This window comes from Bartonella vinsonii subsp. arupensis OK-94-513, assembly GCF_000278235.1.
GTDB classification, from domain to species: Bacteria; Pseudomonadota; Alphaproteobacteria; order Rhizobiales; family Rhizobiaceae; genus Bartonella; species Bartonella arupensis.
This window is the reverse complement of record NZ_JH725038.1, coordinates 360,732-418,402: the sequence shown is the minus strand read 5'-3', so window position 1 is coordinate 418,402 and position 57,671 is coordinate 360,732. Positions and strand designations below refer to the sequence as shown.

Genomic DNA, 57,671 nt, shown 5'->3' with positions numbered 1-57,671 from the left:
CGGCAAAAACGAAGCATTCCTAAATTGATAATCAATATTTTTCATTATAAAAACCTTATTGAATAAATCTCATAATCTCTGAAGAATTAAGAGCTCTTTGCGCAAAACATCAGTCTTGATAGTGAGGGATTTTAAACTTGGTATCTTCTTCGATTCTCTTTCCTAAAGGCTAAATATCTCTCCGTAAAAATATTTGTCTTAAATATAAAATATCTTAAAAAGAACTGGGTATGAAGAATATTATCTACAAAATTCCGTACCATACTAAATGAAATGGGATCGTTTAAGTTATCTGAAACTTTTATGGTATCAATAACCACATCGTTAATCGGTTATTTCTCAATCAAAAAATCTCTCTCTATTCATTGGTGCTTTCTTTGTATAGAATGATATCTTACAATTCACCAATTTGATAGCGAGCACCCCCATGAAAATCGATATAAAAATAAGATAGACACCTTGCCAATGAAATCCAAAAACATCAACAAGCCTTTAACTTCAATATCTAAACACTATAGTTTTAAAAGTTATCGTGAGAAAACTTTATTAATTTTAAACTTAATTTCAATACATCATGTATAAAATGAGGCTATTAAAGTAGCACAGCCCTTATGAAGACTGCTTACAGTCTTTTAACCAAACATCATAAATAGGATGTTCTACAGCATTTAAACCAGGGCTATCTGCAAACATCCATCCTGTAAAAATACGCCGTATCTTTTTATCTAATGTTACCTCATTAACTTCAATAAATCCGGTTGTACGGGTTGGCTCATCCTTAGAACTTGTATAGCACGCCCGCGGCATCACCTGCAAAGCACCATATTGATAAACTTTACCAAGCGAAACTTCAAAACGCGTGGTCCGACCAGTAATTTTATCAAGACCTGCAAAAACAGCAATACCATTGCTAATACGTTCTGCCTGCACTCCACCAGCAGAGGACATAACCACGACTACTGCCATGAATAAAAGACAAAAAAAGCGGCTTAATCCTAACACTTTAAAAAAACTCTCATCACATCAAATTAATCACATCTAAAAAACAATTCTAACCACAAGATAGTGCAAAATAAGAAAAATACACACACATTAAAATATTTTACTTTTTAGGTGACCATGCATCATAATCTTCATGTACACAAGGATGTCCACCGCTGTAAGTGATAGCTCCCTTTGGTCGATAAGCTTCACTTGTCCCTGTCATATTTGCAACATGAGGCTTTTCCCATTCATACGCTTTATAATCCTCCTGTGTCGGTGGACACTCACAGCGATGATGAATCCAGCCATGCCATCCCGGTGGAATAGTAGAAGCTTCAGAATAATCTTTATAAATGACCCAACGGCGTGGGTATCCATCTTTATGAATGCCCCCCTCGTAATAAATATTTCCAAACTGATCTTCCCCTATACGCTTACCTTTCCACCACGTAAAAAAGCGTGTGTTTATGGTATTTCCACTCCACCATGTAAAGATTTGCTTCAAAAAACTAGCCATCTTCTCTTTTATCTCTTCTAATATACTTACGAAATCAATCGTTGGAACAAATATTCATGACATCTTAAATGAACAAAAACAAAATCTTACTGGTAAAAATCAATTACCTCTTCATTTGAGAGGCTCATTCATATCCCTTAACTAGAAAACATCATATCTATGAGCTTTTCTCTATTCTATAAAACTTAATCTTCTAAACCAAGTTTTACCCTAACCAATTCATTAACAGTTTGAGGATTTGCCTTTCCTTCCGTCACTTTCATGACTTGTCCAACAAACCAACCAGCTAAAGCAGGCTTTTGTTTTGCTTGCATAACTTTCTCAGAATTCTTGGCAATAATTTCATCAACGGCCTGCTCAATAGCCTTTGTATCCGTTACCTGCTTCATATTGCGCTCTTCTACAATCTGACGCGGTTCTCCCCCCTCATTCCAAATAATCTCAAAAAGATCTTTGGCAATTTTTCCAGAAATTGTTCCTTCTTTGATAAGGTCGATAATATCCCCTAATTGCTTTGGTGACACTGGCGTCTCTTCAATCCCACGATTATCTTTATTTAAAGCACCCAAAAGATCATTAATCACCCAATTGGCAACAATTTTTCCATCACGCCCCCGTGCTACTTCTTCAAAATAATCAGCAATGGCCTTTTCTGTCACAAGAACGGAAGCATCATACACAGTCAACCCCATTTCTTTGACAAAACGTGCTTTTATCTCATCTGGTAATTCTGGTAATTCCGCTGCCAAAGCATCAACAAAGGCCTGATCAAATTCCAACGGTAAAAGATCTGGATCAGGAAAATAACGATAGTCATGCGCTTCCTCCTTTGAGCGCATAGACCGCGTTTCACCTTTAGCGGCATCAAAAAGTCGCGTTTCTTGGTCTATTGTACCGCCATCTTCTAAAATTGCAATCTGACGACGTGCTTCATACTCTATCGCTTGGCCAATGAAACGAATAGAATTAACATTTTTAATTTCACAGCGCGTTCCAAAACTCTCTCCAGGACGACGAACTGATACGTTAACATCCGCACGCATAGATCCTTCATCCATATTGCCGTCACAGGTCCCCAAATAACGGACAATCGTACGCAATTTAGTCATATAGGCTTTGGCTTCATCTGATGAGCGCATATCTGGTTTGGAAACAATTTCCATAAGAGCAATACCAGAACGATTAAGATCTACAAAAGACATTGTTGGATGTTGATCATGCATCGACTTTCCGGCATCCTGCTCAAGGTGTAATCTCTCAATCCCGATTTCAATGTCCTCAAACTGACCTTTCGAATCTGGACCAACAGATATAACAATTTTCCCCTCTCCTACAATTGGATAATGGAATTGAGAAATTTGATATCCCTGCGGTAAATCTGGATAGAAATAATTCTTACGATCAAAAACAGATTTTAAATTAATTTTTGCCTTTAATCCCAAACCCGTTCTAACGGCTTGACAGACACATTCTTGATTAATAACAGGTAACATACCAGGCATGGCAGCATCAATAAGCGAAACATTATGATTTGGCTCAGCACCAAATTTCGTTGACGCACCTGAAAAGAGTTTTGAATTTGATATGATCTGAGCATGAACCTCCATGCCAATGATGACTTCCCAATCACCTGTAACGCCAGAAATGAAACGTTTAGAATCAGGAGTACGCGTATCAACGATATTCATTGCTAATCCACTATCAATGTTTCCAAATATATCTGATGGCTAATCTAAAATCACTCTGAGTGCAAGCTTAGAATATTGTTCTCATAAAAAAAGCCCGATTTTATCGGGCTTTTTCTGTGAATGTAAATATTAACCTTTTTTGGGCGCTTTCTTTTTCGCTGGAACCTTCTCAGAACCTTTTTCTTTTATTTCAGATTTTTTCTTTACCGGCTTTTTTTCTGTTAAATCTGTTTCGTCATATTCCTTCATGAGCTCTTCAACGGTTACTTCTTTATCTGTAACTTTTATCCGTGACAGCAAATGATCAATGACTTTTTCTTCAAAAATGGGAGCGCGTAAATTCGCAACGGCCTCCGGAGTCTTACGGAAAAAATCCATAATTTCTTTCTCTTGCCCAGGATATTGGCGAACCTGATCAAAAACCGCAGCTTTTAGCTCATCCTCACTTACTTTAACACCAACCTTCAATCCAATTTCAGAAAGCACTAAACCAAGACGCACACGGCGCTGTGCAAGTACCCGATATTCCTCGCGCGCCTGTTCCTCTGTAACACCTTCATCTTCAAAACTGCGCCCAGCCTTTTTTAAATCGTCATTAACCTGAGCCCATATATTGTTAAATTCGATTTCTAAAAGTCCTTCAGGAATCTCAAAATTATAATCAGCATCTAAAGCATCAAGAATTTGACGCTTAATTTTTTGACGTGTCATTGAGCCATATTGACTTTCAATCTGTCCACGAACAACTTCACGCAAGCGATCTAGAGATTCTAAACCAACTTTTTGCGCTGCCTCATCATCAATCTTTAACTCATCCGGCTTAGAGACAGCTTTAACAGTGATCTCAAAATCCGCATCTTTACCAGCCAAATGCACTGCATTGTAATTATCAGGAAATTTAACAGAAATTGTTTTGGCATCTCCTGCTTTCACACCAATCAATTGATCCTCAAAACCAGGAATAAACTGTTTTGACCCAAGAACTAATTGTGCATCACTATCTGCCCCACCCTCAAATGGAACTCCTTCAAGCTTACCAAGATAATCGATTGTAATACGATCACCTTCTTCAGAAAGACCATCTTTTAATGAATAATTACGTGTAGAAGAAAGAACCCGCTTTATCTGATCATCAATCTCTTGTTCAGGAATAGCCGCAATTTCACGGGTGACTTCAATATGTTCAAAATCCTTAATTTCAAACTTTGGCAAAACTTCATATTTTAAACGAAAAACAAAATCAGCTTTACCATCCAGAATTTGTTCATCTTCATCTATATCAATTTGCGGCTGCATCGCCGAACGTTCATCTCGATCAGCTAAAATAGAATGTGGTGCATCATTGACAATCTCATTGAGAATTTCCGCCATAAAAGACTTACCGTACATTTTTCGTAGGTATCCAGCTGGTACCTTACCGGGACGAAAACCATTAAGCTTGATCTTACCCTTGGTATCATCTAACCGTTCATTTAACTTTTCTTCTAAATCTCTCGCTGGAACCACGATCTTAATTTCGCGCTTCAGTCCTTCATTAAGCGTCTCGGTAACCTGCATGAAACAACCTTTATTTTCTGAGGAGAGTGGATATCACTCTGATAATACTACCATTCTAACACTTGAGTGTTAAATCACCATAAAGCGGAATTCTAGACACATAGAAGTTCTTAGTGCTCAAGAAATTCCTTTGGTGCGGATGGAGGGACTCGAACCCCCACGGTCTCCCGCCAGAACCTAAATCTGGTGCGTCTACCAATTTCGCCACATCCGCTCAAACTTACAAGCCAATAACCTTATACAAGCGGCGTTTCTATAGCATTAATTAAAGAAAAAAAGCAAATAAATATATTAAAAAAACCAAATATGCCTCATTCTTATAAAATTATAAAAAAATCTATGCTTCCCATACAGAACTGCTTCCGCTAAAAGTAAGTTATGTCAAATACATTCAATACTCCAATTCATATCATCGGTGGTGGTCTAGCGGGCAGTGAAGCATGCTGGCAAATTGCTCAATCAGGAATCCCCGTTATTTTGCATGAAATGCGGCCTCATAAGAAATCTGATGCCCATAAAACTGATAAACTTGCAGAACTGGTCTGTTCAAATTCATTCCGTTCTGATGATTCATCAACAAATGCCGTAGGACTTTTACATACCGAAATGCGATTGGCAAAATCCCTCATTATGAAAGCCGCTGATGCCAATAAGGTTCCTGCGGGGAGTGCCCTTGCCGTTGACCGCGATGGATTTTCCAAAGCTGTTACACTAGAACTTGAGAATCATCCTCTTATAACGATAGAACGTGAAGAAATTCAAGAGTTCCCTGAAGATTGGCATCATATTATCATTGCAACAGGTCCCCTTACCTCACCAGCACTAGCTCAAGCAATACAAGCAATAACTGGAACCGAAGCACTTTCTTTTTTTGATGCTATTGCTCCTATTATCTATACTGACAGTATTGATATGGATATTTGTTGGTATCAATCTCGCTATGATAAAATCGGGCCAGAGGGAACAGGAAAAGATTATCTTAATTGTCCTCTCAATAAAGAACAATATGAAACCTTTGTTCAAGCGTTAAAAAATGCGGAAAAAACTGAATTCCGTGACTTTGAAAAAACTCCCTATTTTGATGGATGCCTACCAATTGAAATTATGGCTGAGCGTGGACTTGAAACCCTCAGACATGGCCCTATGAAACCGATGGGATTAACCAATGCTCATCATCCCACAGTTAAACCTTACGCCGTCGTCCAATTACGCCAAGACAATAAACTTGGAACCCTTTATAATATGGTTGGTTTTCAAACTAAACTGAAACATGGAGAACAAGCTCGTATTTTTAGAATGATCCCTGGTCTTGAAAAAGCTGAATTTGCACGCCTTGGTGGACTTCACCGCAATACTTACCTAAATTCCCCCATCATTCTTGATCAAACGCTTCGTTTGAAACAAAGACCTCAGCTGCGTTTTGCAGGACAAATTACCGGATGTGAAGGTTATGTAGAATCATCTGCAATAGGGCTTCTTGCTGGGCGTTTTGCCGCTGCTGAATATAATAATGACTGCTTTTGCCTACCGCCATCAACTACAGCATTTGGAGCTCTTTTAAACCATATTACGGGTGGACACATCGTGGCTGAAGAATCAGAAAAACAATCCTTTCAACCAATGAATATCAATTTTGGACTTTTCCCCCCTGTCGAACCTATGAAACACTTGGGAAAACGCTTGCCAAGCAAAGAAAAAAAATTAGCAAAAAAACAAGCTATAACTGCTAGAGCTCTCAATGATTGTATTCAATGGCTAGCAGAGAAAGAGCAAAACAGCTCTTTTCTATAAAAAACGCACTCTCTGTTCAATGTATCTCAATAACTTTCATGCAAAATCATCCTAGAGTCTTTTGTAATACTGACTATCGCACTTCATAAACACCACGCTCTATTCCATTACCGTAAAAAATTAAAATATATCCCACTCATTTAAAAAATGACATGAAATACACTACCTCAAATAAGGCAATTAAACATACACCAAGCTCTAATAAGAATGGTTTTTTAATCACTGTCATCATTTTTTACTTTGCAAAAACACGGTAGTGTCTCAGCATAACAAAACTAAATTCAATTTTTACACTTCATACAAACTATAAAAATACATATTTTATGAAAAAAACTGAAATAAACACATCTCATTTTTACTATAACGCATAAATTTATAAACGATAATTTATCGTTTTGCATGTTCAATGAGAGTCTCAGACATTATGAGTTTGGCTCATTCCTAACCTAAGCCATGAATTGATAAAAACCATTCTCTTGCGCGTCACACGCAGAATTAGCATATGGGGAAAAACCACAGAAGAAAAGGGTAAAGATACCTTTTGTAAACCACCTTAATACAAGAGCTGCGCGATATTGGGAGCCAGTAAATATAATGAGGTGCTAATTGCTCTTTTATAAGCGTCAAGATGGTGATGCCCAATGGCTTTTACTCTATACCATCATTAAATACACCTAGAGACACTGAGAGAAGTTTCTATAAAAATAAGCCTGTAAATTCGCAATACAAAACTAAACCATGTCTCTTCAAAAAACACCACGCAACATGCAATTTAGGCACATGCTACAACTTCCCATGTGAAAACATGCCTCTAAAAAAACCCGATTTTATCTATAAGCGGGTTTTTTTAGGGCTCTTCAAATTACTTTTTATTAACAGCTTCTTTAAGACTTTTTCCTGCAGAAAATTTAGGCACAGAACGCGCTGGAATATTAATTTCAGCACCAGTTGAAGGATTACGCCCCTTTGTAGCGGCACGGTGAGAAACTTCAAAAGAACCAAAACCTGGAAGACGAACATCTCCCCCCGAAGCCAAAGCCTCTGTTACAGAAGCGATAAAAGCGTCGACAGCAGAGCCAGCTTGCGCCTTCGAAACACCCGCCTTTTCAGCAACGGAGTTAATCAATTCACTTTTATTCATGAAACATTTCCTTTCCCTATGTTACCGAATAACACAACTTAATCGTGTTATTGAGCAGTTTATTGAAAAGTACAGCAAACTGAAGTCTTATTTTCATCCAAAACATTGTTTTTTTAGCAATAATCACAGTTATTCACGGAATTTTTTACTTTTTTTTCAAAATAAATAGAAAAACAACCACAAAAACCCTTCTGCTGCTTTAAAAATGCTGTTTTAAATGAGATAAATGAATCAGTGCGCAATCTGTATTCCTTCACTATCAGTTTCTGTCCTAAGAGGTACAGCTACTGTGGACGGTTCTGTCCATTCAATAGGTTCAGGAAAATGAACCAAAGCATGCTTAAGAACTTCACTCACATGGTTTACTGGAATAATTTCCATATTATTTTTGACATCATCGGGAATATCAACCAAATCTTTTGCATTCTCTTCTGGAATAAGTACTTTTTTTATTCCTCCTCGAAGAGCTGCCAGTAATTTTTCTTTTAATCCCCCAATCGGTAAAACCCGCCCACGTAAAGTAATTTCACCGGTCATTGCAATATCTTTATGTACTGCTATTCCTGTTAAGACTGAAACAATTGCCGTTACCATCGCAATCCCTGCCGATGGCCCATCTTTTGGTGTAGCACCCTCTGGAACATGAACATGGATATCACGTTTATCAAAAAGTGGAGGTTCAATACCAAAATCAACAGCACGAAAACGTACATAAGATGCTGCCGCGGAAATTGACTCTTTCATGATATCACGCAAATTTCCAGTTACAGTCATCTTACCTTTACCTGACATCATAACACCTTCAATGGTCAAGAGCTCTCCACCAACCTCTGTCCACGCAAGGCCTGTCACAACACCAATTTGATTTTCTCCTTCAATCTGGTTGTAGTGATAACGTTTAACCCCTAGGAAATCATCAATATTATCTTCTGTAATCTTTATAGATTTTTGCTGCGTTTTAAGAATTCTTGTCACTGATTTACGTGCGACTTTCATTAATTCACGCTCAAGGTTACGAACTCCCGCTTCACGTGTGTAAAATTGAATAATAGACTTTATAGCATCTTCAGAAACACTAAATTCTTTTTTAGTCAAACAATGATCTTTCAATGCTTTTGGTAAAAGATGCTGCTTAACGATCTCTATTTTCTCACACTCTGTATAGCCAGCAATACGAATAATTTCCATTCTATCCAATAACGGCCCTGGAATATTAAGCGTATTTGCAGTTGTAATAAACATGACATCAGAAAGATCATATTCTACTTCCAAATAGTGATCAATAAATGTACCATTTTGTTCAGGATCAAGCACTTCTAATAAAGCTGATGAAGGATCTCCACGAAAATCCTGACCCATTTTATCAATTTCATCAAGTAAAAAAAGCGGATTCGATTTTTTAGCTTTTTTCATAGACTGAATAATTTTTCCGGGCATAGAGCCAATATACGTCCGACGATGCCCGCGAATTTCTGCTTCATCCCGCACCCCTCCTAAGGAAATACGAACATATTCACGCCCCGTCGCTTTTGCAATAGAGCGTGCTAGTGACGTTTTCCCGACACCAGGAGGTCCCAATAAACAAATGATAGGACCTTTTATCTTCGAGGCACGACTTTGTACTGCTAAATACTCGATAATGCGTTCCTTGACCTTTTCAAGACCAAAATGCTCATTATTCATGACTTTTTCAGCAAAGTCTAAATTGTTTTTAATCTTTGATTTTTTGCCCCAAGGCATGGCTAATAGCCAATCAAGATAGTTACGTACAACTGTCGCCTCCGCAGACATAGGGGACATATTCCGTAATTTTCTCAATTCTGCTCCAGCTTTTTCGTGCGCTTCCTTCGAAAGTTTTGTCTTCTTGATGCGTTCTTCTAATTCAGAAAGCTCATCACGGCTATCATCACCCGCTCCCAACTCTTTCTGAATAGCCTTCATCTGCTCATTGAGATAATATTCTCGTTGGTTTTTTTCCATTTGCCGTTTAACATGCGAGCGAATACGCTTTTCAACCTGCAAAACAGAAATTTCCCCTTCCATGAAAGAAAGAACACGTTCAAGGCGATCTCGTATAGGTAATAGCTCCAATATTTCCTGCTTTTCTGAAAGTTTAATCATTAAATGAGAAGCTATAGTATCAGCAAGCTTAGAAGGATTATCAATCTGTCCAATAGCATTGATAACTTCAGGAGAAATCTTTTTATTAAGTTTTACATAATTCTCAAAATAAGAAATTACCGACCTTGAAAGAGCTTCAATCTCAACATCATTCTCTCTCGACTCTTCTGTAGCAAAAGCATAAGCCTGATGATAATCTTCATGTGCAGCAAATTGGCTAATTTTTGCACGTGCGGTGCCTTCAACCAAGACCTTTACAGTTCCATCAGGAAGCTTTAAAAGTTGAAGAATATTTGCAAACGTACCAATATCATAAATATCTTCTGATTTTGGATCATCATCAGAAGCATTTTTTTGTGTGACTAAAAGTATCTGTTTATCAACCGCCATTGTTTCTTCAAGAGCACGAATCGATTTTTCTCGGCCCACAAAAAGCGGAACAATCATATGTGGGAAAACAACAATATCACGAAGAGGTAAAACAGCATAAAACCCCTCTTTTACTTCATCTGTCTTTTCATCAATATATTGCATAACTCTCCTTTCTGGAGCCTATAATCTATCCACTACACAAACCCACCCTTAGAAACCTCAACTTTCTACAATACATGAAGTGGTAACTGCGAATATATAAATCAAGCATTATGACTATAATATTCAGAAACATCCATTCTCAAATGGTATTTATTACCACTTATCGCACGACGTCATGCCGATACATTTTCTTTATCTTCTACACGCTCGGAATAAATGTAAAGAGGACGTGCTTTTCCATCAACCACATCACTCGAAATGACCACTTTTTGAACTCCTTCAAGAGACGGCAGTTCAAACATTGTTTCAAGAAGTATTTTTTCCATAATAGAACGTAAACCACGTGCACCAGTTTTACGCTCAATCGCCTTCTTAGCAATAACCCGTAAAGCATCTTCATGAAATGCTAACTCAACATTCTCCATCTCAAAAAGACGCTGATATTGCTTCACCAACGCATTTTTAGGTTGTGATAAAATTTGAACAAGGGCATGAACATCTAAATCCTCTAGGGTGGCTACAATAGGAAGACGACCAATAAACTCTGGTATCAAACCAAATTTTATAAGATCTTCAGGCTCTAAATCACGAAAGATTTCACCAACACAACGTTCATCAGGTGCCTTAACGGTAGCAGAAAAACCAATAGAAGTTTTCTCACCACGCCCTGAAATAATCCGTTCTAAACCAGCAAAAGCACCCCCACAAATGAATAAAATATTTGTTGTATCAACCTGCAAAAACTCTTGTTGCGGATGCTTACGCCCACCTTGAGGAGGAACAGAAGCAATCGTTCCTTCCATAATTTTTAACAATGCTTGCTGAACACCCTCCCCCGAAACATCTCTTGTAATAGAAGGATTTTCAGCTTTACGAGAAATCTTATCAACCTCATCAATATAAACAATACCACGCTGCGCACGTTCAACATTATAATCAGCAGCTTGAAGAAGCTTTAAAATAATATTTTCAACATCTTCACCGACATAGCCTGCTTCAGTCAAAGTGGTTGCATCTGCCATCGTAAAAGGCACATCGATAATACGCGCCAGTGTTTGTGCTAGGTAAGTTTTACCACATCCCGTTGGACCAACAAGAAGAATATTTGATTTTGCCAACTCAATATCATTGCTCTTAGACTGATGCGCAAGCCGCTTATAATGATTATGGACAGCAACAGAAAGAACACGCTTTGCATGTTGCTGACCAATGACGTAATCATCAAGAACTGTTATAATTTCCTGTGGAGTAGGAACACCATCACGCGCCTTAACCCCAGAAGATTTATTTTCTTCACGAATAATATCCATACAAAGCTCTACGCATTCATCACAAATGAATACAGTAGGCCCTGCAATGAGCTTACGCACCTCATGCTGACTTTTGCCACAGAACGAGCAATAGAGAGTATTTTTTGATTCGCCCCCACTATTGCCAATTTTGCTCATTTTTCTTTCCTTTCACCACGGTATATGAATACTTCGTCTTTTCAAAGGAAGTTTTTCATAACGAAACTTAAAAGACATACAAAAACTGTGTTTCATAATATCTTTAGATGTTTTTCCCTTATTTTTGTAATATTCTTACAAAGCTCTCTTTATAAAAATAGCTCTTTTTTCTATAAAAACTCTTAATCTTTTTCTTCTTTCTCAGTTTCTGCACGATATTGTATAACATCATCAACTAAACCAAATTGCTTGGCCTCTTCCGCTGTCATAAAATGATCACGATCAAGAGTTCTCTCAATAATCTCATAATCCTGACCTGTGTGTTGAACATAAATTTCATTTAAACGCCGTTTCATCTTTATAATATCTTGTGCATGCCGTTCAATATCCGAAGCCTGACCTTGGAAACCACCAGATGGCTGATGCACCATAATACGTGCATTTGGTAATGTAAAACGGTGACCTTTCGCTCCAGCCGTTAAAAGTAATGACCCCATAGATGCAGCCTGCCCCATACAAAGTGTAGAAACAGGAGGGCGAATAAACTGCATAGTATCATAAATTGCCATACCAGACGTCACAACACCACCAGGTGAATTGATATAAAGACTAATTTCTTTCTTAGGGTTTTCAGCTTCCAAGAAAAGCAATTGTGCACAAACAAGCATCGCCATATTATCTTCAACAGGACCATTAATAAAAATAATCCGCTCTTTTAAAAGACGAGAAAAAATATCATAAGCCCGCTCACCACGATTAGTTTGTTCAATAACCATAGGTACAAGGCTTAATACTGTTTTCATTGGATCACTCATGTTTTTACTTTCCATTCATATAACAATCGCTCTTTACGCATTCAATGCTTTTCTCCATAGGCTAATATCTTACACAAGTCACCATCAATACTCTTCAAGAAAGATTAAATTTCCAGTGGTTAAAATAGTCATAATAACTCTATCTAAACAAATCGTGCCCATCAGGAATGCGAGACACTGCCCAATGATAAAAGCTTCCCTCCTGCGGTCTTTGAGTAGTCTTTGTCTTTCTGTGAATATGAAATCCTATTAAACGTGGATCTGTAAGCGGTTTAACGCCAAAAGCAGGATCAAAGATACGTTCAGTTTTTCGCCCCGTCCAATAATAAAAAGTTTCCTTTTCCTTTGCTTCATGAAAAAAACCATATTGTTTGGCTAATCGGGAAATACCATCATTACCAAATATTGTCACTCCAAGATTTCCCGGTAAAATCGGCATTTTTTTTCTCTTTAACCAGAATGGTTTCCAAACACGACGTTTAAATCCAAGCCAATTGGGAATAATTTCTGTGCCTGCCCAATAATCTTCAAACACTTTTATAATAGGGTTATCGGATGGAAAATAAAGTGCAGAAACACCTACTCTTACAGCATTTTCTTTTGCAAGCCAAACTTCATCCGCATTTGGGTGAAATTGTCTAACGAGATAAACATCTGTATCTAACCAAACGCCTTGCTGGTATTTCATCAGCATAACACGAAAAAAATCCGAAAATTGAATAATTGTGCAGCCCTGTTTACTATCAGAAAAATTGGGGTCAAGACGATAAATTGCCGAATGCGGGACAATTGATTCGGCTTCGTGCAATTCAACACCAACAGGTAAATTTTCTATTTTATCATAACTGAAAAGCTTAACGCGTTGCCCAGTTTTAACCATTGAAGACAAACACAATCTATCAACCAGTCTTAATTTTCCCCTATACCAAAAAGTGCAAATATCCATAATCAATATATCAAAAATATTCTAAACTTACACGAAAGAGCTGCTCAACATCACGAACATACTCAGAAAGAGCAAAAATGACTATCCGATCACCAGACAAAATACGTGTATCTGCCGAAAGCTGTATGATTGTTTTATTACGATAAATTGCACCAATTCTCAAACCATCTGATAAATTGAGCTCTGACAATGACTTCCCAACCAATGAAGATGTTTGCATAACTTCAGCCTCAATAATTTCTGCCTGCCCATTAAAAACCGAATGAACAGCACGAATACGTCCACGGCGCATTTGCTGCAAAATTCTCGATATAGTAACACTATGTGGATTAAGATAGGCATCCACGCCAACGGCACGACTAAACTCTTGGTAAGCAACATTATTAATCAAAACCATATTAGCTTTACATCCCAATCTTTTAGCGATAATAGCACTTAAGAGGTTAACTTGGTCCTGATTGGTCAATGTAATCATTAAATCGGACTGATCAATTCCAGCTTCTTGAAGTATCACTGGATCTAAGACGTTACCATATAAAACCGTCGTTTTTTCGAGTTGATCAGCAATTGTTAAGGCTCTCTCTCTATGCGATTCTATAATCTTCAATCTTAGTTTATGGAGGCGTTTTTCAATAGCCTGAGCAACATAAAGACCAATGTGACCACCTCCTGCAATAATCAGGCGATGCGCATCTTGTTCTTTATGACCAAAAAGTCCAACAGCCCGACGCATCTGATCACGAGCAACAACAAGATAGGTCACATCGCCAACGCGTAATTGTGTTTCTGAGTGTGCAACTAATAATTCTGAACCACGCTTAATAGCGGTAACTGTCGTGCGAAGATCTGGAAAAAGCTCTGTTAATTGACGCAAAGGTGTATTAATAACTGGACAATCTTCCATACACTCCAAAGCTAATGCAACAACCTCATCATTACAAAAATAAAGAACATCTATTGCACCAGGTAATGCAATACGACGTAAAACCATTTCCCCAACTTCAACTTCGGGTGAAATAACCACATCAATGGGAATATTCTCTCTAGAAAAAAGGGTTTTATAGCGTGGTTCTAAATAAGATTGTGAACGAATACGTGCTATTTTTGTTGGAACATTAAATAATGAGTGTGCTACTTGGCAAGCAACCATATTGACTTCATCAAATAAAGTGACTGCAATCAACATATCAGCTTTGTCTGCATCGGCAGCCAAAAGAACTTCAGGACGTGAACCGTGACCAACAAAACCTCTTACATCCAACGTGTCGCGAATTTTTTCAATTAATCTCGTCTCAATATCAATAACAGTAACATCGTGATTTTCAGCAGCAAGACGCTCTGCTATCCCATAACCAACTTGTCCTGCTCCGCAAATAATAACACGCATAATCTTAAGAAACTCCAAGTGCTTTAAGCTTACGGTGCAAAGCTGAACGCTCCATACCTATAAATTCAGCTGTACGTGATATATTTCCACCCAAACGCCCAATCTGCGCCACTAAATACCTTTTTTCAAATAATTCTCGTGCTTCACGCAATGGTAAATCCATAATACCCTCATCTGTATCCATTTGAATGCGGGGCAAAGAATCACTCACTTCACTAGGAAGAAACTCTGCTGTTATTGGCCCATCACCATCACGTACAAGAATGAGAAGACGCTCAATATTGTTGCGCAATTGCCGGACATTCCCTGGCCAAGCGTGCGTTTGCAAAATAGCTATCACATCATCACTGATTTCACGCGGCTTAATACCAACCTGCTGCGATATTGTTTTAACAAAATGACGTACAAGTTCCGGAATGTCTTCACGACGCGCGGACAGTGGTGGAACAGTAATAGGAACAACTGAAAGACGGTGAAAAAGATCCTCTCTAAAGCGTCCGTCAGAAATGAGATTTTCAAGATTTTGTGCCGTCGAGGAAATGATACGAACATCCACCTTGACACGTTTTGTGCCGCCAACTCTCTCAAATGTCTGCCCTGTCAACACCCGAAGAATTTTACCTTGAGTCTCACGTGGCATATCTGCAATTTCGTCAAGATATAATATTCCACCATGGGCTTCCTCTAATGCACCAATCTTGCGCTCTCCTCCCTCCATTTCGCTGCCAAATAATTCTATTTCCATTCTTTCTGGAGTCATCGTTGCAGCATTTATTGTAACAAATGGTCCATTCGAACGTGTTGAACGCGCATGAATAGCACGTGCAACCATCTCTTTTCCCGCTCCTGACGGACCTGTAATCATGATGCGACTATTGGTTGGTGCTACTTTTTCTATGATTTGCTGCAAATGTTTTATAGCAGTCGATTTTCCGAGAAGTTCTAATGTCTCATTTGAGCGCTTTCGTAATTCTAAAAGCTCACGTTTTAAATTCGAGTTTTCAAGAGTTCGTTCTGCAACCAATACAAGCCGATCAGCTTTAAAAGGTTTTTCAATGAAATCATACGCCCCTCGTTTTATAGCAGAAACAGCCGTCTCAATATTACCATGACCAGAGATCATAACTACTGGAAGAGCAGGATATCGCATTTTAATTTCATCAAGCAATGCTAAACCATCAAGACGACTTCCTTGTAACCAAATATCTAAAAAAATAAGCTTTGGAATACGTTCACTAATTTGCGCTAAAGCTTCATCAGAGTTACAGGCAACGCGCGTTTCATAACCTTCATCATCTAAAATACCAGCAACAAGCTCACGAATATCTGCTTCATCATCAACAATTAAGATATCTGATACCATTCTATTCCCCTATCTTACAACCTGTAGCCTCTATAACATTATCCTGCTTAATCCCATCTTCCGGAAATATCAAACGGATCATCGCACCACGACCTTCATAAAAACTCTTCGGTGCATCATGCAATTCCATAGAACCACCATGATCTTCAATAACTTTGCGTACTATAGCTAACCCGAGCCCTGTTCCCTTTTCCCGCGTTGTTATATAAGGTTCCAATAATTTTTGTCTTTGCTCTTTAGGGAGTCCTTTACCGTTATCAATAACATCCACAACCACACATCCTCTTTGTAGATAAGAACGTACAAGAATATGACCGTGAATACTTTCCTCACGCATGACCGAATCTATAGATTCGCTAGCGTTTTTGATAACGTTGCAAAAAGCTTGCACAATGAGGCGATTATCAAATGCACCTACAAGTGGGACACTTCCTAAGTCTTGCTCAAAATGAATATCATGTCGTGTCACTTCTATCAAGAAACATGCTTCACGCAGTAATCCGCGTATATCTAAAATATTCATTTGCGGTTTGGGCATACGCGCAAAAGAAGAAAATTCATCAACCATGCGCCCAATATCTCCAACTTGTCGAATAATCGTATCAACACATCGCTCAAAAACCTCTCGATCTTGGGTAATAACTTTATTGTAACGTTTACGAATACGTTCAGCCGATAACTGAATAGGTGTAAGCGGATTTTTGATCTCGTGTGCAATACGGCGAGCAATATCTGCCCACGCTGAAGTACGTTGTGCTGCAACAAGGTCTGTAATATCATCAATTGTTAGAACCCAAGACTGTCCCTGTCCATCATCTTCTTCCATCGTAATTTGCACATTCCAAACACGCTCTTGTCCTGCAACACTTAAAGTTACCTGCTCACGATGATTCTTACGATCTAGCGAACGCGCAGACTGAAAAACCTTCCAAATTTCAGCACTTAATGATAAAAGACTGCGACCAATAACTTGTTCAGAGCGAATATCAAACATTGTCTCAATAGAACGATTGATAATGGTAATATCACCATTATCATCAATACCAGCCACACCCGCTGTTACACCAGACAAAACAGCTTCAGAAAAACGCCGTCTCTCATCAATTTGATCGCGAACTGCAATCAACTCATTGCGCCGACTTTTCAGTTCACTCACCATATAATTAAAAGTTTTCGATAACTGCCCAATATCCCCATCTTTTGCGCGTACTGGCACAAAAATTTCCATATTTCCAGAAGCAACATCATCAGCAGCACTAATAAGAAGACGAATAGGGCGTACCAAACGATCAGCAACAGCGATACCAGTCCAAATAGCTGATAAGAATAAACTAAAGAAAAGACACAAATAAAGCATACCAAATGCGATTTGCGTCAGTAAACGATTTTCATTTAAATCACGATAACGATCTGTATTGACTTCTGTTAAACGCAAAGCAGACAAAACTTCTTTATCAACGTCGCGTACCAAATATAAAAATGTGTTTGGAATATTACTAAATTTTAAAATAATACCAAAATAATCATGAACGCCCGGTTGAAAAGAAAAAGGCCTTGCGCTGGTTGCACGCTCAATAAGATGAGAGGGAGGAATCGGTAATTTATCTTCATCGCCAAGATCACTCGATATAAAAACAGTTCCGCTAGAACTTAGCAAAAATGCACCACGCAGATTGCGCCCTTTAGCGTGACGCGTTAATTGTATCCTATATTCAGCAGCGCTACGCTCTAAAAGCCTTTTGTTATCAAGTGCAAATGCCATAGCATAGGATAAATTTTTTAAATTTTGCAACATTTCATCTGCATAGGCATTGGCTAAATTGATAGAAGAACCTACAATTTGCCGTGTTGTTGTATCAAACCACCGATCAAGTCCTAAATTCAATGCAGGCCCTGATACAAGAGCAACTGCAACAGCCGGCATTGTTGCAACAAGTGCAAACAACGAAATAAGACGCACATGAAGGCGAGAACCTGCACGCCTTGAGCGCCACGCACGAATAATAGGAATCATCTCATAAAAAACAATGATTATAAGCCCTAACACCCAAACACTATTAATTCCTATAAGTATAAGGGTTACAGCTCTACTTGGAACAACAGGAGTTAATCCAATAAGAATGATAAATGAAACAGATGCTGTTAGCAAAGCCAACACAATAATTGTGATCCCTAAAAAGATATACATCTTACTTAAGCGATACAATTCATCATTAGAGGTATTTTGATCTATATCTTGGAGCTTCGTCACTGATGTTGTATTCATGATTAGCTTACATTATCCTATCCCATTGCCCCATATAACCTCTTGTGACAAAAGTTGACAATACCAATACCGCATTTAAAATAGAGCAAATCTAGTAAATAAAGAAAGAACTTCTACATTTTGCAAAATATCTTTAAAAGTGTGTTCGGTGATAGTTTACAGAGGAGATGAAATGCGGTTAACTAAACAAACGAATTATGCACTCCGGATGCTCATGTACTGTGCAGATAATCAGGGATCTTTAAGTCGTATTCCAGAAATTGCTAAAGCATATGCCGTTTCTGAGCTTTTTTTATTTAAAATTCTTCAACCACTTGTTGAAGCAGGTTTTATACAAACAGTACGCGGACGCAATGGTGGTGTTAAATTGGCTAAACCTGCAACAGAAATTTCGGTGGCTGATGTTGTAAAAGTAACAGAAGATAACTTTTCCATGGCAGAATGCTTTGATACCGCAGAACCTAATTGCCCATTGATAGATTTTTGTGGTTTAAATATTGCGCTTCAAAAAGCATTAAATGCTTTTTTTGATGTATTATCAATGATATCTCTTGCTGATCTACACCAACAAAAATTTCAAAATCAATTCAAAATTAATGACCATAAAACAATAAAAATAATATAAAGGGGGTTCAGCATTTCTATTGCAGCAATCATATTAGCCGCTGGACGCGGTGAAAGAGCAGGATTTTCCCAAAAAAATCCAAAACAATACCGGCTTCTAGGGCAAGAGCCGGTTATTTGTCATGCCGTGCGTTGTTTTGTACAGCATCCAGCCATCACAACAATTATTCTCGTTATACATCCAGAAGACCATCAAATCTGTGAGCAGTCTATTGCCGATTTTAAAGAACACCTCACCATCGTTGAAGGAGGTGATACACGTCAAGTATCTACCTTACGTGGGCTTCATGCACTTAAAAAGTTCAACCCCCAATATGTCCATATTCATGATGGCGCTCGCCCTTTTATCACAAACCAACTTCTCGACAAAATACACAGCACCATCAATCATCAAGAAGGTATTCTCCCAGTCCTCCCTATCCCTGATACCCTCAAACGTGTAAATAGCGAACACTACGTTTTAGAAACAATTCCACGCACCCATCTTTATAGTGCACAAACTCCTCAGTGTTTTCCCTTTGAATCCATCTTAGCTGCTCATGAAAACGCAAAGCAAGCTTGCAAAAAAGAATTCACTGATGATTCTGCAATCGCCGAATGGTTTGGAATTCCTATGCGTACCATCCTTGGAGATCCTAACAATATGAAAATTACATGGCACCAAGATTTTGACACTGCAAACTTATATCTCCAGAAAAAAATGCAAATTTTTCCTGATATCCGCACTGGCAATGGTTATGATGTTCATTCTTTCGAGGAAGGGACTTCTCTTACATTATGTGGTATAGAAATTCCTTTCCATAAAAAATTAAATGGACACTCCGATGCTGATGTCGCTCTTCATGCACTAACAGATGCTCTTCTTGCTACTCAAGGAGCAGGAGATATAGGCACGCATTTCTCTCCCGTTGAACCTCAATGGAAAAATGCATCTTCAGAAATTTTTCTACGTCATGCTCTTGATATCGTTAAACAAGCAGGTGGTCGTATTGCCAATGTTGATATCACCCTGATCGCCGAAGAACCTAAAATCGGTCCCTATCGTCATAAAATGATAGAAAATCTTATGAAGATACTAACTATTTCATCTGATAGAATCTCTATCAAAGCAACAACAAATGAAAAGCTCGGATTTATTGGTCGTGGTGAAGGCATTGCGGCTTTCGCAACAGCTAGCGTCCTCTATCCAGGAGAAATTCCAAAATGACATATTTTTGTCAAAAACAAGCACGTGAAGTCCTTACAGCTTGTCGCCAAAAAGGTTTGCTTTTAACAACAGTTGAATCTTGTACAGGAGGACTTATTGCTGCAAATCTCACGGATATTGCAGGATCGTCAGATGTATTTGATTGTGGATTTGTTGTTTACTCAAATGAATCTAAAACGCGTCTTGTTGGTGTATGTGCTGAACTTATAAAAAACTATGGTGCTGTTTCAAAAGAAGTGGCTCTTGCAATGGCTGAGGGTGGATTAAAATATTCACAAGCTGGAATTGCAGTTTCTGTAACAGGAATTGCTGGACCGGGAGGAGCATGCATCGATAAACCCGTAGGGCTTGTGCATTTCGCAGTTGCTCACCAAAATCATAAAACCTTGCACACAGAAAGGCACTTTGGAAATCTTGATCGTAATGCTATCCGTTATGCAACTGTTGAAAATGCTTTGAATATGATCTTGAAAGCTCTTCAATGATATTCTCCACATCAGATTTCTAGATTTTATGTTACTACAATTACAGCTCATGATATCTGATACGTATCAGACAAAATCAACTGAATAAATTATGTTACTGGAGATCCATAGATTTGATGCGCGCGCATTTCAAAAGCATCAGTAAATTTACGAACAGCAATATCAAACATTGATCCCATGACTAGTCCAAGCATTTTGCTTTTAAATTCATAATCAATAAAAAACTCTACACGACATGCATTACTATTCTCAATATCATGAAAAGCCCAACGATTTTCAAGATATTTAAATGGACCATCAATATATTTAACCTCTATGAGATTTTTCTTTGGCTGAAGAAACACTTGGGTCGTGAAAATTTCTCGGATAACTTTATAACCAACTATCATATCAGCAAGAATTAATGTTTTTTCCTCATATTCCTTACGAGAACGTACGATTAACCCTTCACACATTGGTAAAAATTCTGGATAATGTTCAACATCTGCAACAAGATCAAACATTTCACTGGCACTATGAGAAATCTGCCGATGTGTTGTAAAAGTTGGCATAACTATCTCTGTAAGGCAAACTTTTCATCACGCGCTTTTTGCAAAATTGCGAAATCATCGCCTGCATGATGAGATGAACGCGTCAGAGGATTGGAAGCCATATGCAAAAAACCTTTCACTTTACCAATTTTAGCAAAAGACTCAAATTCTTCAGGAGGTACAAAACGAATAACCGGATGATGCTTTCGTGTAGGCTGCAAATATTGCCCAATTGTCATAAAGTCAACATCAGCAGTACGCAAATCATCCATCAATTGAAGAATTTCATTTCGTTCTTCCCCAAGACCAACCATAATTCCTGATTTTGTGAAGATTGTTGGATCAAGTTCTTTAACGCGTTGTAATAACCGAATCGAATGAAAATAACGTGCTCCTGGACGAACCTTTAAATATTTAGAAGGAACTGTTTCTAAATTATGATTAAAAACATCAGGCTTAGCAGCAACAACAATTTCTAAAGCTCCATCCTTATGGCGAAAATCAGGGGTGAGAACTTCAATTGTTGTCTTTTGAGCTTTTCGACGAATAGCATAAATAACTTTTGCAAAATGTTCAGCACCACCATCAGGAAGATCATCACGATCAACTGATGTAATAACAACATGTTTGAGGCCCATCTGTGCCACAGCATCTGCTACACGCTCTGGCTCATTATCATCAACAGCAAGCGGAATACCTGTTGCAACGTTGCAAAATGCACAAGCCCGCGTACATATTTCACCTAAAATCATGAAACTGGCATGCCGCTGGCTCCAACATTCTCCAACATTTGGGCAACCTGCTTCTTCACATACAGTCACTAATTTATGTGCACGCACAATACCATGCGTTTCTTTATATATCTGTGATGTTGGCGCTTTTACACGAATCCAATCCGGTTTTTTTTGAATGCTTGTATCCGGACGGTGTGCTTTTTCAGGATGACGCAAGCGTCTATTCGTAACTCTATCAACAACCGTAACCATTTAAGTCTTTGCCCTATCAATATGGAATGACAATGAAAAATTAAAGACAAAATTTTTCATACAATCCAGCCATCAAGCATTTAAAACTTGACCATAAGCATCCAATACACTTTCTTTCATCATTTCCGATAATGTCGGATGTGGAAAGACAGTATGCATCAATTCTTCTTCGGTTGTTTCAAGATTCATGGCAATGACAAAACCTTGAATCAATTCTGTTACCTCTGCTCCTACCATATGTGCACCAAGAAGTTGCCCTGTTTTTTTATCAAAAATAGTTTTCACTAATCCTTGGTCTTCACCCAAAGCAATAGCTTTACCATTCGCTGAAAAGGAATAGCGCCCAACACGTATATCATAGCCTGCTTCTTTTGCAGCCACTTCCGAATAGCCTACAGAGGCAACTTGCGGTGTACAATATGTACACCCTGGAATTTTTCTCTTATCAAGCGGATGAACATTCTCCAAACCTGCAAGATGTTCAATGCATATCACGCCCTCTTCTTCTGCTTTATGTGCCAACATAGGAGGACCAGCTACATCACCAATAGCATAAATACCCTCTACCCCCGTCCAACTCCATTCATCAGTAACAATGCACCCACGATCAGTTTTTATACCCAATGCTTCTAATCCAAGATTTTCAACATTACCCTGAACCCCAACAGCAGAGATCAGCCGATCAGCTGTAATTGTTTCTGTTTTACCATTCACATCAATATGTGCAGTAACAGAATCAGAAGCTTTTTCAACTTTGGTTATTTTTGCTTGTGTAAGAATGCAAATGCCTTTTTTCTCTAACTGTTTACGAGCAAAGGTTGAAATTTCAATATCTTCAGCGGGCATGATGTGAGGCATCATTTCAACAACAGTAACCTTTGCTCCCATATCATGATAAAAAGAAGCAAATTCAATGCCAATTGCCCCAGATCCCATGACTAAAAGTGACTTCGGCATTGTTTGTGGAATCATCGCTTCAAAATAAGTCCAAATACGCTTTCCATCTGGCTCAATACCAGGAAGGATACGAGGCCGCGCACCAGTTGCAATAATGACATGCTTTGCTTGATAAGTCCCTTCTCCTAATGTGCCTTTAGGTACTGGATTTTGCGGTTGCGTAATCGGTTTGGAGGATGACGAAACTATAATTTCCGCAGGGTGACTTTCTTTAGCTCCCTTTGTAAGCTTCGCTTCACCCCAAATAATATCGATTTTGTTTTTTTTCATTAAGAAACCAACACCAGCATTTAAACGCGCTGAAACCCCGCGTGAACGGGCCACAACATCTTTGATATTAGCTTCAATTGAACCATTAAGCTTTAAACCGTAGTCTTTCGCATGTTCAGCAAAATGCTTCATTTCGGCTGAACGTAAGAGCGCCTTTGTTGGAATACACCCCCAATTTAAGCAAATCCCACCTAGATGTTCACGTTCAACAATCGCCGTCTTGAAGCCACATTGCGCTGCACGAATTGCTGTTACATATCCACCAGGACCCGATCCAATCACAATTACATCATAAAGATTCACCACAGTAATCCCTCCATGGATATACACAAAATGCCCTCTTTAAACTGAAAACAAAAAAACAATATAACAAAATTTCCTTGTTTCTTTCATTTTAAAGCTTCACATAAATACTTTGACCAACTTAAAAAGGCGCAATAATATTGCCATTTAAAATCTCTAAATCCGCTTTTATTATATTAATACACCGTACTCACACACCATTTAAGAAAGAGCTTTTAAACAACTCAAATGAGCATTGCTAATGGATTTTCAATCATCTTCTTAAAAGTCTGCCCAAGCTCTGCTGCCAATGCACCATCAACAACACGATGATCAGCAGAAATTGTAACCGACATGACTGTAGCAATAACCAATGCACCATTTTTAACAACAGCACGTTGTTCGCCTGCACCAATCGCAAAAATCGTCGCGTGTGGTGGATTAAGAATAGCAGAAAAACTCTTTACACCATACATTCCCATATTTGAGACAGTTGTCGTTCCTCCCTGATATTCTTCCATTTTTAACTTGCGTTCACGTGCACGCTTTGCAAAATCCTTCATCTCATGAGAAATAATCGATAAAGATTTCTCCTCGGCATGGCGAACAATTGGAGTAATTAACCCATTTGCAACAGAAACAGCTACCCCAACATCACAATGTTTGTGATGAAGTATCCCATCTTCAAGCCAAGATACATTAGCATCGGGAACTGCCTTCAAAGCAAGTGCCACAGCTTTAATAATCATATCGTTCACGGAAAGTTTATAAACAGGCTTAGACCCTTCTTGCATCTTAACCATTGGCGCAGCAGCATTCAATTGTGTACGAAGCTCTAATAATGCATCAAGTTCACAATCAAGCGTCACATAAAAATGCGGAATTCTTTGCTTTGATTCCACCAAACGTTTGGCGATTGTTTTGCGCATATTATTATGGGGTGTGAATGTATATTCTTCTTCTTTGAAAAGCCCCAATATCTGTTTGTCAGAAGCACCTGTAGCTATCAGCTGTTCACTTTGTGATGAACAAGAAGCGGTTAAACTACCACTACTCACAGCTTTTTCTACATCACGCTTGATAATGCGCCCATGAGGACCACTCCCAGAAAAAAGTGATAAATCAAGACCAACTTGAGCTGCTAATCGCCGTGCCAAAGGAGAAGCAAAAAGACGTATATCCTTTTTTTTATCTTGCTGTATTCCTTGTTGCACTGATAACACATCAGACATCTGTGTTGTCTTTGAATTTATCTGTTTGACATTCTCTGGTTCTTTGATTGCAAAAGAGGAAGAAGTTTTTTCTGCAACCTTTGCAGCCTCTGCTAAATCTTCACCTTCTTCCGCTAAAACAACAATTAAGCTATTAACTTTAACGCCTTGCGTTCCAGCAGGCACAACGATCTTAGCAACCGTTCCCTCATCAACGGCCTCTACTTCCATTGTTGCCTTATCTGTTTCAATTTCGGCAATAACATCACCAGAGGAAACTTTATCCCCTACCTTAACATTCCATTTTGATAAATTCCCTTCTTCCATTGTTGGAGAAAGCGCAGGCATTGTAATTTTAATGGGCATAGTGCTTTCCTCCGTTATGCTCTATAAGTCACAGCCTTAACGGCTTCAACAATTTCAGCAATGTTGGGCAAAGCCAACTTTTCAAGATTGGCAGCATAAGGCATTGGAACGTCTTTTCCAGAAATTGTAGCAACTGGCGCATCAAGATAATCAAAAGCCTGCTGCATAACACGTGTCGCTATTTCAGTCCCAACAGATGACTGAGGATACCCCTCTTCAATTGTTACCAAACGGCCTGTTTTCTTGACTGAAGAAACAATTGTTGGAAGATCCATCGGACGAATGGTCCGTAAATCAATCAATTCAACGTCAATACCAAGCTTTTCAATTTCTGGCAATGCTTGAACGGCATAATGCATTCCAATCCCACATGCAACAATCGTGGCATCTTGTCCAAGTTTATGGATACGTGCCTTACCAATAGGTAAAACAAAATCATCCATCTGAGGAACGTCAAATTGATGACCGTATAAAATCTCATTCTCAAGGAAAATAACAGGATTGTCATCACGAATAGCAGCTTTCAGCAAACCTTTTGCATCTGCCGCACTATAAGGCATGACAACTTTCAGACCTGGCACATGACTGTACCATGCTGCATAGCACTGAGAATGCTGCGCACCAACACGCGCAGCTGCACCATTTGGACCACGAAAAACCATAGGAGCAGTCATTTGTCCACCAGACATATAACGGGTTTTCGCCGCAGAGTTGATAATTTGATCAATTGCCTGCATAGCAAAATTAAATGTCATAAACTCGACAATAGGACGTAATCCTCCAAAAGCAGCTCCAACAGCCAAACCTGCAAAACCATGTTCTGTAATTGGTGTATCAATAACGCGGCGTGCTCCAAATTCTTCTAATAAACCTTGGCTTACTTTATAAGCCCCTTGATATTGTGCTACTTCTTCCCCTAACAGGAAAACCATCTCATCACGCCGCATTTCTTCAGCCATAGCCTGATTAAGTGCTTCACGCACCGTCATGGGAACCATTTGTGTTCCCTCTGGGATATCAAAATCAGCACTGGTTTCAAAAGTAGGAGATGCTGGAAGCACTGAAGAAAGAGAGAGAGATTCTGCCTCTGCTTTTTGATGCAAATTTAAGGAATTAGCAGTCTGTGAAAGATTCTCAACACTTTCACCTTCTTCTAACAATACTGCAATAACAGTGTTAACCTTTACACCTTCAGAACCTTCAAGAACACAAATTTTACCAAGAGTGCCTTCATCAACGGCCTCTACTTCCATCATTGCTTTATCCGTTTCAATTTCAGCAATAACATCACCAGAGCTTACTTTATCGCCCTCTTTCTTGAGCCATTTAGATAACTTACCTTCTTCCATCGTTGGTGAAAGCGCAGGCATCAAAATATCAATAGACATACTCGCTTCCTTCACATCAAACTAAAACATCAGTATAGAGCTCAGAAGCATCTGGCTCTTGATCACTTTGCGCAAACTCTGCTGCATCTGCAACAATCGCACGCACCTCTTTATCAATAGACTTTAAATCGTCTTCGCTCGCCCAATCTTGTTTAAGAATTCGATCCTTTACCTGATCAATTGGATCGTGCTCTTCCTTTACTTTTTGGACCTCTTCCTTGGAGCGATATTTTGCTGGATCAGACATAGAGTGACCACGATAGCGATAAGTCTGCATATCAAGAATAATAGGGCCTTTTCCCGAACGTGCCCAAGAAACTGCTTCATCAGCAGCGCCTTTTACTGCGCGAACATCCATACCATCAACAACAATGCCTGGAATTTCAAAAGAAAGACCACGACGAGAAAAATCTGTCTCTGCCGAAGCACGCGCAACTGATGTTCCCATAGCATATTGATTATTTTCAATAATATAAATAACGGGAAGTTTCCAGAGCGAAGCCATATTAAAACTTTCGTAAACCTGCCCCTGATTAGCAGCACCATCACCAAAATACACCAATGTCACATTATCCTTACCAAGATACTGATTCGAAAAGGCTAAACCAGAGCCAATTGGAACCTGCGCGCCAACAATGCCATGCCCACCATAAAAATTCTTTTCTTTAGAAAACATATGCATTGATCCCCCTTTCCCCTTGGAAAAGCCACCTCGACGCCCTGTTAACTCTGCCATAACGCCACGCGGACTCATACCAACCGCTAACATATGTCCATGATCACGGTAAGAAGTGATAACCTGATCACCTTCTTTTGCTGCCTTCAATGTTCCAATAACAACAGCTTCCTGCCCAATATAGAGATGACAAAATCCACCAATAAGCCCCATACCATAAAGCTGCCCAGCCTTTTCTTCAAAGCGACGAATTAAAAGCATCTCACGATAAGCATCAATTTCTTCTTCTTTAGTAAAATGTGCTTTTGTTGCTCTCTTTATGACGTTTGATAATGTAGTATGCACCACCGATGCAGAACCTTTTTTAGACTTTTCTGCCATACTAAACTCCCTTTTATGATTATTTAGGAATAACCTTTACGCACAAAAGTTACAAGCATTATCAGTTAGCTCAAGTATTATCACAGGCAGTTGTTTAAAAATATTTTTTAAAATTAAGGAACACCACATTAACTTTTAACATCATTTACAAGGGGTTAGGATTGTTAGCTCATTTGGTTTGGAAAAATTTAAATTTTTCCGGATATACTCATCCAACATATCTCTTTCAATATGCCCACTGCGTAAAAGTGAAATACGCTTCTCAATGGATATCCGTTCAGATTCCACTCTATGAAGTTCTTCTTCTAATTCGACAATCTGTTGATTAACTTCACTACGTGAATACAACCCATACTCACCATGATAAATATGATAACTGAAATAGCTTAAAACTCCCACTGTCATAAGCGGGAGTACAAAGCGCATTTTGATTGATCTGCGTTTCTGTTTTGTCCACATAAAATAGCACAGTCTTTAGAGCATAATCCTCTTAATATGTGCCTAACTATGCATGATTTTCATTAATAGCCCCTTACCAAATCCATACGTGCAAAAAATTTGATTAAAATACCACTGCAACAATAAAGCTACGCCATACTACTCTTTGTATATTACAATATACAACCTCTACCAATTTGTAACTTGGTTTCCGTCTTCGTCAGTAAACTTCCCAGCTACAATAACTATAAAATCAATAATTATCCACATCACAGATATAGGCGACCCCAGAAATGAGAAAGTTAGAACAAGCATTAAAATACCCGTTCCAAATTTACCAACCATAAAGCGGTGTGCACCCAACCATCCAAAAAACCAACAAACAAGCGCCAATACCAATTTTGATTGTTTTAACCGTTGTTTACCCACAAGAGGGAAAACAGATTTAATGACGTCTCCCTCACATACAAAATCAATGGAATCACCTATCTTTGGTGGATTTTTTCCTAACCAATCCCCACTTAAAAAGTGATAGCGCTTACAGTCCTCACCTGCAACGAGATACGCACCTCAATCCTGACTAATAATCTCATCCTTCATCTTTAACACCTATGATTGTTGCCATGTGGTATTTATAAACAAATTGCTTCTAGCTTGATAATACGCTGATAAACTGCACCACGTGAATACAATTTGTATTCACCGCAATAAATGCAATAATTAAAATAACTTAAAATCCCCCCTCTGAATGGTTTAAAGATCTCCAACGCTATAAATGGTAATACAAAGCACGTTCGTTATAATCGATTTATGTTTTGTCCATATAGAATAGCACAGTCTTTTTAATATTTTATCATAAAAAAGTAGGAAGCCTACTCTCTTACCCTCTTACATTACCACATACAATTTCTACCAACGTGTAATTTGCTTCCCATCTTTGTCAGTAAATTTCCCAGAAGCAATAACTATAAAGTCAATAATTGCCCAAATCCCAGTAAATATCACCCCTGCAATGGTTAAAGAGAGAATAAGCATTAAAGCGCCAGTTCTCACTTTACCAACCATAAAACGGTGAACACCAAATATACCAGTAATCCAACAAATGAGTGCTAACATTGGTTTTGAAGGATCTGTATCTTGTTGCAACAATGGGAAAACAGAATTGACAGTATCCCCTTCATATACAAAATCAACTGTATCACCAACCCTTGGCGGATTTTTCCCTAACCAATCCCAAGTTGCAAACTGATACCGCTTACCATCATCACCCGAGACAAGATAAGTTGCTTTATCTTGACTAATAATTATACCTCTCATCTTTTAACACCTATAAAATTGTTGCTTATAAGCCCTTGACAAAAAAATAAATTTCATAATCTAGATGCTATCACACACTCAAATTTTGCCCTCAACTCTCAACGTTGCAAATTACCCGCATAACATGCTTGCTTTCCTAGCATTTCTTCAATACGAATAAGTTGATTATATTTTGCTAATCTATCTGAACGTGCAAGTGAACCCGTTTTAATTTGCCCACAATTTGTTGCAACAGCAAGATCTGCAATGAAAGAATCCTCTGTTTCACCTGAACGGTGTGATATAATGGCACGATAACCTGCTTTATGTGCTGTTTCTACAGCATCAAGCGTCTCACTCAACGTGCCAATCTGATTAACTTTAATAAGAATAGAATTGGCTGCTCCCATTTTGATACCATCACGCAAACGCGCCGAATTCGTGACAAATAAATCATCGCCAACAAGCTGACATTTTGAGCCAATCGAGTGAGTAAGCAACTTCCAACCTTCCCAATCATCCTCGGCCATTCCATCCTCAATTGAAATAATGGGATAAGTTTCAACAAGTTGTGCCAAATAATCTACCTGTTGCTGAGCATCACGGCATTTACCCTCACCTTTATAAAAATACGAACCATTTTTATAAAATTCTGTTGAAGCACAATCTAAACCAAGAGCAATTTGTTCCCCTGGTTTATAACCGCACGAAATTATGGATTCCATAATAAAATCAATTGCCTGCTCTGCACTTTTAAATTGAGGAGCAAAACCACCTTCATCACCAACATTGGTATTATGTCCTGCATCTTTTAAACGTTTTTTCAATGTATGAAAAACTTCCGCACCATAGCGGACTGCTTCTTTTAGTGTAGGTGCTCCCACAGGAATAATCATAAATTCTTGAAAATCAATAGGGTTATCAGCATGAACACCACCATTTATAATATTCATCATTGGTATCGGAAGGACATGTGCTTGTGTACCACCAATATAACGATATAAAGGCAACGACAATGATTTTGCTGCTGCTCTTGCTACAGCCAATGAAACACCGAGAAGCGCATTAGCACCAAGACGTGCTTTGTTTTCTGTTCCATCCAAGGCAATCATTGCTTGATCAATGGCTATCTGATCTCTTGCATCTCGCCCACCAAGTTCTTCAAGAATTTCACCATTAACTGCTGCAACTGCTTTCTCAACACCTTTTCCTTGATAACGCATACCACCATCACGAAGCTCGATAGCTTCATGCGCCCCAGTCGATGCCCCTGAGGGAACAAGAGCACGTCCAAAAACTCCATTCTCCAAATGAACATCAACTTCTACCGTTGGATTCCCTCGGCTATCAAGCACTTCACGTCCAATGATATCGACAATGATAGTCATGTGTATTTCCTTATCCCAAAAAAGTCTTGCTTTATTTTCAATACCATAATGATGAATATCCTCTTTATTTGCACTTGATTTTCTTCGACAGATAATCAAATTCCACTAAAGTCTCAAGAAGTCTTTGTAAATGATCAATTTTAATCATATTAGGTCCATCAGAAGGTGCATTATCTGGATCTTGATGCGTTTCCAAAAAAATACCTGCCACCCCAACAGAAACAGCTGCACGCGCTAAAACTTCAACAAATTCACGCTGTCCACCAGAAGAATCCCCTTGTCCCCCCGGTTCCTGAACGGAATGCGTTGCATCAAAAATAACAGGAGCCCCCAATGAACGCAAAATGGGCAATGAACGCATATCAGAAATAAGTCGGTTGTAACCAAACGAAGTACCTCGTTCACAAAGCATAACATTCGGATTACCGCTTTGCGTAACCTTTCTTAAAACATTTTTCATATCCCACGGAGCTAAAAACTGACCCTTTTTAATATTAATAATACGCCCCGTTTTGGCCGCTGCTACCAAAAGATCTGTTTGACGACATAAAAAAGCGGGTATTTGTAAAATATCTACCGTAGAAGCAACAATTGAACACTGCTCTTCTGTATGTACATCCGTCAATACCGGACAACCAAATTCCTTCTTTAGATCAGAAAAAATAGCCATCGCTTTTTCAAAACCAATACCGCGTGCCGCACTCAAGGATGTTCTATTGGCTTTATCGTAACTGGATTTATAAACAAACCCAATACCAACGTGATCCGTAATTTCCTTAATCCGACCTGCCATTTCAAAAGCATGATCTCGGCTTTCCATCTGACATGGCCCCGCAATCAATGAAAAAGGCGCTTCATTTGAAAATACAACATTTCCAACTTTTACAATAGCGTTTGGTTCAGACACTTTATCCCTCAAAAAGCAAATAACCCCATGATATATGAACTAAACCAGCCTACTTTGTTCTACAGTGGCTTCAATAAAAGAAGAAAAAAGTGGATGTGGTTCAAAAGGACGTGATTTTAGTTCTGGATGATATTGAACACCAATGAACCATGGATGATCAGCATATTCTATTGTCTCTGGCAAAATACCATCGGGAGACATACCAGAAAAAATCAAGCCACATTGTTCTAGCTTATCTTTATAATCAATATTGACCTCATAACGATGACGATGTCGTTCACAAATTCTTGTCATTCCATAAATTTTAGCAATATGGCTATTCTCTTTTAATTCAGCGGCAAAAGCACCAAGACGCATTGTACCGCCAAGATTGCCACATTGTGTACGTTTCTCAAGAACATCCCCTTTAAGCCATTCTGTCATCAAACCCACAATCGGATTTGCTGTTTGGCAAAATTCACTTGATGAGGCATTCTCAATCTGGGCAATATTACGTGCAGCTTCTATACAAGCCAATTGCATCCCAAAACAAATACCTAAAAATGGAACTTTACGCTCCCGCGCAAACTGAATTGCTCGAATCTTTCCTTCTGCACCACGGGCTCCAAAAGCTCCAGGAACTAAAATCCCATGGACTTTTTGCAAATAAGATGCAGGATCTTCTCTTTCAAAAAGCTCTGCTTCAATCCACGCAATATTAACCTTCACTTTATTCGCTAAACCACCATGTGCAATCGCTTCGGTAAGAGATTTGTAAGCATCCTTCAATCCCGTATACTTTCCAACAACAGCAATTGTCACTTCTCCTTCAGGATGATGAATCCGATGTGTTATATCTTCCCAACGACTCATCTGGGGTTTAGGGGTAAGATCCATTCCAAAAGCAGAAAGAACTTCTGAATCTAAGCCCTCTTTATGATATGCTATGGGAACATCATAAATCGTTGGCATATCCAATGCCTGAATAACTGCACTTGGCCGAACATTACAAAAAAGTGATAATTTGCTTCGCTCCGTTTCCGGAATAGGACGATCTGCACGCACTAACAAAATATCTGGAGCAATACCAATTGATTGTAATTCCTTGACGGAATGTTGTGTTGGTTTGGTTTTTAATTCACCAGCCGAAGGAATATAAGGCATTAATGTAAGATGGACATAAAGAACTTTTTGTCTCGGTAATTCATTGTGAAGCTGGCGAATTGCTTCTAGAAAAGGCATTGCTTCAATGTCACCAACCGTTCCACCTATTTCACACAAAACAAAGTCAAATTCTTCATTTCCCGTAGTAATAAATTTTTTAATTTCATCGGTAACATGAGGAATAACCTGAACTGTTGCTCCCAAATAATCACCACGTCGTTCCCGCTCAATGATATTTTGATAGATACGTCCTGTTGTAATATTGTCTTGGCTATTTGCAGAACGCCCCGTAAAGCGCTCATAATGACCAAGATCAAGATCCGTTTCTGCACCATCATCGGTCACAAACACTTCACCATGTTGATAAGGTGACATTGTTCCTGGATCAACATTCAAATAAGGATCAAGTTTGCGAAGCCGTACACGATATCCACGAGCTTGCAATAACGCAGCTAATGCCGCTGCTGCAATGCCTTTTCCAAGGGAAGAAACCACACCACCAGTAATAAAAACATAACGTGCCATGGGCTTATGGTGATAAGCAGTTTCTCATGATTTTTCCAGCAAAAAATGCAAAAAGAAACAATTTTTCTTCTATAACAATAAAAAAGGTGAAAAATCACCTTTTTAAAAATCTACACTTCGCTTTAAAAGACTATTTTGTACTGTTGTCCGGAACTGGATTTTCAAGAATCGATGGAACTGGGTTTTCAGCTTCAGGAACCGTAGATTGTTTTTGCTCCTGAGAAGAATCTGAAACACCTCCTAGCTGTTCAAGAATAGAAGGTCGTGTCTTATCATTTGGTGATGGTATACCTTCTGGAGTCTCTTTACTTGTAGAATTTTGTTTTGAGTTAACCGGAATACGCTTGAGAATATCAGAACTGGAGTTTGATATACTCCCCACGACAGTAAGGCCAATGGATACTGCAAAAAAACAACATGCTAAAATAGCAGTCAAACGTGTTAGCGGATTTTTGGATCCACGCGTTCTCATTAGCCCAGAACCACTACTCGCACCAAGCCCGCCACCTTCCGAAGGCTGAATTAATATAACGCCAACTAAAGTGATAACAACTAAAAAATGGATAACAATAAGTACTGTCTGCATAAACCCTGCTCTTCAAATAACTCTTCACGGCTATTTACACATAAATAGCACATAATCCAAGGGGAAACCAAGATTCCTTTGTTATAATTTACGATAAACATCGCAAATAGTTAAAAAATCAATCGCTTTTAAGCTTGCTCCACCTATTAAAGCACCATTAACATGTTCAATACTCAAAAGCTCAAATGCATTGGATGGCTTTACTGATCCACCATAGAGCAAACGCATCTTGTTTCCTTCATCACTAAAACGAGAACGCATCTCATCACGAATAAAACTATGCACTTTTGCTACATCTTCTGAGGTTGCCATATTCCCTGTGCCTATAGCCCATATAGGCTCATAAGCGATAATGAGATTCTCTGCTGTTGCACCATCCGGCAAAGATCCCTCAAGCTGCCGCATAAGCACATCCAACACTTTATTGCTTTTACGCTCCTCTAATGTTTCACCAATACAAACAAGAGCAACAAGACCTGCTCGCCATGCTGCTTGCACTTTAGCACAAACAATTGCATCACTTTCTTGATAAACTGTACGACGCTCTGAATGTCCAATAATAACATGGCTTGCTCCTGATTCTTTAAGCATAAAAGCTGAAATATCCCCAGTATAAGGGCCATGATCATCAAAGTGGCAATTTTGTCCCCCTAAAAGAAGATTTTCACCACCCAACGTATCAGAAGCACGCGATAAAAGTGTTGCTGGAACACAAATAAGTGCTTCAAATAAACGTCCTAAATCAGAGCTAACGCCAGCAGCAATGGCACGCAACTCTCCAAGCGATTCCCCCGTTCCGTTCATTTTCCAATTCCCAGCAATAAAAGGCCGAATCTTTGGAGACATATTTTCACCTCAAGAGCTATCCCAACATATTATTTTCTTTTAGGTATCAAATTATAAAATGAAAGCAAGTCTTTAAGCTTGCATCTTTCATATCTTTATTGCAAATTCTTACTGCTTTGATAATAACTCGTTTCAGAAAATGGAATTGAACAATGCTTGACGTCATAAGAAATGCCGCAAACTCTTGGGTTGCAAAGATTTTCCTTACTGTTTTGCTCTTATGCTTCATCCTTTTATGGGGAATACCACAATTGCACACAAAGGGTGAAAGGGACCTTATTACTTCTGGAAAGTCCACAATAACGATCGATGGTTATCGTCTCGCACTTGCTGATCAAAGCGCACGTTTAGCACTCGCATCACATCTTGGGCGAATGTTCACACCCAGTGAAATGCAACAATACAAAATTCCTGCATTTGTTTTCAATCAGTTACAACAAGATATCTTGTTTGATGAGCAGGCACGTAAAATGAAAATTAGTCTTTCAAAAGATGCAATAGCTCGTATTCTTAGTGCTGATAATATGTTTCAAACAAATGGCATCTTTGATCAAAATCTGTTTCGTAACTATCTTCAGCATTTACAAATCAACGAAAGTAATTTTCTTGACTATTACACCCAAAAACAGAAGCGTAACCAGCTCATTTCAGCTTCGTTATCCAATATGAAAGCACCAGATCTCTTTTATAAAGCCCTAGCTCTTTATCAAGGAGAAACCCGTATTGCTGATTATTTTGTTATTGACCTCAAAGAAAAGAAAATAATTTCTGACCCTGATCAAGAAACATTGCAAAAATGGTTTGAGACTCATAGAAATGAATTTCGTGCTCCTGAATACCGTACTGTTTCTTTATTATCTATGACATCGGCCGATCTCGTTAAAAACAAAGATATCTCGGAAGATGAAGCTAGGGTTTATTATACACAAAATACCTCTCGTTTTATAACTCCTGAAAAACGTACAATTGAAGAATTGCGATTCTCTACACGCGAAGCTGCTGATCATGCGGCAAAAAAAATAGCCGATGGATTGAGTTTTGATGAGCTAGTTAAAAGTGAAAACAAAACTCTCAATGACATAAAAAAAGGGCCTCTAACAGAAAGTGAACTTCCTAGTTATCTCGCATCTGAAGTTTTTGAACTCAAACAAGGGCAAATCAGTGCTGTGATCAATGATTTACAAGGTCCTGTTATCATTCGCGTAACACATATTGAACCTTCAGTCTCTCTTCCCTTTGAAAAGGTGAAAGAAAATATTCGCCAGACTCTCGCTCAAAATCGTGCTGTAGATGATATACGTAACAATTATACGGCAATTGAAAATGCGCGTTTTGAGGGAGCCTCTCTCAAAGAACTTGCTGACCAATACAAATTGCCTCTGCATACAATTACCATTGATAAAACAGGAAAAACAATTGAGGGTACAATACTTACCGATTTACCTCAAAAAGATATTTTACTAAACGCCATTTATCAAGCAAATGAAGGAGTCGATCTTGATCCTCTTTCTCTTCAAAAAGGCGGGTATCTCTGGTATAGAGTTGACAAAATTATTCCTGCTCGCGATAGAACACTCGAAGAAGCCAAACAAGATGCACTTTCTCAATGGAAAAGTGAAGAAATTCAACGTCTTCTTGATGAAAAAGCCCAAAATGCTCTCAAACAGCTTACTGATGGAAAAAGTTTCGTTTCACTTGCCCATACACTTGGTATTACAAAACAGACAACAAAAGCCCTACACCGTCAAGATTCCTCTGAAATCTTTGGTATTGAAGGTATTAGGGCATTATTTTCTGGCCCAAAAGGTCATTATGGCATCATAAAGGGTCCTGTTGCGACAAACCGCATTGTTTATCAAATAAAATCTGTAACCATGCCTAAAGATATCACCCCTCATACTGTTTCACCTGATATCCGTACCAATATTAATATGATGATAAGAGAAGATCTAAAGCTAGAAATGCTCCAAGTTGCCAATAAAGAACACCCCTTGCAAATTAATAGCACTCATTATAATCAAATTTTCAACGCTCTCCAGTAAAAATGGAGTGAATGATTATTGTATTTGGCTGATAAAATCATCACCAGAGCTTCTTCTATAATTTAAAAAAGCAAGATAATTTCTTTTTCGTTAGTGTCAGAGGAGAAGTAATATCTGTACAAAAATAATAAACGTAATTTGGAGAATTTTTTCAGTGTAATAAAAATGTTATCCATCCCAAATGAAAAAACAAAGATTGTTGTGATAAACAATCATCATAATAAAGAGCTAGAGCTGCTTCCTAAATGAAAAAAGGTGTTGATTTCATAATCTTGTAGCTACTATCAATAGATTTGCTGTTTCTCCAATCACTGATAGCCGTTATCTTTATAATAGCTTTGGAAAATGACCGCTTATTGCCGCCCTTGCTATCAGCCAATAACGATGAATTAATGGTAACGTTGCACTTTCTTGAAAAACTTTAGCTCCTAACTGTTCCGCTTTTTGAAGAGATGCTGGTATAATTGCCAATGGAAGAAATGCTGGTTTAACATTCTTAGGAAAAGTACGAGAAGCCTCATAAAACTTGCTATAATGATCTCGCGATACTGCTACCATAGCCTCAACAATTCGGCATTTTTGTTGATCATTGACACTATGAGATTCTAAATCCTCCCTCTCCACTCCTACAGCTTTTAGCACATCTGTAGGTAAATAATAATGATATCGTGATTGCATAAATGATAAAAGACGCAATATACCACTTAATCCTTGAGCAATCCCTCCGTATTTATAGATATCTTTAAAATCTTGGGCTGCATCCGGATCTAATATCTGACAAGAGAGCTGTAAAATTATACTCGCTGTTTCACCACAATAGAATTCGAGATCATGAAGAGTTGTGATCGGATTATGATAAAGATCTAAAATCTGTGCATCACAGTAACGTAAAAAAGCTCTTTTAGGTAAATTAAAAAGAGTTATTGCTGTCAACAAATCACTCAAAATCGGGTTATTTTGACTATTTTGTATTTTATCATCAACAATAGAATCATACCACCAACGTAATCGCATCTCACCAATAAGCGGATCGTGCACAGTTTCGCGAATACGAGCAATTTCTCCATTAAAAGCATAAAGAGCAGCCAATGCTCTACGCTTTTTTTTAGGCGCAAATAAAACTGATATATAACGGTCACGATCTGTAGCACGTAAAATATCAAAACAATAAGGAAGAGAAGCTTTCATTCAATGACACCTATGAACTTCCTTTTTAGCACTTAACATTCTACTTTCATTCATGTTTTAAAATGATGGATGAGCAAATACAGCTAAAAGAACAAGTTTTGTAAATGTATCTTTCAATCTCAATGTATTACGAATTAGGCTTCCTTTTCCAGGTATTTTTTAACTTCACAAAACACTCATAATACTTTTACTTCTAAAAAATTGATTTGAAGCTATCATCTAGCCATTTTAAAATTAACAAATAGAGAAATGATCATGAAAGTTTGTTGTGTGCCTCGCATTCCTCCTGAAATAAAAAAATAGATAATGATTATTTGGGAATGGATAAACGTCATGGCATCAGATCCCATTCATCTAACATTCTTACGAGTGATTGGGGAAAGCTGTTTGCAGGTTTTTAATGTCAGAGCCTATCCATTACGTGCAAAGCGAGAAAGAAACTCAATAAGAGAAAAAATAAAACATTTTTAAATATTAATGTTCCGTTTAAGGACATGGCCGTCTGATATGCAGTCTCTTATTTGTTTAGGAGAATTTAGATGCGCTTTGTGTATTACATATGTTATTGAGCCTGATAAGTAAAAAACCGTTATCAAAACACTACTATAATAACTAGAGATAGAGTCATTGGATAAATTGCTATGGTAGATACATCAAAAAGTAAAACCTTTCAGAGGTTGTTCACCAAAAGTTATTTTTCTCTCTTTATCATCAACAAAAGCTTATTTTTTCCATAATCCTGCTCTCATGTATTCAATTATTTGTTACTGATAGCCAACTCTATAGAGATTAATTCTTTTTGCTTCTTTGAATATAATCCTTAGTACGTTTCTTCCAATACTTATGACTCACCATATTAAAGTTGTTTCTTGATAGCTGCCCATATTATCTAAAGTATGTTTGTGATGGAACTCTTCAGTAATCTCTCTATAGGGCCATGTGGTATTTGCAACATGTAAATGCAACCTGATAGGATTCCCTTCAAACTTTCTCAAAACACTTAATGGACTGTTTAAATGAGCCTGTGAATAGAAAACTTTGAAAAATAATCTAACTTTAGGAGTGAAAAAATATCTTCTTACAAAAAATCCTGTTTAAGAGGAGAACATTAGGAAATATCATTCACAAATGACGTCATGACATACTGTGAATATGTCTGAATTAATATATTTTTGTGTACAGATTTAAGATACAGTGATGTGGTACGAGCTTTGAACAAGAGAGAAAAGATAATACTTTTCACCTAAAGAAAGAAAAATAAACTCCAAACAGATACCCTTCTTCCTATTTTACTTGATCTAGAATAAATCACAACAATTGGTTTCATCGGACCAGAAATATTTGTTTGTGATAAAAATAGCAAAAAACTAGCTCTTCAAAAATGGGGGATTAAAGAACTCCATCAAATCAATAGCTATACAATTTCTCTATTTAAATAAGACATCGATTTTATTAGACTCATCATTCTACTGCAAATAATAATGCAGCAACTGCACGATCTTCAGCTAACAAAACATTAAATGTACGCACCGCAGCTCCCGTATTCATTGTATCTGATGAAATACGCTTTTCCCGTAAAAGTACCTGTAACTCTTTAGGTAACGGCAATAATTCAACTCCTGTACCTATTAACAAAACTTCAATCTCAGATGATTCTTCTAAAATACGTGATATATCTTCTTGAGTGGGAATAGGCTCTACCATATCAATACCATAAATACCTGATGGTATACAAACAATAGAACCTCTATGGGACATATCAGCAAAACGAAATCCCCCATTTCCATAAGCATCAATAGGTGCACGCCTTGGAAAATGCGCCTCACGAATTTGAATGGCATGAAACATAGGTAAGTATCCTTTTATTTAAAGGAATCCAATGGCACTTCTCTTCCTTCCCTAAAAATCAGCAAAGGACCTATAATAAATATTGATCTATCATCACAATGTGTACAGCAATATTGATGTAAAATCTTTTATATTTTCCCTAGCAATATAAACAAATATATGAAAGCTCACAATAAATTGCAGTACAATGCTACTCTGATTTAAACAGGTTCATCTCGAAAAGAAAAATTTATCTCAGTCTATCCGCTCCAAAATAAGAGATTTTTCCATCTAAAAAACTGATTTATCTAGAGAATAAAGAAATTCATTGCAATACTCCACAAATGTTGTGATCCTTTTTTATAGCCACAAAAAATAAATAAAACATCATGTTCATTTATCGATTATGACAATTATGATAAAAATGTCTCTTACATCAAACCCTCTTATTTTAGAAAAATGCTTTGTAAAAAAACATCATAAACTGTAATTATATTTAAGATTGGTTTTCTTTTGACACAGCTTTTTTCTCTTGAGAGATATTCACTTTCTCCTTTGTTGTCGTTTTAGATTTTTGTGGTGCCTTCTTTTTAACGAGTTTTGATTTTTTTTCTGCAATCGGTTCACCTTTTACACGAACATCAGCTAATGTTGAGCGGATAGCACGAACATGTATACCATCACTAATTTCAACCTCTAATTCACCACTCTCATCGTAAACCTTCGTAACCTTGCCTATAATACCACCACCCGTTATAACTGTATCACCACGACGCACAGCATTAAGCATTTCTTGCCGCTTTTTCATTTGTGCACGCTGTGGGCGGATTATAAAAAAATACATAATTGCAAAAATTAAAATGAATGGGACGAAGCTAACAAGTGAGGCCCCATTGGAAACACCACCTGCAACTTGAGCATAAGCATTAGTAATAAGCATTTTTATCTCCTATAGATTAAACTTCAGGTATTTTTCATTTTATTAAAATAAACTTTCAGCTCAACAAAAAGCTTTTCTAGAGGATCTATTATACAAAGCAATAACTACCACAATGTAATCACAGCTTTATAGAAAGGCAATAAATTCTTAAGGGACGGAAAACAACGAGAAAAAACTTCTAAAGAACAGATTTATTTTATATACATTATTCAATATGCATATTCTCATGCATCAAAAAAAAACAAAGATACAAGAAAACTTCTGCCTTCTCTCATGAGAGTAACGCATTATCATCCCCAGATCTATAAATTCTTATACTCAAAACATTATGAGACTGAATTAAATCAACTGTTTTGCTTAAGCTATAAGTTGTAGATTTCTAAAATACAGTCTTATGACTCAGTTTTCTAAATACTCGGTAGGATCAACAGGTACAGCGTTCTTACGCACCTCAAAATAAACACGTGGAGTTTTAACATTTCCTGAAATACCAGACTTAGCAATCTCATCACCACGGCGTATCCTTTGTCCCTTGTTAACAACAAGTCTACTGTTACACCCATAAATGGTAATAATATTGTCTTCATGCCGAATCATAACAACATTGCCAAGCTCTTTTAATCCATCACTTGCATAGATAACAACACCATTTTCTGCCGCCTTTACCGATGAACCCTCAGGTACAGCAATATCTATCCCTCGATTAGTTGCCGTTCCTTTTTTTTGACCAAACTGGCTTAATAAACGTCCTCGTACAGGCCAACGCATTTTAGAAATTCCTGTAGCTTGCGGAGTAACAATACTATCCGTATTCGTTATAGTATCTGGCAAACTAGCTTCATGGTTCAATTGCATCATCTGTTTCGAAGAATTCTTTTCAATATTTGATCTGTTTATCTTTGCAGAAGATGAAATTGTTGCAGAAGTTTTATTTATAGGTGAAGCCTTCTTGTATCTTATAGCAGACGTGTTTTGAGACTGAACTGAAGTTTCTGTTGTTGAGACTACCCTCTTATCATTGGTGGTATTCGACGTTGCCAGTGTACGGCTGTTTGGGATCATGAGCACCTGACCAATATAAATAGAATTATTTCTTATACCATTTGCTGATTTTAACGCCTCAACATTGATCCCTATTTGCCGTGCAATGCTTAACAGTGTATCCCCACTCTGGACAATATAAGAATTTCGCCGAAAAATAGGAGAATTACCCATTTGTGAACGAGAAAGTGTTCCAAGATCGCGTGGTGGTGTCCCCATAATTCGACTATCAGAAGAAGTTTCCCCTCTTGGTTGTGTAGAATTATACGCAGTATTATCGTTGATCCATGAATCACTGCCCGACTCCACAGGTGGCAATTCAGTGCTCTGTATCATGCCACCATAGGGTAGCATTTGCGGATCTGCAGACATAGTTGTAGATATATTTGAATGAGTAGACTCCGTACGATGAGGGAAAATATTAGCGAAACGCTGCGTACCGGAACTACACCCCGCAAAAATCGTTACCATTGCTAAAAAAAATATTCCCTGAAAATTACGCCAAAAAATATTACTCAAAACTTTTAAACACATAGTTTTGCTCACTCATTCATACTCAACTCATTCTATTAAAGCTTTTTAATATTACCTAAGAGTTAAAATAAGATATTTTATTCATAAATATCTTTATAATAAGCTCAAAATGAATTTAACATAAAATAAAAAGATAAAAGAGTCCGTGCAGTATCTTCAATTTCAAAAATTAAAGTATTTCCGCAATGCCTTTAATAAAGGGTTGATAGCGCACTTGAAACATTTTTAAACACTCAAATCGACTGCCAATTTTTGTATAGCGCGTCACGGTTTGTATCCCTTCATTAGGTCCTATAGCTTGTATGAGAATCCCATTTTCAGCTAACAATTCTAAAAATTCCTTTGGTTCATCAGAACGTGATGGCCAAATAAGAATACGATCAAATGATCCAAAATCTGTAACAGTACGGCTTCCATCAAGATGCCGTACAATAATATTCTCAAGCCCCAAAGTTTGAAATCTTTGGCACGCCGAATGAACAAGCGTTTTATAGCGATCAATTGTTGTCACACGGTCACTGAGACATGCCATAAGAGCAGTACAAAAACCAGATCCTGTACCAATTTCTAAGACACGATGTTTTTTTTTCAATGACAATGCAGAAAGAATCAAAAGCTGCTCTTCCAAACGCTCAATATATTCACCACACTCAATAGGAATAACTTTATTCTCATAAGCACTGCTAACCCAAGGAGTGGCAACAAATTGTTGACGTGGAATTTTCTCGAATGCCGCAAAAAAGCGAACATCATCAATTCCTTTGCTACGCATTTTCAGCACAAGTCCGGCCAATTCCTCACGAAATCGTAAAATACCCTTTTGCCCCATAATGTCATTTGATCTCCAATGGAGTAGTACCCTTATCGTACGGAGAACTCATTTTTTCAAAAATGGTAAAACCTCGCGTTTGCATCTCATCATCTTTCAGCAATAAACGCATATCGGTTTCTCCTTTCGCAAAATTAAGCAGTAATACAACGCACGCCCTTCATATAGGGTTGTAAAACATCGGGAACAATAATTGATCCATCAGCTTGCTGATAATTCTCAAGAACAGCGATAAGACAACGTCCAATGGCGGTACCAGAACCATTAAGGCTATGAACAAAGTGCAATGCTTTATCCCCTTCTTTACGATATCGAGCATTCATGCGTCGCCCTTGAAAATCTCCACAAATTGAACAACTGGAAATTTCACGATAGCACCCTTGTCCAGGGAGCCAAACTTCAATATCATAAGTTTTACGTGCCGCAAATCCCATGTCTCCTGTACAAAGAACGACTGTACGAAAAGGCAAACCAAGACGTTTCAAAACATCTTCTGCGCATTCTGTCATACGTTCCAGCTCTTTTAACGATTGCTCTTCAGTCGTAATCGATACCATTTCTACTTTCCAAAACTGGTGTTGACGCAACATACCGCGTGTATCACGACCAGCAGCCCCCGCCTCTGATCGAAAACAAGGAGTTAAAGAAGAAAATCGTAATGGTAAATCTGAACTCTCAAGAATTTCATTGTTCACCAAATTGGTTAACGGCACTTCTGCTGTAGAAATAAGCCATCGACCGTCTGTTGTCCGAAAAAGATCATCAGCAAATTTCGGTAACTGTGCTGCTCCGTACACAATCTCATCACGAACAAGAAGAGGCACAGAAACCTCTGTATAACCATGCTCCTCAACATGTACATCAAGCATAAATTGGCCCAATGCACGTTCAAGCCGTGCCAATGCTCCTGAAAGTACTGTAAAGCGCGTTCCAGATAAACGGCCTGCGCGCTCAAAGTCCATCTGTTTGAGATTTTGACCAAGATCAAAATGTTCCTTTGGTGTAAAATCAAATGTTGTGGGTGATCCAAAATGTCGAATAATAACATTATCACTTTCATCTTTACCTTTTGGAACATCATCCAATGGAATATTGGGCAGTGTTGAAAGAGCCTTTTCAAAACTCTCAGTTAACCGCCTTTCCTCCGCTGTGGCAGAAGAAAGGAAAACTTTAATCTCTTCAACCTCAGCTCTAACGCGTTCAACCATTTCCTGATCACCTGCCGCCAATGCCTGTCCTATTTCCTTTGAAGCAGCATTGCGACGTTCTTGGGCAAATTGCACTTTAGCAACATGCGACCGACGATCCCGATCAAGTTCTATTAATTGTTTAGCTTGCGGCTCAATACCTCTATTTTCTAGCGCTTTATCTAATTTCTCAGGGTGTTCACGAATCCACTTAATATCAAGCATCAAAATTCCTCATTTGCATCGTTGCTATTCGTTTCCTATCACACAATATAAACTTTTCTTAAGAAGATTTTTTTCTTTTTTCTATACAGTATGCAATTAAAATTGAGATCTCATAAAGAGCTATCGTTGGTAAAGCTACTGCAAACATAGTAAAAAAATCCGATGGGGTTACTATCGCCGCAATTATAAAAGAAAGGAGAATAGCCCATTTTCGTTTAGACACCAAACTATGAGAAGTTAAAAGTCCAATTTTCGTTAAAAGACTGCTCACAAGAGGTAATTGAAAAATCAAACCAAAAATCAGGATAAACGACGTCATAAAACTCAAATAATCGGAGATACGGACTATGAACTCTATTCTCAAATGAACATCTGGAAGGAATTGCTGAGAAAGGCTAAACCAAAGCATTATTGGCGCTAACAAAATATAAACAAATGCCCCCCCAATACAAAATAAAATCGGTCCACCAATGAGAAATGGTAAAAAAGCCATACGTTCATTTTTATAAAGTCCTGGGGCAATAAAACTATAAAACTGAAAAGCTGTATAGGGAAAGGATAAAATAACTGCTCCAAAAGCAGCAAGTTTCATCTTCGTTAAAAAAGTTTCCCACACTTGTGTTGATTGAAGACGAATACTCTCAGGATTACCACCTGATATTTTCATTGCCCACTGATAAGGCCATATCAAAAAATTTAAAATATAATCTTTAATAAGAAAACACATAATAAAAGCTATAAAAAATGCGATCAAAGCAGCAATAATTCTCTGACGAAGTTCAAGAAAATGTTCTATAAGTGGTGCCATACTGGCATCAACTTCATCTTTCTTAACTTTCATGACGTATCTTCTTTATCTTTAGAAGTTGTAGAAATGCCCTCAGAACGCTGAAGATCAACGGGGATGATTATATCTTCTTTGTCTTTATTCTGATCGCATAGCAAAATTTCTTTATCTTTTTCTAATTTATGATGCCTTGCATTTACATCAAAATTTTGGACATTCTCTACTGCATCGTGAATGGGATTAAAAGTCTCTGTCAACTCCTTGCTAAGATTGAAATCATTAATATCCGCTAATGTCTTTTGCAAATCATCAAGCTCGACTTGTCTTATTGCATCATCAAACTGGCGACGAAATTCATTCTTTTTTGAACGCACATAAGCCATTGCCCTTGCCATTGTCTTTAGCATTTTAGGTAAATCTTTTGGTCCAACCACAACAATGAGAACAAGTAAGATCACGAGAAATTCTGGCCCATCAATCCCAAACATCGCTTATACTCGACTCTTCCATTAAAAAAATAAGTAAAATTATATTTATATTTTTGTTATTTTACACGACGTTTTTCAGCAACAGATGTCTTTCTTCCTTTAGTAGAAGAGGAACCTTTTCTGCGTGCTGTTACAGGATTTACCGATAATGACTCAGATTGTTGAGATTCAACTTCTATTGTTTTGGAATAATCAGCCATTGCAGATTTATTCTCAACGCTGTTGTCTTCTTCTTTCATATTCTTTTTGAAAGCTTTAATCCCCTTAGCAACATCGCCCATTAATTCAGAAACCTTACCTCTCCCAAAAAGCACTAAGATAATTAGTAAAATGACAATTAAATGCGCTGGTGAAAAAATATTACCCATCACTCTCTCTCACTGCTTTTAAATTTGAATTCATGTTTCTATCCTCACTCTGTAAGGAATTTTCCAAATATAACCATGACTTACTTGTGTATTTTCCCCTTTAGTTAAAGGCAATCACAGTTTTTTTTGTTGTACACTAGCTTTTTAGCATCTTTTCTTTTTTGCTCAGCGTATTATAGTGAAAAATAATAAACTGCTTCAAACAAAATTCAAAAGATTTGAAAATTCTTCTCTTAAAGCAGATTTCACTGATTTATAAGGTTGCAAAATCCTATGGAAAGCGCTTCATGCATATTCTAATATTTTATCTTTTAAAAATGGTATTATCTGCATAATTGCACCCATTCCTACCATATTATCATCATAAAAAATTAATTTGAGTTACTAAAATCTCGATAATATAAATTGCGTTGCTGTAAATTATAACAAACAACTAGCAATCCATAATAGTGACTTTCTTTTGGAGATATATTTTTGGGGTCTCTACAAGAAGCTTTTTGTTTATATATAAAGTGATTTCTATGTTAATAGAAAATTTAGTAAGCAATCATATATATTGGTAGAATTTACTCATGAATTATCGGCATATTTACCATGCTGGCAATTTTGCTGATGTTTTTAAACACATTATTGTCACCCGCATTATAGAATATCTCAAACGCAAGGAAAAAGCTTTTCGTGTTATAGATACGCATGCTGGGATCGGCATTTATAACCTTTCTTCTTTAGAAGCACAAAAAACGGGAGAGTGGCGTGAAGGCGTCCAACGTTTTTTTTCAGCTCCTATTCCAGAAGATTTAAAAACACTCCTTTGTCCATGGTATGATATTATTGATACACTCAATGACGGGGAAAAAGAAATAGCCTTCTACCCTGGCTCTCCTGTTCTTATTCGCCAATTATTGCGTAAACAAGATCGACTCACCGCAATTGAATTGCATGATGAAGATTATCGCATTTTAGCAAAAAAATTTGCCGGTGATTATCAAACAAAAGTCCTACATTTGGATGGTTGGCTTTCCTTAAAAGCGCATTTGCCACCAAAGGAAAAACGTGGATTTATCCTTATTGATCCTCCCTTTGAAAAAACTGGTGAATTTTCCCGTCTTATTGAGGGATTGACGAAAGCATATCGCCGTTTCTCTGGAGGAATTTACGCTTTATGGTATCCCGTTAAATATGACAAAGAAATTGAAAATTTTCTTTACGCACTTTATCAAACAGGAATTCCTAAAATTCTACAACTCGAAATGCGTATTCGAAAAAGCTCAGTACCACCTACAATGTGTGGTAGTGGTATGATTCTTATCAACCCTCCTTATCTTCTTGAAGAAGAAATAAAAAAACTTAGCCCCTTCCTTCTTGCCCGTCTTGGACAAGATAGAAATGCACAAATGACTCTTAAATGGATCCAAAAGGAACATCCATGCTGTTAACTTTTTTCTTATATTCACTTTAAAATCAAAATATTCCTTTAGAATCAAAGGCATAAAGCCATTCAAAAGTACTGTAATACTAGGTCAGATTCTTTGTCCTCTTGACACTACCAACCTCCAATGCACATTATAATCAGCAGCACGAATTCGATTTTTAAAACAAAACCTATTTTAATGTAACCACTCATCAGCAAGAGATTAAAATTGCCAAACTTATAAAACTGTTTTTAAAAACTACTCTCAATGTTATCTACAAAAGTCATAACTCCAAAATTCTATAATCTCATGCCATATGCATTCTTTATAAGAAAATAACTATCATTATATAAATGATGGTACTTGATGGATAAAAACATTTCTGGATAAACTGGATGATCCTGAAAAACAACATGCCTTCTTCCAAAAATGAACGAGAAAATTTTTCTTTTCTCTCTCATCTATCATGGGATAATGCCAATCAGGGAAATGACAAAAATCAATTAAAAGGTGCCAAACTCATACAAGAGTTTGCCAAACATCTTCCACATAAACCAGGAGTTTATCGGATGGTAGATGAAAATGGTGATGTTCTTTATGTTGGTAAAGCACGTAATCTCAAAAAACGCGTTTCAAACTATACCCATGAACAAGGACACAATAACCGTATTGCTCGTATGATTCGTGCAACATGTCATATGGAATTTGTCGTCACCCACACAGAAACAGAAGCACTCCTGTTAGAAGCTAACCTCATCAAAAGATTGCATCCGCGTTTTAATGTCTTGCTGCGTGACGATAAAAGCTTTCCTTATATCATTATTACTGATGATCACTGGGCACCTGGACTTTATAAACATCGTGGTGCCCGAACAAGAAAAGCCCATTATTTTGGCCCTTTTGCCTCTTCAGGTGCAGTGACACAAACAATCAACGTTTTACAACGCGCCTTTTTATTACGCACCTGTACTGATTCAGTTTTTGAAAACCGCACACGCCCCTGCTTACTTTATCAAATTAAACGATGTTCTGCCCCCTGTACAGATGAAATTAGTGATAGTGATTATAGAGAGCTCGTGAGAGGAGCAAAATCTTTTCTTTCGGGGAAAAGCCAATCCGTTAAAAATGATATGGTTCAAGCTATGCATCAAGCTGCAGAAAACCTTGATTTTGAACAAGCAGCTGCCTATCGTGATCGCTTATCATCTCTCTCTCTCATACAAAGCCACCAAGGTATTAATCCTCAAACGATAAAAGAAGCAGATGTATTTGCAATTGCGCAACGGGAAGGTGTCACCTGTATTCAAGTGTTTTTCTTTCGCATGGGGCAAAATTGGGGAAATAGAGCCTATTTTCCTAAAGCAGATCTTTCTTTTTCTAGTGCTGAAATTTTAGCAAGTTTTCTTGCTCAATTTTATGATGATAAGCCACTTCCAAGACTTATCCTTTTATCTGAATCAATCGAAGAAAAGGCGCTTCTTACAGAAGCACTCAGCCTAAAAGCAAATCGTAAAATACTTCTCTCTTTACCCAAACAAGGTGAACGTAAAACTCTTGTTAATCACGCTCATATCAATGCTCATGAAGCCCTTGGACGCAAGCTTGCAGAAACAGCTACACATACAAAATTACTCCAGAGCCTTGCTGAAATATTCCAACTGCCGCATACCCCATGTCGTATAGAAGTCTATGATAATTCTCATATTATGGGGACAAATGCAGTAGGTGCGATGATTGTTGCGGGCAAAATGGGGTTTATTAAAAATCAATATCGCAAATTCAATATTCGCTCGACTGAGATCACACCCGGTGACGATTTTGGTATGATGAAAGAAGTCATCAAACGAAGATTTTCACGCCTTATTAAAGAGCATGGTCTACCACATAGAAGCAACAATATAAAAGTTCAAAATGATGATTCTTTTCCTATTTGGCCTGATCTTATATTAATCGATGGTGGTGAAGGACAAATAAACAGTGCGCTTACAATATTATCCGAATTAGAATTAGACAATTTTATCGCCGTCATTGGAATCGCTAAAGGCGCTGACCGTAGAGCAGGACGTGAACGTTTTTTTATGAAGGGCAAAACACCTTTTACACTTCCTCCACGTGATCCTATCCTTTATTTTTTGCAACGTTTACGCGATGAAGCACACCGTTTTGCAATTGGAACGCATAGAGAAAAACGAAAAAAAGCAGTCTTTAAAAATCCACTTGATGAAATCGCACATATCGGTCCAACAAGAAAGCGTGCATTGCTTGATCACTTTGGAAGTGCCAAAGCTGTTGCTGATGCTTCTCTCGAAGATTTAATAAGAGTTAAAGGCATATCTCTTATGATTGCACAAAAAATCCACAACCACTTTAACGAAAAATAAGACTTTTTTCATAATCTGTGCTTTGTTACGTTTATGAAATAATATATTATATTTCACAAAGAATTGAAAATAGCTCCATGAAAAAACATACTTTTTCTTTTCCCAATATTCTCACTTATGCACGAATTGTTGCAGTGCCGATGGTTGTTGCGTGCTTTTTTTTAGAAGGACGACTACAATCAAGCGATATTGCACGTTGGATCGCCGTTTCTCTCTTTGTTATTGCCTCTATTACTGATTTTCTAGACGGTTATCTTGCCCGTATTTGGGAACAAACATCCAATATTGGTCGCATGCTTGATCCCATAGCAGACAAACTTCTCGTCTCTGCCTGTCTGCTCTTACTTGCTGCGGACAGTACTATCGCTGGGTGGACTTTATGGGCCGCCATTATTATTCTTTGCCGAGAAATTCTTGTATCAGGATTACGTGAATATTTAGCTGAATTGAAAGTCAGTGTTCCTGTTTCACGTCTTGCAAAATGGAAAACTTTTGTACAGATGATAGCTATTGTCCTTCTCTTGGCAGGACCAGCTGGCAATAAAATTATTCCGTATACAATGGAATTTGGTATCATTATGCTGTGGATTGCTGCTCTCCTCACATTGTGGACAGGATGGGATTATTTTCGTGCAGGCTTAAAACACGTCATTACATGAAAAATAGCACTTCACAAACATTTTCTGGGAAATGCATAACTCCATAAGAAAAATCCCGAAACAGGGAGTTGCGGGATTCCTTGCGTTGTATATATGCTTTTACTAACCAACAATTTCTACTTCGGAAAACCAAAAAGCAATTTCTGTTTTTGCTGTTTCAGCGCTATCTGAACCATGAACAGAATTTTCGCCAATCGACAAAGCATGTGTTTTACGAATTGTTCCTTCTTGTGCCTCCAGAGGATTTGTAGCTCCCATCACCTCACGATTTTTAGCGATTGCATTTTCACCTTCCAAAACCTGTACAATTGTTGGACCAGAAGACATAAATTCAACCAACTCACCAAAAAATGGGCGTTCCTTATGAACTGCATAAAACTTTTCAGCTTCACGCTGGCTCATCCACACACGCTTAGATGCAATAACACGTAAGTCCGCATCCTCAAGCATTTTGGTAATTGCTCCTGTCAAATTACGACGGGTTGCATCGGGTTTAATCATCGAAAAAGTACGTTCTATAGCCATTTGACCACCTTATATTTTATTGACAATATTATCTTGTGGCGTTCTATAACGAGCAAATAGCCTCTTGCCAAGTGACTGTAGAGTAATGTGCATTAATTTTAGAGGAAACTCTCTAAAAACAGCAATTCTTGCAGTTTCTTATCCCTTCATAACAGGACCAGAACCTCCTAAAAGGATTGTATCACCTTTCACAAAATTAAATATTCTCCCCTCAACCTACTTTTAAAAAATAAGAAAGATACAAAAAAAGAACCGCTACACAATAACATCTACAGCCTCAAGTTCTTTTACAACATCTGGGAAAGAACTCCCCCCATACATTGCTTATCTAGTTGGTAAAAAACACACGATAAAGCCAATCAAAGAACAAACACAGACTCAGAAACTATAACGCACTCCCAAAATACCCTGAAGGGATTGTTTCGTCTTGTGCCCTTTGACATAATGTGCTTCTGCATAAAGCTTTAATTTATCACTGAGAAAACTGCTTAAACCTATTCCTAATTTACCTGCATTCCCTGACAAGTCCGTGACAAATTGATGCTGCTTATTAATTGTCGTGTGATTATCATCTTTATTCTCACGCAACCATGCAGCCGTAATATAACCCATCAATGAAGTCTCTACACCATCCAAAAATTCATACCCCACTGATAACCCAACCTCACTGCGCAATGACATAAAGGGATTTATTTCACCTGTCATGTCATTCGAAAGCTTGATCTCTTTCCCTTCAACTTGCAACCACGTTAATTGCGCATAAGGTTGTATCCAACTGCTTTGTGCTACCTTCATCCGATAACCTGCTTCAAAGGACGTTCCTACCGCCCACTGGTTATAATTCCCTTCAATAGCTAAACCATTTGTTGAAACAGCATTCAAAGTATTTTGATAATGATTGTATTTTAATACACTATCCAAATACCATCCGCTATGGTCAAAATAAGTTGCATAAGCTCCTATGCCATAGGTATTTATGTTACTCACACCACCTCGTGCATGTGTAACACGTGCTTTATCATAACTGCCAAAACCACCAATAGAAAACTCTCCATGTGCCAATTCATTTAAACCACCAATCCCTAATATAATCCCCGTCTGTTCAAGCTTAAAATCTATATGATCTGCGGAAACATTTTCTTTACTCTTGATTGCATATGTCCAAAGAGCAGAAGTTTTTTTATTTCTCTCTAGAATTCCTCTCCCCGCACGCACAGTTTGCAACTCATTCTTAAAAACAAGTGCTGGTGTAACAGACAATGACAACACCGCATCCGTAGAGGGAGTGGTTAAAAAATCAGAAATTGATAGTTTTTCACTTACTTGTTGAGAAGGTTTATTTTTATTACTTGGACGTAACAGTATCTGATCAGTGAATGACGGAGCATTTGCAGAAACAACAGACTGCTCCTGCTCTTCAGAAAAATGATTCTGACCTGCGGAAACAACAGAAACACTCTGTTCCTCTCTCAAATGCCGCGGAGGTCTTGGTTGGGGAGGCTGCTTATAACGCTTTCCATTATTATTTGGACGAGACTGCGCACCCGTTCCCCTATCCGCAGATGAACCATCTGAGTAAGTAATAACTTTTGGTCTCCTTTTTACACTCGAAGAGGAAGATCCCGCAGAACTTGATCGACCATCCACCACCCTACCTAAATACCAGATTGTAGAATCACCATTGGAATCAGCCCTTCTCTCTCTTTTATACAAACCATATATATAAGCTCCACCATCAAAAAATAAAATTTCATCACCAGAACGATTTGCCAGAACAAAATTAGCTCCCCCGCTTTTATCGGTAACTAAATTAATTTCTGCAACAAAACCATTTTTTTGTAACAGAGACCCTGTGATTTCAGAGCCAGAATCGGCAACACTTATTTTGTGATTACCTGCACCATCATCAATAAACAAGTAATCGCTACCACCACCAGTAGCACTAATATTAAACTGAAAATGTAAATCCCCTGAAAGTTCCTCAACATGAAGTAAAATATGACGTTGATCATATGGAATAGAAGTAAAAATGATAGTTCCCCCATTTCCACTTAAATTTTCAATATTAATCTGAGGAATTTCTGCAACGTGCCGCTCTCCAACGAAAAATAATATTTCATCACTTCTTCCCTCCACAGAAAGTTTCCCTTTCGTGATACGATTTGTGACATCACCAGCAAACAAATAAAGGCATCCCTTATGATTGACCTTTACTTCTCCAACAACTTCTTTTACTCCAGCATGGAACCACGATTTGGCAGAATCATTAATCGTCAGACCATCCAAAAATCCACCAGGATATACAACTTGAACAGCTCTATCCTTCAAGATAGTAGCATAGGATTCTCCTCCCATTAAAACATGCTGTCTACCATTTCCTCTGACCTCCGTATTCATTGCCCTTCCCCCCTCTTTTCTTTGACCCATGTAAAGATTTTGTTCACCTCCTCCCATAACTTTCGTATCCCAAACCCACGCCCCATCATATACGTTTTGTTGCCCCACAACTCCATCACCACCAGAAATTATGGTCTTATAAGCACTGCTTTTCCTTACCTCTCTTATAAGATCAAGACCTTTCTCTTCAAAAACCAACTGCTTCCCACCAAGGATTTTGGCTTCCACTGCAGTCCCTGCACGTGTAACCACCTGCATCCCACCTTTGACAATAGTAGAACCTATAGAAATTCGACCATTATCCACAATCTCTACACCACCATCTTGAATAGTAATAGCACTGCTAACATCACTCGTGACCAGTGCTGAACCTTTTGGTACCGTTCCCCCAGTCGCCACACTCATCATCTTCGCTAATCCCTCATTCTTATTTTCAATCGCACTTGCAATTTGCACAAGACAACTGCTAATCATCAATATTGAAAAACTTAATTTGTATTTATGCCGCATTATCCACACTCCACTATCAATTATGAGACAAATATCCCGCAATTACGCAGGCAGATCATTTTAGATTGTATCGTAATGTGTTTTATTTATGTCTAAATACAATTTTTTAGTGTATTATTTTATTTATACAACTATAAATTGTAAATTTGGGATCACGAGAAACTATCCTAGTCTGTGACTGTATAACTTCATCAAATGTAAATTATGCCCTTTTGGACAGGGCATAATTTACAATATTTGCAATAATAAATGAAAAAATGATATCGCTTTTAACAGAGCGTAAGCTTATCTTCAGTGCTTCTACACTCCAAGAGGTTATTATATACACATTGCTTTTTTTAAGTTGTGAAACACTACAGTTCTAAGCTTAATCAATGCGTAAGAGGCATATTTAAAAACTATATCGTAACCCCAAAATACCTTGAAGTGACTGCTTCATCTTATGCCCTTTTAGATAATGTGCTTCCGCATAAAGTTTTAGTTTATCATTGACAAAACTGTTTAAACCAATTCCCAACTTACCCGCATTTCCAGATAAGTCTGTAATAAATTGATGCTGGTTATTAATCGTTGTATGATTATTATTGATATTCTCACGCAACCATGCAGCCGTAATATAAGCCGTTAATGAAGTTTCTGCACCAAAAATAAATTCATGTCCTGCCGTTAATCCAACTTCATTACGGAATGAAGTCAATGGGCTTATATCACCACTCATTCCATTGGAAAGCTTGATTTTTTTGCCCTCAACCTGCAAACCTGTTAGTTTTATATAAGGTTGCATCCAAGTATTTTGCGCTGGCTCAAAACGGCAACCAATCTCAAATGCTCCTCCTATCGCCCACTGATTATAATTGCCTTGAATGGCTAAACCGTTCGTTGAAATAGCTTTCATGTTATCTCGGTAATAATTATATTTCAAAACACCATCCATATACCATCCGCGATTATCAAAGTAAGTTGCATAAGTTCCAATACTATAACTGCTTATATCGCTATCCCCCCCTCGTGCATGAGCAACGCGTACTTGATCATAACTACCAAAACCACCAACATACAAATCTCCATGCGTTAATTCATTCAAATGATCAGCACCTAACACTATTCCCGTTTGCTCAAGCTTAAAATTTGTATGGCCTGTCGTAACACGTTCTCTGCTCTTAAGCACGTAAGTCCATAAATCTGTATCTTTCCTGTTTTGGTCCAAAATTCCTCTCCCCGTACGCATAATTTCCAGCTCATTATTAAAAATAAGTCCAGAAGCTACTGCTGTAGAAAGCAAGGCATCAACCGAGGGAGTCGTTGACGATCCACCAGGAGCGAATGGATCTGTTGGATCGGGAAGTGAAGATTCTGGTCCCTTGATGCGATCTGGAGACAAAAACCAAACTTTTCCATTTTCATCTTTTCTCTGTTTTAAACCATACATATAGGTGCCACCATCGATAGCATTAATTTTTTCACCTGAGAGATCTGTCAAAGTAAAATCAGCGCCACCGCTTTGATCTGTAATCAAATCACGCTCATTTGAAAAAGGGGCGGTGATTTCAACTCCAGAGTCAGCAATACTTATTGTGTGCTTACCCGTACCATGCTCAACAAAGAGATAATCACCACGGTTATGTGCAAGAGTCGTATTGAAGGCGAAATGTAAACTTCCTGAAAGATCATTAACATGAAGTTGAGAATAATATGGATCAGAGCCAGTAAACGCAAAAATAACACTCCCCTCACCACTTAATTTCTGAATGAGAGAGCTTTTGCCATCAAATTCATCGGTGATAGAGTACAGTTTTGTATCTTTCCCATTTAAAAAAATCTCTTCTGCTGTAGTATGGTGTTGGTCATTCCCAGCATAAAGATGAAGCTGTCCAGAATGATTTAAAAGCGTTTTGCCTTCTAATGTTGCTCCCGCATGCACCCATGATTTTGCTTCATTATTAATTGTCAGGTTTTTCACAGTTCCATCAGTATATATTTCTTGAGCAGCCGTTTCATTTAAAGTGACACCAATAGCACTACCTCCTGCTAAGATATTCTGCTTACCACCACCAAAGACTTGAGTATCAAATGCAAAACCGCCATTCTTTGCGCTTTGAGCCTTTTTTGCAATCTCTTGTATCCCCCCTTGCATAACTTTCGTGTTCCAAACGCTTCCTCCGTCATACACTTCTTGCCGCCCTAATGTTTTGCCTTGACCATAAATTACAACATCTGAAGCGCTACTGCCTTTCATTTGCCCTCTAACATCACCCTCTCCAAAAACAAGCTGTTCACCACCATATATTTTTGTTCCCTGTGCTTTTCCCCCATTCTCAATTCTTTGCTGTCCACCTTCTTTAACGATAGCATTTTCTGAAAATCCTTGTTTTCCTTTTGAAGCCTGAACAATTTCAGTTCCACCATGTTCAATTTTGCTCTCTTGACTGAGACCTCCTGCAGAAACATGAATCTCTCCACCATTTCTAACCGTGTTATTGATAGACTTACCTGGTTTATCCGTATCACCATCATTTAAAAAGTAGCCTTTACCGTTATTATCGAATAAATGATTGTCTAGTTCAGTCCCACTATTAATAAAAATGAGCTCAGGATCTTCCTGCACTATAATATTATTTTCTTGCACATACTGTTCGGCCTGACTCTCATTACTCTCATTTTTCCCATCTTTTCCCCTTACATTACTGACCGATATTCTCGTCCCCATGCCGCTACTAAGCTTTTCAAAAGAACCTACTCCACCACTCATCTCTAAAATACGATCATTTTTAGATGCTTTAATATTTATGTTCCATCCTGTTTTCATATCCTCATTATCATAGGATATTTTTTCATTTTCCCCATAGTTTAAAGATTGATAAAAAAACTGCGTTTCTCCCCCAAATGCTGTTTGCCCCAAACAACTACTAACCATGAGTATCCAACAGCTCATTTTCCACTTATATTGCATAGCTACCTCCTCCCCCTTCACGTCTGAGTAGACATCAAACGTAATTAGCTCTGCAAAATCTATTTTCAACCTAAAATTTTAAGAATTATCTTTAACAGTTTATTAATATTATAAAAAATGGCTTTTACTTTTTATAAAAATTTTTTATTTTATCAAGAGCTCAAGACACTATACCTGCATTGCTTTTCAAGATCTCTTTAGAATTTTTCTATCAAACAGTAAAAAACAAAACACAAAAAAATTGCCTACGCAGCATACAGCCTCAAATTCTTTTACAACATCTGGGAAAGCACTCCCCCCCCCATACATCGCTTGTCTAGTTTGTAAAAAA

At 37.9% G+C, this 57,671-nt stretch carries 47 protein-coding genes and 1 tRNA gene (1 of these 48 only partly in view); 8 read left to right on the top strand and 40 right to left on the bottom strand.

The genetic code is table 11. The features are described from left to right. From ME1_RS06930 to ME1_RS06905, 6 genes are all read right to left on the bottom strand, one after another. Positions 1–45: the start of a rhomboid family intramembrane serine protease gene (locus tag ME1_RS06930; RefSeq protein WP_004864926.1), read on the bottom strand. 696 nt of this gene lie to the left of the window's left edge; only the first 45 of its 741 coding nucleotides appear in the window; its start codon is at positions 43–45; its stop codon lies off the left edge, out of view. 564 nt (positions 46–609) lie between these two features. Then, positions 610–966, bottom strand: coding sequence for a DUF2155 domain-containing protein (locus ME1_RS06925; protein WP_051017876.1), 357 nt, complete (start codon positions 964–966; stop codon positions 610–612). A 136-nt stretch (positions 967–1,102) separates the two neighbouring features. Further along, complete coding sequence (locus tag ME1_RS06920; protein ID WP_004864924.1) at positions 1,103–1,501, bottom strand: NADH:ubiquinone oxidoreductase subunit NDUFA12; 399 nt, start codon at positions 1,499–1,501, stop codon at positions 1,103–1,105. A 185-nt stretch (positions 1,502–1,686) separates the two neighbouring features. After that, on the bottom strand, positions 1,687–3,189 hold the full coding sequence (gene gatB, locus ME1_RS06915; RefSeq protein WP_004864923.1) for an Asp-tRNA(Asn)/Glu-tRNA(Gln) amidotransferase subunit GatB: 1,503 nt from the start codon (positions 3,187–3,189) through the stop codon (positions 1,687–1,689). Positions 3,190–3,318: 129 nt separating this feature from the next. Next, positions 3,319–4,746: a trigger factor gene (gene tig, locus ME1_RS06910; protein ID WP_004864922.1), complete on the bottom strand. Its 1,428-nt coding sequence runs from the start codon at positions 4,744–4,746 to the stop codon at positions 3,319–3,321. A 131-nt stretch (positions 4,747–4,877) separates the two neighbouring features. After that, positions 4,878–4,960: transfer RNA gene (locus tag ME1_RS06905), tRNA-Leu, on the bottom strand. Between the two features lie 164 nt (positions 4,961–5,124). On the opposite strand from ME1_RS06905, the gene trmFO reads away from it, so the two are divergent. Next, the gene (gene trmFO, locus ME1_RS06900) at positions 5,125–6,537 is read left to right on the top strand and encodes a methylenetetrahydrofolate--tRNA-(uracil(54)-C(5))-methyltransferase (FADH(2)-oxidizing) TrmFO (RefSeq protein WP_004864921.1); all 1,413 of its coding nucleotides are present in this window, start codon (positions 5,125–5,127) and stop codon (positions 6,535–6,537) included. Between the two features lie 862 nt (positions 6,538–7,399). On the opposite strand, the gene ME1_RS06895 is transcribed toward trmFO, so the two are convergent. From ME1_RS06895 to ME1_RS06860, 8 genes are all read right to left on the bottom strand, one after another. Further along, entirely contained in the window at positions 7,400–7,678 is a 279-nt protein-coding gene (locus ME1_RS06895; RefSeq protein WP_004864920.1) for an HU family DNA-binding protein, read from the bottom strand. Positions 7,679–7,909: 231 nt separating this feature from the next. Continuing rightward, positions 7,910–10,333, bottom strand: a complete 2,424-nt coding sequence (lon, locus tag ME1_RS06890; protein WP_004864919.1) for an endopeptidase La — start codon at positions 10,331–10,333, stop codon at positions 7,910–7,912. Positions 10,334–10,506: 173 nt separating this feature from the next. Then, positions 10,507–11,781 (bottom strand): ATP-dependent Clp protease ATP-binding subunit ClpX, encoded by a 1,275-nt coding sequence (gene clpX / locus ME1_RS06885; RefSeq protein WP_004864918.1) that lies wholly within the window; start codon positions 11,779–11,781, stop codon positions 10,507–10,509. A 182-nt stretch (positions 11,782–11,963) separates the two neighbouring features. Next, positions 11,964–12,596 (bottom strand): ATP-dependent Clp endopeptidase proteolytic subunit ClpP, encoded by a 633-nt coding sequence (clpP, locus tag ME1_RS06880; RefSeq protein ID WP_004864916.1) that lies wholly within the window; start codon positions 12,594–12,596, stop codon positions 11,964–11,966. Positions 12,597–12,735: 139 nt separating this feature from the next. Next, entirely contained in the window at positions 12,736–13,542 is an 807-nt protein-coding gene (locus tag ME1_RS06875) for a glycosyltransferase family 32 protein (RefSeq protein ID WP_035011757.1), read from the bottom strand. 10 nt (positions 13,543–13,552) lie between these two features. After that, positions 13,553–14,929 (bottom strand): Trk system potassium transporter TrkA, encoded by a 1,377-nt coding sequence (trkA, locus tag ME1_RS06870; RefSeq protein WP_004864912.1) that lies wholly within the window; start codon positions 14,927–14,929, stop codon positions 13,553–13,555. 4 nt (positions 14,930–14,933) lie between these two features. Then, positions 14,934–16,292, bottom strand: coding sequence for a nitrogen assimilation response regulator NtrX (ntrX, locus tag ME1_RS06865; RefSeq protein WP_004864910.1), 1,359 nt, complete (start codon positions 16,290–16,292; stop codon positions 14,934–14,936). Between the two features lies 1 nt (position 16,293). Then, positions 16,294–18,558 (bottom strand): sensor histidine kinase NtrY-like, encoded by a 2,265-nt coding sequence (locus ME1_RS06860; RefSeq protein ID WP_004864908.1) that lies wholly within the window; start codon positions 18,556–18,558, stop codon positions 16,294–16,296. A 172-nt stretch (positions 18,559–18,730) separates the two neighbouring features. Between ME1_RS06860 and rirA the strand changes: the two genes are divergently transcribed. The 3 genes from rirA to ME1_RS06845 are packed head-to-tail and all read left to right on the top strand — an operon-like array spanning position 18,731 to position 20,874. Further along, complete coding sequence (gene rirA, locus ME1_RS06855) at positions 18,731–19,183, top strand: iron-responsive transcriptional regulator RirA (RefSeq protein ID WP_004864906.1); 453 nt, start codon at positions 18,731–18,733, stop codon at positions 19,181–19,183. 12 nt (positions 19,184–19,195) lie between these two features. After that, positions 19,196–20,389 carry a bifunctional 2-C-methyl-D-erythritol 4-phosphate cytidylyltransferase/2-C-methyl-D-erythritol 2,4-cyclodiphosphate synthase gene (locus ME1_RS06850; RefSeq protein WP_280642150.1) on the top strand — a complete coding sequence of 398 codons (1,194 nt, stop codon included), beginning with the start codon at positions 19,196–19,198 and terminating at the stop codon, positions 20,387–20,389. Next, a complete protein-coding gene (locus ME1_RS06845; RefSeq protein ID WP_004864902.1) occupies positions 20,386–20,874 on the top strand; it encodes a CinA family protein in 489 nt (162 codons plus the stop codon). Before ME1_RS06850 ends, ME1_RS06845 begins: the two co-directional genes overlap by 4 nt. An 89-nt stretch (positions 20,875–20,963) precedes the next feature. On the opposite strand, the gene ME1_RS06840 is transcribed toward ME1_RS06845, so the two are convergent. From ME1_RS06840 to tpiA, 14 genes are all read right to left on the bottom strand, one after another. Further along, on the bottom strand, positions 20,964–21,425 hold the full coding sequence (locus ME1_RS06840; protein WP_004864900.1) for a type II toxin-antitoxin system RatA family toxin: 462 nt from the start codon (positions 21,423–21,425) through the stop codon (positions 20,964–20,966). Between the two features lie 2 nt (positions 21,426–21,427). Continuing rightward, positions 21,428–22,390 (bottom strand): lipoyl synthase, encoded by a 963-nt coding sequence (gene lipA / locus ME1_RS06835; protein WP_004864898.1) that lies wholly within the window; start codon positions 22,388–22,390, stop codon positions 21,428–21,430. 72 nt (positions 22,391–22,462) lie between these two features. Beyond that, complete coding sequence (lpdA, locus tag ME1_RS06830; protein WP_035011778.1) at positions 22,463–23,923, bottom strand: dihydrolipoyl dehydrogenase; 1,461 nt, start codon at positions 23,921–23,923, stop codon at positions 22,463–22,465. A 221-nt stretch (positions 23,924–24,144) separates the two neighbouring features. Next, positions 24,145–25,476: a pyruvate dehydrogenase complex dihydrolipoamide acetyltransferase gene (locus ME1_RS06825; protein ID WP_004864895.1), complete on the bottom strand. Its 1,332-nt coding sequence runs from the start codon at positions 25,474–25,476 to the stop codon at positions 24,145–24,147. Positions 25,477–25,490: 14 nt separating this feature from the next. Continuing rightward, positions 25,491–26,864: a pyruvate dehydrogenase complex E1 component subunit beta gene (locus ME1_RS06820; RefSeq protein WP_004864893.1), complete on the bottom strand. Its 1,374-nt coding sequence runs from the start codon at positions 26,862–26,864 to the stop codon at positions 25,491–25,493. A 16-nt stretch (positions 26,865–26,880) separates the two neighbouring features. After that, entirely contained in the window at positions 26,881–27,921 is a 1,041-nt protein-coding gene (gene pdhA / locus ME1_RS06815; protein WP_004864891.1) for a pyruvate dehydrogenase (acetyl-transferring) E1 component subunit alpha, read from the bottom strand. Positions 27,922–28,062: 141 nt separating this feature from the next. Continuing rightward, the gene (locus tag ME1_RS06810) at positions 28,063–28,380 is read right to left on the bottom strand and encodes an FtsB family cell division protein (RefSeq protein WP_035008896.1); all 318 of its coding nucleotides are present in this window, start codon (positions 28,378–28,380) and stop codon (positions 28,063–28,065) included. Between the two features lie 168 nt (positions 28,381–28,548). Then, positions 28,549–28,788 carry a TM2 domain-containing protein gene (locus tag ME1_RS08360; protein ID WP_342399189.1) on the bottom strand — a complete coding sequence of 80 codons (240 nt, stop codon included), beginning with the start codon at positions 28,786–28,788 and terminating at the stop codon, positions 28,549–28,551. A gap of 480 nt (positions 28,789–29,268) precedes the next feature. Beyond that, complete coding sequence (locus tag ME1_RS06800; RefSeq protein WP_004864887.1) at positions 29,269–29,676, bottom strand: TM2 domain-containing protein; 408 nt, start codon at positions 29,674–29,676, stop codon at positions 29,269–29,271. 98 nt (positions 29,677–29,774) lie between these two features. Continuing rightward, entirely contained in the window at positions 29,775–31,043 is a 1,269-nt protein-coding gene (gene eno / locus ME1_RS06795) for a phosphopyruvate hydratase (protein ID WP_004864886.1), read from the bottom strand. A gap of 64 nt (positions 31,044–31,107) precedes the next feature. Continuing rightward, the gene (kdsA, locus tag ME1_RS06790; RefSeq protein ID WP_004864884.1) at positions 31,108–31,950 is read right to left on the bottom strand and encodes a 3-deoxy-8-phosphooctulonate synthase; all 843 of its coding nucleotides are present in this window, start codon (positions 31,948–31,950) and stop codon (positions 31,108–31,110) included. 39 nt (positions 31,951–31,989) lie between these two features. Beyond that, entirely contained in the window at positions 31,990–33,618 is a 1,629-nt protein-coding gene (locus ME1_RS06785) for a CTP synthase (RefSeq protein WP_004864883.1), read from the bottom strand. 130 nt (positions 33,619–33,748) lie between these two features. Continuing rightward, positions 33,749–34,204 carry a preprotein translocase subunit SecG gene (secG, locus tag ME1_RS06780; RefSeq protein WP_004864880.1) on the bottom strand — a complete coding sequence of 152 codons (456 nt, stop codon included), beginning with the start codon at positions 34,202–34,204 and terminating at the stop codon, positions 33,749–33,751. An 81-nt stretch (positions 34,205–34,285) separates the two neighbouring features. After that, a complete protein-coding gene (gene tpiA / locus ME1_RS06775) occupies positions 34,286–35,050 on the bottom strand; it encodes a triose-phosphate isomerase (RefSeq protein WP_004864879.1) in 765 nt (254 codons plus the stop codon). 152 nt (positions 35,051–35,202) lie between these two features. On the opposite strand from tpiA, the gene ME1_RS06770 reads away from it, so the two are divergent. After that, positions 35,203–37,092 (top strand): peptidyl-prolyl cis-trans isomerase, encoded by a 1,890-nt coding sequence (locus ME1_RS06770; protein WP_004864877.1) that lies wholly within the window; start codon positions 35,203–35,205, stop codon positions 37,090–37,092. A 327-nt stretch (positions 37,093–37,419) separates the two neighbouring features. On the opposite strand, the gene ME1_RS06765 is transcribed toward ME1_RS06770, so the two are convergent. The 9 genes from ME1_RS06765 to tatA all read right to left on the bottom strand — a co-directional run bounded on the left by ME1_RS06765 (position 37,420) and on the right by tatA (position 46,506). Continuing rightward, on the bottom strand, positions 37,420–38,280 hold the full coding sequence (locus tag ME1_RS06765) for a phytoene/squalene synthase family protein (RefSeq protein ID WP_004864876.1): 861 nt from the start codon (positions 38,278–38,280) through the stop codon (positions 37,420–37,422). Between the two features lie 1,461 nt (positions 38,281–39,741). Continuing rightward, the gene (locus ME1_RS06760) at positions 39,742–40,128 is read right to left on the bottom strand and encodes an Mth938-like domain-containing protein (protein ID WP_004864874.1); all 387 of its coding nucleotides are present in this window, start codon (positions 40,126–40,128) and stop codon (positions 39,742–39,744) included. A gap of 475 nt (positions 40,129–40,603) precedes the next feature. Next, a complete protein-coding gene (gene yajC / locus ME1_RS06755) occupies positions 40,604–41,047 on the bottom strand; it encodes a preprotein translocase subunit YajC (RefSeq protein ID WP_004864872.1) in 444 nt (147 codons plus the stop codon). A gap of 399 nt (positions 41,048–41,446) precedes the next feature. Next, a complete protein-coding gene (locus tag ME1_RS06750) occupies positions 41,447–42,622 on the bottom strand; it encodes a M23 family metallopeptidase (RefSeq protein ID WP_004864869.1) in 1,176 nt (391 codons plus the stop codon). Positions 42,623–42,791: 169 nt separating this feature from the next. After that, entirely contained in the window at positions 42,792–43,451 is a 660-nt protein-coding gene (locus ME1_RS06745; protein WP_004864868.1) for a protein-L-isoaspartate(D-aspartate) O-methyltransferase, read from the bottom strand. Between the two features lie 134 nt (positions 43,452–43,585). Then, positions 43,586–44,863 carry a serine--tRNA ligase gene (gene serS / locus ME1_RS06740; protein ID WP_004864863.1) on the bottom strand — a complete coding sequence of 426 codons (1,278 nt, stop codon included), beginning with the start codon at positions 44,861–44,863 and terminating at the stop codon, positions 43,586–43,588. Between the two features lie 58 nt (positions 44,864–44,921). Beyond that, a complete protein-coding gene (gene tatC, locus ME1_RS06735; RefSeq protein ID WP_004864862.1) occupies positions 44,922–45,704 on the bottom strand; it encodes a twin-arginine translocase subunit TatC in 783 nt (260 codons plus the stop codon). Continuing rightward, complete coding sequence (gene tatB, locus ME1_RS06730; RefSeq protein ID WP_004864860.1) at positions 45,701–46,138, bottom strand: Sec-independent protein translocase protein TatB; 438 nt, start codon at positions 46,136–46,138, stop codon at positions 45,701–45,703. Before tatB ends, tatC begins: the two co-directional genes overlap by 4 nt. 56 nt (positions 46,139–46,194) lie before the next feature. Next, positions 46,195–46,506, bottom strand: coding sequence for a twin-arginine translocase TatA/TatE family subunit (tatA, locus tag ME1_RS06725; RefSeq protein ID WP_004864859.1), 312 nt, complete (start codon positions 46,504–46,506; stop codon positions 46,195–46,197). A gap of 572 nt (positions 46,507–47,078) precedes the next feature. Here tatA and ME1_RS06720 point away from each other — a divergent pair. From ME1_RS06720 to pgsA, 3 genes are all read left to right on the top strand, one after another. After that, positions 47,079–47,942: a 23S rRNA (adenine(2030)-N(6))-methyltransferase RlmJ gene (locus ME1_RS06720; protein WP_004864856.1), complete on the top strand. Its 864-nt coding sequence runs from the start codon at positions 47,079–47,081 to the stop codon at positions 47,940–47,942. A 371-nt stretch (positions 47,943–48,313) separates the two neighbouring features. Then, positions 48,314–50,299, top strand: a complete 1,986-nt coding sequence (gene uvrC / locus ME1_RS06715) for an excinuclease ABC subunit UvrC (protein ID WP_004864855.1) — start codon at positions 48,314–48,316, stop codon at positions 50,297–50,299. 77 nt (positions 50,300–50,376) lie between these two features. Then, a complete protein-coding gene (gene pgsA, locus ME1_RS06710; protein WP_004864853.1) occupies positions 50,377–50,958 on the top strand; it encodes a CDP-diacylglycerol--glycerol-3-phosphate 3-phosphatidyltransferase in 582 nt (193 codons plus the stop codon). 102 nt (positions 50,959–51,060) lie between these two features. On the opposite strand, the gene ndk is transcribed toward pgsA, so the two are convergent. The 3 genes from ndk to bafA (ME1_RS06695) all read right to left on the bottom strand — a co-directional run bounded on the left by ndk (position 51,061) and on the right by bafA (ME1_RS06695) (position 57,340). Next, on the bottom strand, positions 51,061–51,483 hold the full coding sequence (gene ndk / locus ME1_RS06705; protein WP_004864851.1) for a nucleoside-diphosphate kinase: 423 nt from the start codon (positions 51,481–51,483) through the stop codon (positions 51,061–51,063). Positions 51,484–51,861: 378 nt separating this feature from the next. Continuing rightward, entirely contained in the window at positions 51,862–54,390 is a 2,529-nt protein-coding gene (gene bafA, locus ME1_RS06700; protein WP_004864849.1) for a BafA family autotransporter, read from the bottom strand. 391 nt (positions 54,391–54,781) lie between these two features. Further along, a complete protein-coding gene (gene bafA, locus ME1_RS06695) occupies positions 54,782–57,340 on the bottom strand; it encodes a BafA family autotransporter (RefSeq protein ID WP_004864848.1) in 2,559 nt (852 codons plus the stop codon). Positions 57,341–57,671 lie beyond the last annotated feature (331 nt).

Excerpts from the sequence above, each read along its gene's own strand:
- ME1_RS06925 (WP_051017876.1), bottom strand. The coding sequence starts at position 966 with ATGGCAGTAGTCGTGGTTATGTCCTCTGCTGGTGGAGTGCAGGCAGAA.
- ME1_RS06920 (WP_004864924.1), bottom strand. The coding sequence starts at position 1,501 with ATGGCTAGTTTTTTGAAGCAAATCTTTACATGGTGGAGTGGAAATACC.
- gatB (WP_004864923.1), bottom strand. The coding sequence starts at position 3,189 with ATGAATATCGTTGATACGCGTACTCCTGATTCTAAACGTTTCATTTCT.
- tig (WP_004864922.1), bottom strand. The coding sequence starts at position 4,746 with ATGCAGGTTACCGAGACGCTTAATGAAGGACTGAAGCGCGAAATTAAG.
- trmFO (WP_004864921.1), top strand. The coding sequence starts at position 5,125 with ATGTCAAATACATTCAATACTCCAATTCATATCATCGGTGGTGGTCTA.
- ME1_RS06895 (WP_004864920.1), bottom strand. The coding sequence starts at position 7,678 with ATGAATAAAAGTGAATTGATTAACTCCGTTGCTGAAAAGGCGGGTGTT.
- lon (WP_004864919.1), bottom strand. The coding sequence starts at position 10,333 with ATGCAATATATTGATGAAAAGACAGATGAAGTAAAAGAGGGGTTTTAT.
- clpX (WP_004864918.1), bottom strand. The coding sequence starts at position 11,781 with ATGAGCAAAATTGGCAATAGTGGGGGCGAATCAAAAAATACTCTCTAT.
- clpP (WP_004864916.1), bottom strand. The coding sequence starts at position 12,596 with ATGAGTGATCCAATGAAAACAGTATTAAGCCTTGTACCTATGGTTATT.
- ME1_RS06875 (WP_035011757.1), bottom strand. The coding sequence starts at position 13,542 with ATGGATATTTGCACTTTTTGGTATAGGGGAAAATTAAGACTGGTTGAT.
- trkA (WP_004864912.1), bottom strand. The coding sequence starts at position 14,929 with ATGCGTGTTATTATTTGCGGAGCAGGACAAGTTGGTTATGGGATAGCA.
- ntrX (WP_004864910.1), bottom strand. The coding sequence starts at position 16,292 with ATGGTATCAGATATCTTAATTGTTGATGATGAAGCAGATATTCGTGAG.
- ME1_RS06860 (WP_004864908.1), bottom strand. The coding sequence starts at position 18,558 with ATGAATACAACATCAGTGACGAAGCTCCAAGATATAGATCAAAATACC.
- rirA (WP_004864906.1), top strand. The coding sequence starts at position 18,731 with ATGCGGTTAACTAAACAAACGAATTATGCACTCCGGATGCTCATGTAC.
- ME1_RS06845 (WP_004864902.1), top strand. The coding sequence starts at position 20,386 with ATGACATATTTTTGTCAAAAACAAGCACGTGAAGTCCTTACAGCTTGT.
- ME1_RS06840 (WP_004864900.1), bottom strand. The coding sequence starts at position 21,425 with ATGCCAACTTTTACAACACATCGGCAGATTTCTCATAGTGCCAGTGAA.
- lipA (WP_004864898.1), bottom strand. The coding sequence starts at position 22,390 with ATGGTTACGGTTGTTGATAGAGTTACGAATAGACGCTTGCGTCATCCT.
- ME1_RS06825 (WP_004864895.1), bottom strand. The coding sequence starts at position 25,476 with ATGCCCATTAAAATTACAATGCCTGCGCTTTCTCCAACAATGGAAGAA.
- ME1_RS06820 (WP_004864893.1), bottom strand. The coding sequence starts at position 26,864 with ATGTCTATTGATATTTTGATGCCTGCGCTTTCACCAACGATGGAAGAA.
- pdhA (WP_004864891.1), bottom strand. The coding sequence starts at position 27,921 with ATGGCAGAAAAGTCTAAAAAAGGTTCTGCATCGGTGGTGCATACTACA.
- ME1_RS06810 (WP_035008896.1), bottom strand. The coding sequence starts at position 28,380 with ATGTGGACAAAACAGAAACGCAGATCAATCAAAATGCGCTTTGTACTC.
- ME1_RS06800 (WP_004864887.1), bottom strand. The coding sequence starts at position 29,676 with ATGAGAGGTATAATTATTAGTCAAGATAAAGCAACTTATCTTGTCTCG.
- eno (WP_004864886.1), bottom strand. The coding sequence starts at position 31,043 with ATGACTATCATTGTCGATATCATTGGACGTGAAGTGCTTGATAGCCGA.
- ME1_RS06785 (WP_004864883.1), bottom strand. The coding sequence starts at position 33,618 with ATGGCACGTTATGTTTTTATTACTGGTGGTGTGGTTTCTTCCCTTGGA.
- secG (WP_004864880.1), bottom strand. The coding sequence starts at position 34,204 with ATGCAGACAGTACTTATTGTTATCCATTTTTTAGTTGTTATCACTTTA.
- tpiA (WP_004864879.1), bottom strand. The coding sequence starts at position 35,050 with ATGTCTCCAAAGATTCGGCCTTTTATTGCTGGGAATTGGAAAATGAAC.
- ME1_RS06770 (WP_004864877.1), top strand. The coding sequence starts at position 35,203 with ATGCTTGACGTCATAAGAAATGCCGCAAACTCTTGGGTTGCAAAGATT.
- ME1_RS06765 (WP_004864876.1), bottom strand. The coding sequence starts at position 38,280 with ATGAAAGCTTCTCTTCCTTATTGTTTTGATATTTTACGTGCTACAGAT.
- ME1_RS06760 (WP_004864874.1), bottom strand. The coding sequence starts at position 40,128 with ATGTTTCATGCCATTCAAATTCGTGAGGCGCATTTTCCAAGGCGTGCA.
- yajC (WP_004864872.1), bottom strand. The coding sequence starts at position 41,047 with ATGCTTATTACTAATGCTTATGCTCAAGTTGCAGGTGGTGTTTCCAAT.
- ME1_RS06750 (WP_004864869.1), bottom strand. The coding sequence starts at position 42,622 with ATGTGTTTAAAAGTTTTGAGTAATATTTTTTGGCGTAATTTTCAGGGA.
- ME1_RS06745 (WP_004864868.1), bottom strand. The coding sequence starts at position 43,451 with ATGGGGCAAAAGGGTATTTTACGATTTCGTGAGGAATTGGCCGGACTT.
- serS (WP_004864863.1), bottom strand. The coding sequence starts at position 44,863 with ATGCTTGATATTAAGTGGATTCGTGAACACCCTGAGAAATTAGATAAA.
- tatC (WP_004864862.1), bottom strand. The coding sequence starts at position 45,704 with ATGAAAGTTAAGAAAGATGAAGTTGATGCCAGTATGGCACCACTTATA.
- tatB (WP_004864860.1), bottom strand. The coding sequence starts at position 46,138 with ATGTTTGGGATTGATGGGCCAGAATTTCTCGTGATCTTACTTGTTCTC.
- tatA (WP_004864859.1), bottom strand. The coding sequence starts at position 46,506 with ATGGGTAATATTTTTTCACCAGCGCATTTAATTGTCATTTTACTAATT.
- ME1_RS06720 (WP_004864856.1), top strand. The coding sequence starts at position 47,079 with ATGAATTATCGGCATATTTACCATGCTGGCAATTTTGCTGATGTTTTT.
- uvrC (WP_004864855.1), top strand. The coding sequence starts at position 48,314 with ATGATCCTGAAAAACAACATGCCTTCTTCCAAAAATGAACGAGAAAAT.
- pgsA (WP_004864853.1), top strand. The coding sequence starts at position 50,377 with ATGAAAAAACATACTTTTTCTTTTCCCAATATTCTCACTTATGCACGA.
- ndk (WP_004864851.1), bottom strand. The coding sequence starts at position 51,483 with ATGGCTATAGAACGTACTTTTTCGATGATTAAACCCGATGCAACCCGT.
- bafA (WP_004864849.1), bottom strand. The coding sequence starts at position 54,390 with ATGCGGCATAAATACAAATTAAGTTTTTCAATATTGATGATTAGCAGT.
- bafA (WP_004864848.1), bottom strand. The coding sequence starts at position 57,340 with ATGCAATATAAGTGGAAAATGAGCTGTTGGATACTCATGGTTAGTAGT.